Here is a 57,671-nt window from a genome sequence, read left to right as displayed (position 1 = left end):
TATCTCTTCATCATATAGAGCGAAAAGACGGTACCCTTGTTTGTTCATCTTCTGTAACAAATTTAGGTAGGAATCCAAATTCAGGTTGGTTCTGAGTTGGTTCATGGTAGGAAACGCATCTATCCATTCTTTCTCTGTTGTTAATTCACGGACAATTACTTGGTGTGTACTCATGAACCTATCCTCCTTGAGTTTTGTAACAGATTGTCTTCAAAGTGCTTTTTTATCGTGCTCCATTCTTCAGAAACGACACTATAGAGAACCGTATGCCGAACGGATCCATCTCTTTGGATCAAATGGTTACGCAGGATCCCCTCTTTTTTTGCCCCTATTCTCTCTATCGCCTTTTGTGAACGTACATTCTGATGACTCGTTTTGATCTGTACCCTCTGTAAAGATCGTTCTTCAAAGCAATGCTGTAACAACAAATATTTACAGTTCGTATTGATGTTACTTCGCCAATAGTCGGGATGTATCCACGTTGACCCGATCTCGAGTCGTTTATGTGGTACGGAGATATCCAAAAACCAAGTCGCACCTATGATTTCACCCGTTTCTTGATGAACGATAACAAACGCTTCATCTGTTTCATCCTGTCGCCTCTTAACCGCATCCTCTACATACAAAACAACAGCATTCTTATCCGTTAAATTTACAGACATGTGCTTCCATATTCGTTCATCATCTGCCGCTTTATATATTCCTTCTACATGTTCCATCTTCATAGGGATCAATCGTACGATTTCATTTTCTATTCTCATATCCATCACTCCTTACCAATAGTTAACCTGTTTTTTGGTATGATAAAAAGTACCAAAAACAAATCTTTTATTAATACCAGGAAGTGATAATGTTGGAACTTCAGATCCTTCTTACAGAGAACAGAAGAAAACAGAAAGAGATTTACGAACAAATTCGGCAACACATCTTAGAAAAGAAGTTACCAGCTCATACCCAACTTCCCGCTAAGCGGAGACTCGCAGAACAACTGAACGTAAGCATCATGACCGTACAGATCGCATACGAACAATTAAAAAGTGAAGGATATATCTATTCTGTAGAACGTGGAGGAAGTTTTGTTTCAGAACTTGAAGAAGAGTTTCACTTTAAAAAACCCATTGTCTCAACCTTCAACCAAAGAAATGTGACTAAACAATATATAAACTTTAAAAACGGCCTGAACAGATCTATCTTTTCAGTGGCTTTCAGCAACAGTTTATGAACCTGTGTCTCTTCTTTAATCGAAGTGCAATCGGTATAGAAGATCCCGGTTTTTACAGAGCTAAAGCAGTATGTGATCAATTACAAGGACAAAGTTACGGAATCCCTATAGATGAGGAAGGCTGCACGGTTCCGACTCAAAACATAAAACTCCTTTACACGACACCCGCTCATCAGTACCCGACAGGAACCGTGATGAGTATCGGTCGGAGAACAGAGTTGCTGCGATGGGCGGATAAGAACGATGCGTATATCATCGAAGATGACTATGATTCTGAGTTTCGGTACAAAGGATCTCCTATCCCAACGTTATCTCACTTAGATATAAAGGAGCGAACCATCTATTTTGGAACGTTCTCTAAAACCTTATTACCTTCACTTCGGATGAGCTATCTCGTCATACCATCCCATCTTCAAGGTGACTTTGAAGAGTTCAATATGTACCAAAAACCTACTGTTTCAGCAATTGACCAGCAAGTTCTCGGTCAATTCATGAGTGAAGGCTTTTATACCTCGCATATCGCTAAGATGAGAACGCTTTATAGAATGAAGAGAGAATGTTTAATCACCAATATAAAGAATCAATTGGGTGAAGAGTACAAGATCAAAGGGGATTCAGCGGGACTCCACATCATCTTAGAACTACCAGAGGGTTTGAACGAAGCAACGGCTATAGAGTTAGCGAAAAAGAATGGCGTTAAGATAGATTCCATTTCTATTATGCATCAAGAGAGCAAACCCACGAATCAAGTGATGATTGGATATGGAGCTCCCTCTGTAGAAGACATACAGCGAGGTGTAGGTCTGTTAGCTTCTGTATTGCATGACTATTTAAACTAACTAAAAAAAGGAACATACGGTACCAAGTATGGTCCTTTCCTCACTCGCTTGAGCCGAATCTTCAATACCTCTATTCCAAAGTCTGCAGAGATCAATTATGCTAAATGAATATCTTGATACTTCTCATAGATTTGCTTTTCATAGTTTGATTGATAGATCCTAATAAAAGTCACATCAAAAGTAGGATAAGGGGTCAATTCAGTTTTTGCACATGTTTCCATATGCTTTAATTCTGACTGAGAGGTCAAGTGCCCTAAGGTTAAATGTGGAACAAAATTATCGAGTTCAAAATACTGTTTGATCAAATCATCTGAAGGTGCGATACTTTCAACTAAAGTTTGATGTAAGTGATGAATCTCATTGGATTGAACACTCAAATACAAGATACTTTCACCAAGATACTGGGGCTCACTTAATGTAAGTTGAAACGATGAAAAATCTTTACATACATTCTGAACGTTTTCTATCCAATTCTTATCTGATGTTAAACCACCCTGTGCTTTTATCGTGATGTGAGGTTCGACACCCAATCGGTCAAACCATTTTCCTTGGAATTGTTCAATCCTCTTCAAATACTCTTTAGGTGGAACAATACCGATAAAATATTCTGTTTTCATGTTTTCATATTCTCCTGTAAGTTGTATGTATTTTTTTCTTTGTACAAATTCACCCGTTGATATACATTATTTCTCTTATCACGAGGCTGTAATTTCATATGCATGTTTTTGCTAGACTTTTCTTCATATTTCAATCATCCTATTAAGTAATGATTTTATAAAAGCCCGCTCCTGTATCATCGAAACCTCTTGCTTTATAAAAATGATGAGAATCCACACGACGTTTTCCAGTGTTCACCGCAAGTTTAAGTACGCCTTGCTCTTTTGCCCACAGTTGGGCATGATCGACTAACAGTTTACCTATCTTTTGGTTACGGAACTCCTCTCTTACGACAAGTGAGATAATCCTGACATACCTCTCGTCTTTTTCATAAGCCAAACCTTTAAACATCCCGATCATACCTAGTAAAATACCGTCTTCTTCGACGACAATAGTGTGGTAGTTTAAATCATTATGTATCTCTTTAAATCGTTTTTCCATCTGTTCATCAGACGTAGGGTATCCTAGTTCACCCATAAGAACCGCAAGTTCAGCAAAGTCATCCTCTATCGCTTTTCGTATTATCATAATTCCTCATACTCCTTAATGTCGCTTTCATTAATTTGAGCTGATTAAACTATTCGACAATAAATGACCACCCCCCTCTTTATTACATATGAAGCATATAAAGGTCTTGTTTGCCTTTAAAATTTTTCTCGTTTTTAGTGGTATATTTAGTGAACTTATAACCATGTTTTGTACATAAGAAGAACTTGATATCAGCATGAGTACAAATTTTCTCTTAAAAACTTTTTGAAAAGGAGTATAATTTCTCAAACTTATTACGTCTTATTAGTGTATAGAGATTAGGGAAACACACACAAGAGGACTCCGTGAGTGAAGATGGTGAAGGTCTATATTATAAAATGATAATTGTATGGCCACCAGTACATGGCTCAATCAATGCAGTAAGTTAAGCACTAATTAAGATTACTAGAGTAAAAAAATGTAGCTTATTCAAAATTCACCAGGCATGTTCACTTCACAGCGAAAAATTATCTTGTATGTTTGTTTAAACAACCATAGAAAGGAAAAGAGAAACCATGAAGTCTAATTCAACCATAGAAGCATATCTCGCTGCTTTTAATTCTGGGGACCTTAACGGGATACTTCAGCTGTTCAGTGATCAAGTACAAAATGAAGCATTCTGAGGTAATCTTCATCTTCATCATTGTTGTCATTGTTATCAACAACAACGTTGTTTATGATGTTGTTTACTCCCCTTGATCATAAAATCCCTCTTTTCACCATTTTTCGTAATATAATTACAATAATAATCATATTCTGGTAAAATAGTACAGATACTCACTCCAAAGGGACAGTGTCAAATTTACTAATATTAATTTAATAAGTTAAGTTCATATAACCTTTAACCTTAGTGGTTTGAATAGTTTAAGCGACTAAAAACCATTACGTATAGAAGTTACTTTACCTAGATTAGAAGAACCTTATATATCATAAATCACTCTCAAATAACTTTGTTCAAAGCTTTCCCCTTTCTAACAATGCAGATAAGTATAGGTGTAAAATAAAAAAGCCCCTAAAAAAGGGGCTTCGTTTAAACTATCTCTCACAAGCAATTAAATCTTTATCACGATCGCTTTTTTTATTCGCATCATATAGCGCTTTTGAAACAAACGGTTTGTACTTCGTTTTACCGCCTTTGTTCTTAACATTGTTAGCTCTCGCTACGCCGCCTTTATACGCCTTGTTAAGCTCAGTACAGTTTTTATATGTTTTTGCCTTTGGTGTAGCTGCTTCTGTTGGAAGTGAAGAAACACCAAGAATCAATCCTGAAGCAAGTAAAATGGGCATGATCTTTTTCATCTGTTGAACCTCCTATTATTTACCTTTCTATTGTAAAGCATGACTTATTACTTATACAATCGAATTTAAAAATAAATAAAAAAAACGCCACTTTTTATGAGCGCGCTTTTATTTTCTCAAACAATATCTGTATTTGTTGTTCATGGTAGTCTATTCTTTTGGAATATTTATTTTGCAATGCCTTGTCTTTACTGCCTTTATAGAGTGTGACGTTATAGTTAAACAAGAGTCTGTGGTACTTCAATTTAAGTTTATACAAAACTACACCGCCAATAATAAACTTTTCCTTAATATTATCGTTTTTACTACCATTTATATAAATAGTAATATGGTATAGTTTTTATACTAGTTCTTTTGGATCATTAGGTATGCGTTTCTTTCTTGTTTGCCCCATGTTAATCACTAGAGTAATAGTCAAAAATAAAAAAGCTCCTAATGAATCAAGCATCATATCATGGATAGAACTTCCTCGATCAGGGACAAACTGTTGATGAAATTCATCCAGCATACCGGCTAGACTAGCAAGTTCCCATGCTAAAATATATGAAAAAAGTGTTCCTAGGAATTTTTTCAGTAAAACATATAAAATGATTGCAAAGCTTCCAAATAACAAAAGATGCGCGGCTTTCCTAAGCAGACTATTTGTTAACTCAATGTCCTGATTAAACAAACCAGTTTCTTGTATAAAAGCACCTGTTTGTCCACTGGTGAAGTATCCAGACGCCGTAAAATAATAAATAAACCAGATCCAAATAAGAACAAGTATGCCAACACCATATTTCTTCATACAGCCACTCCCTTAGAACGGAACGTAATTAAGACAAGATTAACTTCACCCATCCAAGTATAGAGATCCAAAGTGGTACACTTAACACTGTTCCGCACACCAATCCCACAAAAAAGTTTCCTTCCTCTTCCATATAAGTGCTCCTGACTATACGTAAGATTATTAACCTATTAATCAGTGTTAACATTTAAACGAATTGACATACATGATAAAGGATATTTGTCCTTTACTGTTTCGCTCTATAACAAAAAAAAAGCCAACATCAAAAGGCTCCATTCCTGTACCTTTGAGTCAGCTTCGTTAATTTTTTACTCAATATCATAGACAAGCGATGTATTCCTAGTGTCTACGCCGAATATATTCTCGCCATTCTCATCTTTAACTGTAAAAACGTACACGTTTGTTCCGTTTATTTGGATCTCTTTATGAAATCCTACAGTATTTGTTTCCGTAGAAAGTAGTTTACCAGCTTCTTCTTTTGTTAATTCAAGGTTTGCCTGTTGAAGTGTCAACTCATCCCATTGATCCATCTTCCATTCATTATTTTCTTTTACTAACTTAAATCTCCATTGTGATCCGACATTATTCATATCTGATGCTGGCTCAATTCCAGAGAATTCAATCGTGTCCTCTGTAATACCATTCACCTTAAATCGCACCTCTTGATGAATTCGTGGAAGAAAACCAATATCACACCCACAGAAGTATTTAGGCAGTAACGTTTTTAATACTTGATTAGAGAACCTTTCTGTAACATACGGTTTAAAGTCTGGACCTGCCACTTCATAAGTAGCGGGGTTCTCGCTATTCCAATTGTTCTTTTTTTCAGAGTTAATTAGTGTTTGTTTAATATCAGCTAAGTTACGATTTAAAATCTGTTTGGCTTCCCCTTCTGATACTACCACTGGTACAGGTTCCTCTTTCTTCTCCTCTTTTTGTTGCTGTGGTACTTCTGCTTTATCTTTTTCAATCTGCTTAGTTTCTTCATACTCAATCGAATCAATGACAAAGGAATGAAAGGCTTTGCTATCACTTATGGTTTCTATTTTTATCGCGTTTTCTAGCTCTTCTTTTGCCACTCCTTGTGAAAGAATAATCTCCTTACTTATCGAAATGGTATCACCTGATTCTATTGCAGATTGCATAGGAGGTTCTATTATGAAAGATTCACTTCCAGTTGCTTTCACTAAAGAACTGTTTAAAAAAGTAACTCGATATTTTAGTTTATTCTTTATCGGGCTATCTGATTTATTCGTAATAAGTAAAGAGATCTTTAATTTTTTTTGTTCCGAATTAGACGAATATTCTACCGAGCTGCCTAGACCTGAGACATTTTGAATAATGACTGGGGGCTCCTCTTGTTTGATTTGAACATTCGGTTGTGTTTGAGGTACAGGTTCTTTGTCAAAGTAGACATAAGTTGAAAAGATGATGCCTGAAAAGAGAGCTGCTGTTAGTAACCTTGGCAGAAGAGTACGTGGTCTTTTGGACCGAACTTGTGGAACTGATAATTTTCGTATACGTGTAAGAATCTGTTGTTTGTCTTTGTCTGTAAACACCTGAACTTTTGAAATTTCTGGATCCATACTGGTTGAAAGCTTTTTTAATCGTTCTTCCATCATCTTTCACCTCCAAGCTTAATGAATTGTTCATGAAGTAATTTCCTAGCACGACTGAGTCTTGTTTTAACAGTAGCTTCCTTCAATGAAAGGAACTCGCTCGTTTCTCGGATTGTAAACTCTTTATAATAGTGAATGAGAATGACTTCTCGGTATTTTAAAGGTAATTGCAAAACAGATTTGTACAGAAGGTGATCTTCCGAATTTGAGATAACATGCAATTCAACAGCATTCTTCTCAGTCGTGGATTCATTCTTAAATTTATCCGTCACTTGCATCTTCCGAAAATGCCAGCTTTTTAAATAATCTTTTGTTCGATTTATAGCAATCGAATAGATCCAGCTTCGTATGTTGGATTCTCCACGAAATGTTTCCAGTTTTGTATACAGTGTGACAAATACGTCCTGTGTAAGATCTTCTGCTTGTGGCCAATTCTTCACAAAGGAAAAGATCAGTCGTTTTATCTCTTCACCATACATATCCATTAACTGATTGAATGCATCCTCACGATTAGGTGTGTTCTTGCTGTACATTGCACTCAAATTATCATTCTCCAAATCACACGACCTCCTTGTCGTTATAATGGTATGACGATATAGGGGGAGATTGAGTTTCATGAAATAGTAATTTACTGTAAAATAATTTTAGTGAATTACAGTAGGGATGGCTTTCACTTCACCCATCAATCTTGATAAAGCTCTCAAGACTCAAATACCAACATCTATATCCAAACTCTTTACCACAAGTATGAAAACAATGTGGATAGCGTACAAAAAAAAGCAAACCCCATCTATAAATAAATTAAGATGGGATTTGCCCTTTTTGAGTTAGTGTCAAAAATGTTTATTTAGACTTTTCTTTTCCTAAATAAAACTCCATTTACACTTTACCGTTATAAGTTTTTACCAAAAAATAATCAATAATAGTATTGTCATTAAATACTAACTTGTTTGTTTTCTTCACCTTCATCTTCAAGACCTAATTCTCGAATACTAGTCAAAGTTAATGGCCAAGCTACTGCAAGTAGAGTAATAACACCAGCTATAATTAGAGTATTCTGCACCGATATCAACATTGAAACTGGACCGATTATGGCCATTCCCAAAGGCTTTAATGACATAGAACCGAATCGATTAATTGAGTCTACACGAGATAATAAGTTGTTAGGAACAAGTTTTGCGATAGTTGTTGCTTCTAGGGTACTAAAGAAAGAGATCGCAAACCCTGAAATAAATTCAGAAACAATAATAATTTCTGTAGGTGCTGGAATTGCTAAAAGTAAAAGCGTAGGACCAGATCCAATTAACAATACCCAAAACCCTGTAAGAAGTGGCCGCTTTGGTTTATAGAACATGACCAAGAAACTTCCGGCAATGCTGCCTAGCCCCAATGCAGTTGCAATCATCGCCCAAGCTGGAGCACCACCTAGATGTTGGTTTGCAACTATAGGTCCAAGTACGTTAAGACTTGATAATAAGAAGAACTGAAAAATACAAGAACTTATAATTATTATAGATAACCATCTCTGTTTAACTACATATTGAAAGCCTTCACTTATTTCGGTGATAACTGAACGTTTAATAATTTTTATAGGGTTGCCTAATGAACCGCAAGCGACTATTAATATTGCACTAATAACAAAGGTGAAGGCATCAGCAATAATTAACCAACCAGGCTCAATAAATACCAAAGTAATCCCTGCAAGTACAGGTCCAGCAATTTCAGCTATATTTGCTGCAATTGCAAACAGTGCAAAAGCTTCTTGTTTTTTCCCAGGAGGCGCAACTTGTGCTATTGCACCTGTAGATGCTGGGTTGAAGAAGCTTCCGGTGGCACCTCTTATAGCAGATAATAAGGCTACATTCCATACAGTTGCTTCACCCATAATTAAGAGTGCACCAATTAAACCTTGAGACATAAAACCAACCATGTTAGATATAATCATGATGGTACGACGCGGATAACGGTCGCCAACAACCCCACCGAACAACATTAATAAAATGCTTGGTAAAGCCCTCGCTGCTAATACAATTCCGAGTGATGATGCTGAGTTAGAGAAACTCAGAACAGCGAATGCCAATGCAACAGGTGTTAACATATCACCCAAAATAGAAATTGTACGTGCAATAAACAAATATCGTAACTGTCGGGATTCTAATAAAGCAAATTTGGATTGTATTTTTACAAACTTCATGAGTGTACCGCAGAAAGATGGACATACGGTTTTAATTGTTCAATAGATAGTTCATCTCGTAAAAGTAATAAATCAGGGTTTAGACTGTTTACTTGATGCACTTGATTCATTTTAACTTCTTCAACCAAAGGTATTCCTTTTAGCCCAAGTAGACCCCATAGTTGTTTTGATAATTTCGGCATAAAAGGTGCTCCTAATAATGTCAACCCCAATACCCATTCTTCTGTTTCATACAACTCTTTAAACATCCAACTTTTTAATATTTTTACTGCAGCTTGTAAGTCTAAATGTTGTGGAGTTAACCAAAGTTTTTGTTGCATAAACACCTTTTCTAATTTACTTGTGTAACTCACTGATATTGTTTGTTTTTTGTTTAACTTAAGAAGTTCTGGTATGAGAGTTTGAGTATGCCATCGCCTAAGTTCATTAATAGTTCTCACCATCTCATCAAGTCTTATATCAGATAAACCTCTATCTAAAGGAGCATTTGATAAGAAAAATCTAAGTTCATCTGAGGAAATGCCAGTTTTTTCTTCTTGGATCTCTGAAAGCCATATACCATGCTTTTTACTAGTTGAGCACTTTTGACCTTCTAAAAAAAGCATACCGTTAACTACGGTAAGGTCAAACGGTTTTAGACGTCCGTTGGATCCCTCTGCAAGTACATGTGGTGCTATTAAACCTGGAGTTGAATTATCACTACCAAAGACCCCTATCGTTGTCACATTACTATTTGGATGAAAAGCGTGATGTGTAGAGTCCACCAACTCTTTATATACTTCACCACAATATACGCTATAAAGGTAGTACGGGTTAGATAATAAAAATCCTTCTGGCACTAAACTACTTTTAATTCCCCATGTACCCGGGCCCGAAAGCCTAATTCGCCCTGCTCTAATTGTTAAATAATCTTTAACAGCTCTCATCCATTGTTCTTTTATTCCTGAGGCCTCTATTCTACTGAGGATGTCTGATATATCTTTGGGTCGTGCAAACCAGTTTTGAACCGTACGCCATTCTAGTGTACTATGATCCAATCGTGAACATGGCTCAATTAATTCTTCAGGTTGAAAATGAGCGCCACAATATACACAAGAAGAACCTCCGCACTCCTCCTTACATTGTGGGCATTTACCTGATATCCAGGTTCCCATTAACGCCTCACCAGTCTCCTTAGAATAAGGGATTCTCTCATTCTCCAGCCTAGCTTGACCTGATTTCTTAAGTTCATCCAGAATCTCTTCATGTAATTTTAAATAACCTTTAAAATGCTCCTTTGAACGAGGATTAATCCAAGAGTCAAAGTGAATATCGAGATTTTTCAAATCATCTTGGATAGCACTGTGAAAAAATTCACACGTTTCTTCTGGTGTTCTTCCACTTTCTTTTGACTCTGCTAGTATCCAATTTTCAAAAGCGTCACTACCCGTAATGATTTTTACTTGATACCCTTGAACACGCAATGCTCTTCCTATCACATCTGCTCGTAGATAAGTGCCAGAACCATGTCCGATGTGCATCCTTCCGTTAGGTGTTGGTTGCATCGGGACAATTAATACGTTTTTATTCATGGAATATTCTCCCGTTTTCATTAATTTTTCATGTGTATATTTAGTGGTTCAACTTCTAATACAAAACATTTTTCTACTTCTGTAAGTATGCCTTCGATTTCACTTTGATCTTCATATTCAATAAATAAATTTCCACTAATTGCCGAAGAATCAAGTAAACCATCCACAACGTTTCCAGGTTCAATCTTCATATCAACCTCTAGTAAACCAGGTATACTGTTGAAATCTTCTGCATTGCTAATTGTTGTCACTTTACCCCGTTTCGTTGGCAGCATTAGTTCAAGAATCTGTTTCTCACTAGTACGGTTAGTATTTTTCCAATTGTATGATTCTGCCATAGAAACAGCGAGGTGAGCATCCCATGAATCAAAGCCATGTAGGAATTGTAACATCTTCCTAATTCCACCCCCGCCTGGACGACAAGCTATTTCTCCTGCTATATAACCATTAGGTGTATGTAAAACTTCAAAATGTGTTACACCATTCTCAATACCTACAGCTTTAACAGCCTTTTTGTGCATCGCTACAATCTCATTGGATACAGGCTCTGATGAATGAAGTGAAAATGATCCGTAAATACCGTTGGACGCATAATCAATAACAGGTGATAAATATTGCGAAACTTGAGCAAACACTACTTCACCATTAATTACATAACCATCACAGTGATACTCATTAATAACGTTTTGAAACTTTTCAACAATAACTGGAAATTCCTTTTCAGAGGTTGTTATTGGACTATTTAAACGGTTAAAATATTCTTTTGCATTATTTGAATAAATATCATTCTCGTTCTGAAATACCATTGTGGCGTCAACACCTGCACCAATTACTGGCTTTATAATTATTGGGTAGCCTATCTCTTTTGCAGAAAATAAAACATCATTAAAATTATTTGCTAAAGAATAGTTAGAAACTGCTATCCCATTATTTAAAAACCTCTGCTTCATGGCAAACTTATTTGTACAATTTGTAATTGTATAGAAGGATGCACCTTGCAACCCTAGGTAATCCCTCAAATAAGCAGCAGTTGGAGCAGCTCTCTCCGATAAAGAGATTACAGCGTCATAATGATTACAATTTCGTTGGTCTAGTACTGATTTAGTCGAGTTTGCAGGATCATTCAGGTTATCAACCCAAATAACATCACTTGTAGAATCATACATATCCTTGAACCTTGTTTCCGTTATAAAGGTCACATGAATATCTTTACGTGCTGCTAGTGCCTTAGAATGTATTTTATCTCCTGTATTTGTTACAAGAATTGACTTCATGGGAATTCTATCCTTTCTAATTCTGAAATATTAGCCGTCTTAACTGCATGATATCTTTCATGATCCCAGTCTTTAAATATAGAATTATTTAATGGTGATGGTTGTGAATTTGAACATATGTATCCCCATAAAGGTTCGAGTCGTGCTCCCCGCTTAAGTTTAGCTCTATATGTTCCCATCCCGTATTCCACATGTTTGTATCCGTTTAGAATGGCAAAGCGTATAACTTCGTAATAAGCTAAATTAAAATATTCATAACCGTCACCAACCACATTAAAATCGAATCCAACAGTTCGTGCATAAATTGTCTTTCCCCATAAGAAAAGCAGTACACATCCTACTACAACATCTTCCCGTTTTAAGTAGATGACATGGCTAAAGTCATTAGCTGTATCCTTAAGAATTTGTAGCTCTTTAATCTCGTTTTCTGCAGAAGTGTTGTGGCCATATTTATTCTCATGATTCGCAAATAATTGCGCAAAGATTTGCATTGAATCACCTAGTTTGGATGAATCAACTGTGTAACCTTTTGCATCAAAAATACTTCTTTCTCTGCGAATTCCTCGTCTCCATTTTATATAATCCTGGTATTCTTCTATGCTATTAAACTCAATATCAAGAACCGCATTTGCACCAACTATAAAAAAGTTGTTCTTATCTTCTATAACATCATGTAACTGTCTACGGCCCTTTTCATTCATATATAAGCAGGATATTGATGTCGCACCTTGATTCTTTGTAAAAATGTTAGCGGCTTCAATCATACTTTCTAACACACGGCTTTCCTCAGCCTCATTATTAATATTAGGATTAATTAAAAATTCACATGTATATGCTGCTCGCGATCCAATAATAACTGTAGGAGTCCAGTCTTTTTGATGAAAGTGACCTCCTGATCTTTCTAAGAACCGTTTATATGGTTCATATAGTCCTCTTGAACTCGGTTTACCCCAGTAAATAGGTAATAATCCTAAGAGTTGACCAGTTTGATTTCGACAAACAATATAACCAGTATCCCCACCTCTTAATCTTTCAATAGCGAGTAACCATGGTCGGCTAACATAAAAACTCCTGTCCTTACATAATGGGAAAAGCTCATGCTCACATACATCATCAAGAGATTTAATAAACTCTAAAGATAAGTCTTTGAAGGAGTTAAGTTGAAAAGACCGTTTAATTTGAAATTGCAAGTCTTTCTACCTCCATTATTATGTCTGAAAGTTTTGTGATTGCTTTTCCTTCCCAAGCTACACCATTGTTTTTATCCAAGAGAATAGCCTCTAAACCTGCTAACTGTGCGCCTTTCAATTCATTATCATGACCATCACCTACGTAAATACACTCTTCACTTTGTAATCCTAACTCTCGCATCGCATACTTATAAATTTGCGGTTCAGGCTTCATAATACCTATTTCTGCAGAAAGAGCTAAGACATCTATAAAAGGCATAATCGTTGAACTTGATATCATATCTCTTACATCACTGCTGCAATTCGAAACGACTCCTATTCGAATACCTAGTTGTTTTAATTCTTTGAGTACTTGAACAGCTCCCTTCTCAGGTACCCTAAAAGCTGACCCATGAATGTTTTTTCGTGCCTGCATACCTTTGACTATTAATTCATTTGTCCAAAAAAATCCTCTATCCTCTTTTAACCAATGAAGGTACTGATATAAATCTGATGTCTCCCTTTGAATACGCGTTTCTGTCCATGGCTTTTTTAGCGTAAATGGATCAAGTTGTAAGGCAATAGCTGTTTCATTGAAAGCATGTTCTTTCAAATCATCCTCTAAGGGTACAAGTGTGTTCCAAAGATCAAAAATAACACCTTTAATATGTTTGTTCAGCATACATAGGCTCCTTCATTTTTTGCGACCAATGAATAATGGCTGGTTGGTGCCAGTTCGAGTTATCAATGATTACATCTGCTAATAGGTCAGGTCGATATTTACTTAAATAAGTCCTTTGAGCAGGAAGATACTTTGTATGATATTTACCTATAACTTCTTTTCCCTGTAGTGGAACATCCCGTATGTTAGCCCGTTCTATTGCAATATCCTCACTTATAGCTAGAAATATAGATAAATCTAAAAACGAGTATAACTCAGGTCTTAATAAGAATATTCCTTCAAGTAAAACAATCGTATTGGATGTAACATTATAGGTTCTCTGTAAAGTCATTCTGTCTGTCAACAAATCTAAATGCGTTAAAGTACAGTGTAATTGACCCTGCTCTTTAATTGGTTTTAAAACTTTATTTACTAACTTATTTATATTTATACTCAGACTATAGTATTGATCAGCCTCTGATAACGCTGAATTATATCTTAGAGATTTAGGATTATGAAAATCATCAACGTGAACAATTTGTGTATCTTGTTTTGATTTCTGAAAATAGTTATACAAGTCTTCCGTTAATTGAGTTTTTCCTGATGTATCAATACCAGTTATCCCAACAATTAATGGGCGATCTTTTTTTTGCTTACTTTTTATAAGTGAACTTAGTGTTTGGAGCATGTTTTCTTTAGTCGTCATAATTTACCCACCAACTCTTGTGCTTCGTTTATTTTTCTTTTAATTCGTGAAGATAGTTTATGATATAGACTGCTACCGTAAGCCATATTATCCTTCTGTAACAGTGGAGTGGGTTCTAATCGAAGCACAGAAAGGTTATCAAACACTTTCTTATTGATAATAGCAGCTCCCTCTTCATTGGCTTCAATTCTCTGTAAAGAATTACTAGGTCGGATTAGCCTATCGCATAAGAAAATATCAGGAGCATTACCAAAATAACCTAAAGCTTGAATTACAAGACCAGCCTGATCTAATAAATTTGCGACATCACTTAACTTTTTAATGTTAACAATGCTTACATTCTTAATTTCCCCAGACCACAAACTACAATATAGTTCCTTAGATTGGTGACGCAACCCAGAATCGCGATAAACAATGCCAGTATCAGGGCAAACATCAGTCAAAGGATCATAAATCATTTCTCTCTCCATTATTTGTTCTTTTCGCGCCTCTTCTTCATTGTCATACATTAAATATGCCTTACTGCGCTGTAAAACATAAATTGGGGGGATTATATATCTTGTATCTCTATCTTTCAATCTTTTCATTATTTCTAATAAACAACTCAGCACTGACATGGCACTATGTGAACTTCCTGCTATAACGATAGGACGTTCTCCTATTGTAAGTAATTTATTTTGCAACATTTCTTTTTTGCTGTGACGAATTACTGTGTTTGATAACATTAGTTTTTTATTCCAGTTCAGTAACTCATCATTTATACGCTCGTATCTTCCTGTTGCTAATAGAACATGTTTAGCTTTAACAATATCACCCTGATTCGTGTAGATACTCACGGGATTATTTCCGATTCCCAATTGAATCTTTTCAACACTTGTACTTCTCCGAATTGCATTGTCACCTAATTCTGCTTCTATTGTTAAACCTATTTCGATAAGTGCTGAAGCCAGTTTTTCAGCACGTACGGGTTTCATGTTTTGTGATACAGCAGTGACTTTATGATTCATTAACAATCTTTCAAATGGTCCTTCGAATGTGAGATACTTTAACATACTAGTTCCAGAGGATGAAGTAAGAATGTTATAGTCTTTAAATGCGCCAGGACCAATATTCGTTTCTTGTTCAATGATCATAACTTTATCTTTCAATAAATTTGGATCAGAAGACAAGAAAGTGGTAGTTCGAAATCCTCCTCCAATAATCACCAAATCCTGAACGATGTTATTTGTCTCTTTAATTGTTGTTCTGATATTCATTGTATTCATACACTCATTACTTCTTCTAATAGTGACTCAAATTTATAACAGATAACTTCAGCTTCTTCTAGAGTCAGAATTAACGGTGGTCTAATCTTGAGTACGTTACCGTATCCATATCTAGATGTACGTAGGATAAGACCATGTTCCATAGCTTTTTCAGCTAACCAGTTAGTTAAAATCGTATCAGGTTTTCCCTTCTCATCTACAATTTCAATACCAATCATTAAACCTACTCCACGTACATCTCCAACAAATGCAAACTTCTCTTTCATTCTCTCCAATCTTGAAAGTATGTGAGCTCCAGTTTCTTGAACATTCTTTAGGAAAGCAGGCTTTGATATAATATCAAGTGTCGTCAGAGCAGCAGAAGCTGCTAATATATTTGAGCCATATGTAAAAGAATGATCACTAGAAGATAAACCACTTAATTCATCACTTGCTAAAATACCAGCTACTTGAGCCCCAGATCCCCCTAAACCTTTAGCAACTGTAATTGCATCTGGTTCAACTTCAAAATACTCGGCTGCAAACATATAACCCGTTCGCCCTATACCTGTTTGAATTTCATCAAAAATGAGCTTAATGTTATGTGTATCACAGAATGCCCTTAGTTTTTGAAAATATCCATGTGGGGGTACAATATTCCCTCCATTACCAGATATCGGCTCAACTAAAATTGCTGCGACACTTCCACTACTTGCAAACTCAAGAAAATCGTCTAATCTTGAAACACACATCATGTTACATGAAGAAGAATCTTGTCCATAAAAGCACCTGAAACAGTATGGGTCTGGAACTTGAAGTCCGCCAGGTATAGCTAGTGGAAAGTTAGCTTTTCTAAATGCATTCCCTGAAAGGTTCGCAGTCATCATTGTTTGACCAAGATGACTTCTAAATAAAGAAATTACATCTCTTTTGCCAGTAGCTCTTTGTGCCATTTTTATGGCTCCTTCATTCGCAACTGATCCACCGGATACCTTTAAATGTGCTTTGGTTATTCTATTTGGAGCTAAATCAACAAGCTTTCGGGCAAGTTGGTTAATTGGTTCGGTTTGGAAAGATGATGTGACATGAATCAATTTGTCTGCTTGATCTTTCATTGCTTTTACAACAGCTGGATGACTATAACCTAGACTTAAGTTAAATGTTGCTGAAGCACAATCAATGTATTCATTCCCATCAATATCGTATAAATAAATCCCTTCTCCTTTATCCATTCTTATATCTGATACTGGATAATAAACTGCGCTTGCATCTGTTGTTTCAATAGTTCCTTTAACAGTCGTACTTTCCCCCATACTTTCACCTCATTAAAATCTATTATCTGGCAATTCACTTTTTACAAATTTAGTAAATTCCATATTATGAGACTACCAAATATACGATTACCTTTGTATTGGGAAAACAATGCGATATAACCTTGTAAAACCTATCAATTAGTTAAACGTTTCCCAACTATAAGAAAAGAGACAAATAACGATCATAAAGCCCATAAAAAATTAAGAGTTGCATAAAAAATTGACGAGTTTCTACTATTAAAATATAAACAAACTAAAAAGTGAAAATTAGTTTGAACTGCTTAATTAAGGAAAGGTTGAACTAGACAAGTCGGTTATCCCAGTTTTTAAGCCCTGTTTTCCCAATACCATATTTTGTAATAAATGGTAGTATAAATATGAAAGTACTTTCAACTAAAAACGGTTTGGAGGAGAAAAATTGAAAAAAGTTAGTTTATCATTTTTAGTTGCTGGCGCTATTTTTATGTCAGGGAATGGTTTATCAGTAGACGCAGCCGGTACGGGGGATAACTCTAAATTCACAGCTGATATTAAGAGCTCTAGTCAGAAGAGAATGGAACAAGAAAAAGAGAAAGATTTTAAACAATGGAAAGAGACGAAATCTGCTAAAGTAGGTGTCTTCGCCATTCCTGGTGGTACATATAGAGCAATTTCTGTACCTTCATTTAAACAGGAAACAAGTTACTGGTGTGGACCAGCTACTACAAAACAAGTGCTACATTATTTGAATGGTAGTTCCAGTTCACAATCAACCTATGCTTCAGGATTGGGAACTACAACAGCAGGTACTGATTTCTCAAAAATTGATGATTATTTAAATTCTAAACAGTCGAAAAATAACTATATATACTCAAGTGGCAACAGTTATAGTACTTGGTCTGATCGAATTGACTACAGCTTATCAAAAAGTGTTCCTGCACCAGTTGTATTAGATTTGGAGATTTACCCATCTTACATGCCTAAATATACAACTCATATTGCAGGTCATATCTTAAATGTCTCTGGTGAGGATTCAAGAAATAGCCCCGTACAGATCCGTTTAACTGATCCATACGATCAAGGTAGCCGAGGAGTTACATTAGGCAATGTATGGCACCCTCATAAAGGCGTATATGATGCTAATATGGATCACTTCCGTCAAGCAATCCTTTGGTAGAACAAAGAGCCCGTCTATTTTTAGGCGGGCTTATATTACAATGCAGGAAGGGAAAATTAATAAGATGAAAAGACTTGTATACGGTTTTTGCTACATGATTGCAATCCTTATATTATGTGTAGGTTGTAATGATAAAGAAGATACATTACCATCTTCACAAAAACAAGATACAGAAATAAAAGCAGACAAGCCAACAAGTATAGATACATTAGTAAAAGAAGAAATGAGTTCTACACAAAAAGATACAATTAAATCAGTAACTAGAGTTAAAGATTGGAATCTCAATGAAATTTCAAATACGTCCTTTAAGTTAAATAATACTTCTTGTAAAATGGACAGTCTGGTTGCACCTGCATACGCAGATGCAAACAAGATAATCTTTTTAAGCTACGGAGAAAACAACGATGTCATTTATGAATTTTCTACATTAACCAATCAGTGTAAAGAGATTTACAAATCTAAAGGAATTGGGAATTTAGTTGGAAATGAAGGTTTCTTATTCTGGACAGAATATGATACAAAGCAATTATCAAATGTAGAATGGTCAATTAAAGGTCTAGATCTCTTAGAGAATAAAGTAACAAATATAGCTACTGGAGGAAGTTACAAAGATACACCTACTCCAACAATGAAATTAGGATATCAATCAATTAATTGGATTGAATACGAAATACAAGGAGAAAAAGTTATTTCTAAAGTTAAGAACTACAATTATAAGAAGAGAGAAGTGACTACACTATCAGAAGCTTTGCTAAATGAAAGTGAGGAAAGAAAGGGAGAGTACTATATCTTACAAGAAGGTATCAATACCGAAGAACAAATCTTACTTTATAAATCAGTTTTTAAAAATGGAAATAAAGAATTCACTATTGATATACAGAAAAATGGAGAACCGATTCAAAATTTATTGACCCAAAATGGGGTTCTTGATTTTATCAGCAATAATAAATATTTTGTGTATACCGGTGAAGGCCATTTAACCTATAAGGAGATCTTAAATCCTGCCAGCAAATCAGTTTTTGAGACTGGAAATAAACTTACCACAGATACTCCAATTTTTGTTGGTAAACATTCACTAGTTTTTAGATATGCGATGAATGAATTATATTTAATAAATATGAAAGAAAATAAAAGTTATAGTTTAACAGGCTATACAAGTTTAGTCTCAAAACCTGTCTATACAAATGGATTTTTAGCCTATGGAATAAAAACTGGTGAACAAGAAAAAGAAGAGATCACTTTTTATTTATTAAAAATAGATGAAAAATAAATGAGATCGGGTATTAACCCAGATCTCATTTATTTTATAATGTTATGGCCTTGGTGGGTCTTCATGGCTAAATGGTTGTGGTGGATCTTCGTGACTAACTGCTTGAGTTGTTGTAGAAATCCCAATTACTAATAATGTAGACAAACATAGGATGGAAATTAATTTTTTCACCTTTTGTCACCCCTGGTTATATTTTTTATAAATATTTAATGCTTTTAAATAATATTGACTGGATAACTTGTATTTTTTTTCATGTTCAAAATATTCACCAACAAGTTGTAGGTACTCTACTTGATAAGTACTTTCATTTTTTCCCTCAAGATATGGGATTACATTTTCAACAAGATATGTAGTTGTTACTTCGCTACACGCTCCATATTCTAATATATTAAAATAATGATTAAAATGCAGTTGATATTCATATAAATTGGGATTTTCTCTTACAAGGCTTAAACCGTCTAACACTCGCTTTCGACATTTACTAAATTCACCAAACTTTAAATACTCTCTAATCAAAGTAAAAAGAGTAGAAGTCTTTGTTTCAACTGGTTGATCTTTTTTTAACTCTAAGCTTATATTGTATAGACTAAGCGCTCCTTCAGAATTACCTTTTTTGGATTCGTTATAACCTAAATTTTGATAAATCGCCCCCTTTAAAAAATTATCATTAAAAGCATTTGCAACGGATTCTGCCATTTTAAAATGCTTGTGTGATTCAACCCAATTTTCAAATCTTTGATAAACAATCCCCAACAAAATTCTACTATCTGCACATCGTTTAAAATCATAACGTTTTTCAAATATATTTAATGCTAATTTAGCATAATCTAAGCACATGGAATTCTTCCATAAACGATTAGCAGTAAGGGATATTAAATAATAGAGGTACCCTTTCTCCCAACTATGATATTGAAAAATCTCTATTACTTCTTCAGCCTTTTTAAAAGAATTTAGTGCCTCTTTAAAATCATTTAAGTAATAATCTCGCAATCCTTTAACGATAAAATAATAAAAGCTTTTTTCGCTTTTTGCACCATCGTTTAAATAAGATACTTCGTTTATTAATCTTGTAGCTTCATTTGTATTTTGAGACATCAATAATAAATACATACTTTTAAAAATGTTTAAAAGTATAGAATCTTCCGTGTGATCTATTCTTGCGTTTAATAACTCCCGGTATGCTATCTCTGACTCAAACTTATCTCTATTATACAAATGGTAAAATAGACTCTTATACTCCTCTTTTCGCTTTGAATATGATGTGTTATACAAATCAATATCTAAACGTTTCCCTAAAAAGATACCAATTTCTTCTGAAGGCTCAGTTGTGCAATTTTCTATCTTACTAAGATAAGAAATAGAGCATATCCCCTCAGCTAAATCTTTCTGTGATAATTTCCGCATCTTTCGAAAATACTTTACTTTCTCACCAAGTTTCATGAAGCACCCCTCTTCATAGTACTATACATTCAGTATACGTTGGATAAAATATGTTTTTTTTCAAATATATACCTTAATTGAAGAGGCACTGCATTTTTAGAGTGAACTTTTTGTATCATGCATAAGTAGAAAGTAACTATCACAGTGCTTATATGAACAATTATACCTATAAATTCCATTTGTGAATATTGGGAAAGTCTAGATAAAAACACATAATTAAACTTGATTTATCAGGTTATTTTCCCAATTTTTCTCACAAAAAAATAGCCCACTATTTTTAAATAGGGGACTTAAGTAGTATGGGATTTCAAAAATATTTTTGTAACACATAGACGAAGTACAACAGAAAAGATTAAAAAGGAAAGTTACTAGTATTGATATGCTAGCGACTTCTATCTTTAGAAATCATTAAACAAGTGTTTAAATCTTTACTTTCTCTGGGCACCCATTATCATACTAAAAGAACTTCTTCTTAGTTTACATTAAAAGATGTGACTTTTCTTACTTTAAAAACCCATTATAAGTGTGTCTGGCATTACAGCGATTTGGATCTACAGAAGAATCTTCTCTACGCTGCGTTTGGTACAGATGTCGATCTTTAATTGCATAAGCTTCTTTCTCTAAAGCCCCGACAAGCAAATTATCTAGATAGGGAAGACGCTGTTCAATTGAACCTATACTTCTATGCTGAAGACTTGGTGTAGATTTCAAAAGCTCTTCAGCAAAGCTTCTTGTTAACTTCCTGGCTTTATTTAACTCATCTTTATATCCTTTAATTGTGCTTCGATATTGAGGTATAGCTTTGACTAAATAATCCTGTTGCTCTAGAGTCCAAGGTTCTGCCATAAAAAATCCTCCTATCATGTGCAAACTTTATCTATTGATTAAACAAGCTTTATAATTATTTCTATGCTGTTATGCTGATTTCTCCTATCCTAATTTCTCTTTATATAATTCCTTGTATGTCTGTACAATTTGCAATCGTTTTTCGTGGAGACGCGGACATGGATGATAGTAGGTCAAGGCCCGTTTTTTCAAACCGAAGTATGGAACACCAGACTTCTCAATCGCAATCATCCAATGGCGTCTAATGTCAGCTAAGTTCTTCCATCCTGCGCCTTCCGCTACGCTCCATCCAATTAAAATCCATGGGTGGTCAGCAAGAGACTCTGATCCTATAAGGCATTCATTTAAAGAGAGCTTACCCCTATTAAACAAGTTTTCCATTTCATCGATTGCCAGTCTAGAAGAGCTTTGCTGAAGTGGAAAGAGGTTGTAGATGTGAAACCGTCCGCTGATGGTCTCCCCTTCATAGATTTCCTGAAGTATGCGGTTTAACTGGCGCATAGTGTCATCCAATTTCACTTCATTTGTAACCTCGTTTTCGAGTACAGCAGATCCCGGGTTAAGTAATATGCAGCTTCCAATGGATTTCTTGTCGTCACCATACTGCAAATACGTATCGGTTCTAAATGTGCCGCTGTCCTTCACTTTAAATTGAGCATACCCTCTTGGATTCATCTGTCAGCCTCCTTACAATAGAAACTAACTAAATACTACCATTAATTACATTTATATGTAAATTAAGGTTTATAGATAACAAGATAGCAAGAGGAATGTCTCTAGGCTTTTATAATCTTTTTCTGCTATAGACAATCATCAAACCCTCGCATCAGTTACTCTTCCTCACTCATTGGACTTGTAAGATCAGGTCAGTCTTTAAAATGTACAATAACAAAATCAAGGATAATGATATGCACACTTACTACTTTTAGCATTTGTGCGGATCATAACCACACCTATACCCATACTATTTTCTAAATAGAATGGTAATCACCTATTAAATTATGAAAGTATATCCATATATAAAAATATTTGTTAATATATTCAAGGGAACTTTTACAAGTAACAAGGAGGAACTATGAAAAAGATATCTATATTAATTCCTGCATATAATGAAGAAGAAGTTTTATATTCTCTTTATCGTAGATTAGTTACGGTCTTTGATTCTATTCCAAACTATCTATTTGAGGTGCTTTTTGTCAATGACGGGAGTAAGGATAACACCTTACCTATCATTCGTGGATTAAGAGAAGGTGATAGACGCATTTCTTATGTGAATCTATCGAGAAATTTTGGAAAAGAAACAGCTATGATTGCGGGGCTGGATTATGCTCAAGGTGATGCGGTTATCATTTTAGACGCAGATCTTCAAGACCCTCCAGAACTTATTCCAGAAATGATCACTTATTGGGAAGATGGATATGATGATGTTTTTGCAAAGAGAAGAAGCAGATCCGGCGAGACTTGGATAAAGAAATCGACGGCTCAAGCATTTTATAAGCTTCTTAAGAAGACAACCCGAATCCCTATCCAGGAGAATACAGGTGATTTTCGCTTACTGGATCGGAGATGTGTAGAGGCTCTCAAACAAATGAGAGAGACGCAACGTTATACAAAAGGAATGTTTAGCTGGATCGGTTATAACAAAAAGGAAATATTATTTGATCGAGATCCAAGAGCTGCAGGAGAAACGAAATGGAATTACATCAAATTAGTTGACCTAGCTATTGAGGGTATCACTTCTTTTACAACCGCACCATTGCGATTCTCAGCTTTATTTGGGTTTTCCATTTCTATATTTGCTTTTCTTTATATGATCTGGATTATTGCTAAGACTCTACTCTATGGAGAATCTGTTTCTGGCTATCCATCTATTATGACCGCTATTTTATTCTTAGGTGGTATTCAGCTTTTGTCCATTGGCATTATCGGAGAATACCTTGGCAGAATATTTAATGAAACGAAAAAAAGACCTTTATATTTTGTAGAGGAATATAACAATCAAAAGGAAAACCCTACGACTCAAGGAGCAAGACATGAAACAAGAAGTTATTAGTTATTTGTTTTTCGGTGTATTGACTACACTAATAAACTTTATCTCTTATCTATTACTAACAGATGTTCTCGGCGTTCTTTATACGGCGGCCACCGTTGTGTCATGGATTGTTGCTGTTCTTTTTGCTTATATAACCAATAAAATCTATGTATTTAAAACTCAAGGAAATATTTTAAAAGAATTAGGAAGCTTTATCGTTTTTAGACTATTAAGTTTAGGTTTAGACCTCGGTCTAATGATAGTAATGGTATCCATGCTGCAAATTAATGATCTATTTTCCAAAGTAGTTGTAAACATACTTGTCGTAATCATAAACTACTTACTCAGTAAATTTATGATTTTCCAAAGAAAAGAACCTTCTCATTTAGGTGAATCACATGAATAACTTTGTAAAGAATAATAAAACGCACTTTATATTACTAATTTTCGTTTTAAGTATTTCTGTTTTTATTTTATATAAAATTCCGTTAAACCACTTTTACTATTTTTCGGCTTTAGGAGATACAAAAGAACAATATGTTCATTTTTTTAATCACTATTATGATCTCATTCATCGTGGTGAGCTTCCTTTTTGGTCATGGGAATATGGTATGGGTGGAAGCTTTTGGAACGATTTCGGTTATTATATGTTGGGTGACATTTTCGTCTGGCCATTCTTTCTCTTTCCGAAAGCATGGTTTCCTGCTCTTTTCATCCCAATGAGTATTCTGAAACTATTACTGATGAGTTCTGGTGTTTACTTATTATTGAAGAAAACAGGGGTTAAGGAGCATTGGGCATTTTTAGGTGCACTCATCTATCCATTTGCCGGGTATCATTTTGATTATTTATATACACACTATTTCTTTATCAATGCTGCTGTATATTTTCCTTTTTTATTACTTGGATACGAACGATATCTTCAGCACAAAAAGCCAGGTTTATTAATCTTAGTTATTTTTCTTGCCAGCATCGGTAATTTTTACTTAATGTTCCTTCTAACAATCGGTCTATTACTCTATGCAATTACCCGCTTTTTTTATCAAGATCCTATTAGTAGATCATTGAAGTCATTTGTAATATTCCATAGCAAATTAAGCCTTGTGTATTTAGCAGGTCTAGCCTTATCCATGCCCATTTTTCTTCCGTCTGTTTTAAGCTATTTACAATCTAACGCGCAAGTCCGATCCGGTCCTAAATTTGAAGCCATTCTTACCTTTAGTGAAACGATAAATAGAATCTCAATTACCGGTGGCATGCATTATATGATCTTTGCTATCATTCCATTGTTGATTATTCGATTTAAAAGAACATATTCATTAATAATCTTATGCAGTGTATTATGGTGTATTATGCAATTCCCAGTACTAACTAGCTTCATTGGTGGATTCAGCCGCCCAGAGGAGCTGAGAGGCTTTTTTATTATCAACTTGTTGACCATTTATATTGCTATCCACGGGCTAAATCAAATGAAACGCGGTTTGACTGATATGATTGCCTTATTTATCGGTATAACTTTAGTAGTCATTTGGCTATTTAAACATCCTTATTCTCGTTACGACGAATGGCTGGTTTATCTTCCACTCATTTGGTTTATAGGGTTATTATTATTTTTCTACTTACAATCAAAAACGATTAAATCTGTTGTATTTATGATAACGAGTTTATTATGTGTAGGTTATAGTGCAGCAATCGGATATAGTTTTGTATCCGATTTAATTGTTAAAGCACAGAATCCTAATTCAACCAACGTTACACATCATAAGGGAATTTGGTCGATCTTACCTCTACTTAATCGAGATATTTATGAAAATTCATATGATAACAAGACTTTAAAAGTTACTTTTGACCAATTAAAAGAAAATAATGAGTTCCATCGAGTAGTGGCTAACATTCCTGGTGGAACAGCCATTAATTCTTCATTAACCTATGATTATAAAGGCTTCTATTCCTATCATTCTTTAATTCCTTGGAAACAGCAAAAATTTGAAATGGATACTCTTGCACAACCAGGTCAAAGAGGATTTAACTTATTGAGAGGATTCGGGAATAGTACATACTTAACCACATTGTTTAGTAATAAATATTTTATATCAACAGGTAGTGAGCCAAAACTTTTTGGTTACACATTAGATCAAGAAGAGAGAGATTTAAAAATATATAAGAATGAATACTTTCTCCCTATGGGATTTGTATACGATCAATCCATGTCTACTGCTCAATTTTTGTCTTTACCTGTTTACGAAAGAGAACAGGCCATGATGCAATATGCAATCATAGACGCTGCTCCAATGAAACGAAATCTTACCATAAGTGACAATGTGATTAGTGATAACCAAGATATCACCGTTAACGGTGAGCGCATAACGAATCCCAATACAAAAATCAAATCAGAGAAAGCAATTGAAATAAAGGTTCCAACGCCTATTAAAGGGAAAGGTCAGTTATCTGTATATGCTAATATAGATCCTCTTAATCCCAACGAGGGAATGACAATGATAGCCAAAAAAGATGACTCTTCAGAAATAAATTATGTGAAAAACATGAGAAATGGCTCGTATGTGTTAAGTCAATACTCTTATGAAAATACTGTTAATGAAGTTCTATTTAAATTTGGGGAAATCTCTGAAGAAAATAAGACAATTACTCTTACCCTATTACCAGGTGAATACGTAATAAAAGATATAAAAGCTATTTTTGATCCAATGATTGATTATAAGGCACACGTACAAACCTTAAAGCAAAATACAATGAAAAATATAAAAACGGATTCTCTCTCTTTTACGGGTACTCTTAAATCGAAGAAATCCGGTATACTTTTTCTATCCATTCCCTACAATAAAGGTTGGATTGCAAAAGTCGATGGAAAAAGAACGGATATTATTCCTACTCACTATACCTATTCAGGTATCAAAGTAAATGCTGGAACACAAAATATTGAACTCTATTTTATCCCACAAGGCTTATTAGTAGGCGTCGTTATAAGTGCGATTTCCATTATTTGTTTAATTGTTTATTCCTTTAGGAGAAAGAAAGTACACAATCAAAAAGAGCTGACATCTGAAGTGACCCCTATAAGTTAGACACGATTATTTCATTAGACAGCTGTAAGGGCATGAGTACGGTATTGAACCGGGCTCATGCCTTTTAATTTTGCCTTAATCCTTTTGTGATTATAATATTGGATATAAAACTCCAGTTCACGCTTAAAATGTTCCATGCTCTCAAACTCGTTTAAATAAAGCAATTCTGATTTCAATACCAGTACGCATAAAAGCTTTCCATGGCTGCGTTATCCAAACAGTTCCCCTTGCGGGACATGCTTTGGGTGATCCCGTGTTCTTTCAGTGATTGTTAGTATTGCTTCATCTGGTAATGCATCCCTAAAAGCCTACTTTTTCACTGGGCTCAACCGTTCCTTTGCTTCACTATCGCTTTAACCATTGCATATAAATTTCGTCCATTGTTTTTTCTAAGATTTGGTCTTCGGAAAAACGAAAACTCAATGAATTATCGTCTATTTTTCCGTGTAATTCGGGTATTAGTAATGCTGCTTTTTGGTTATTTTCAGGGGTTCTTTGGGCTGGACTGCCATCTTTTTTATATCCGTTCCTTCTGATTCCAATGCAATATCTACCGGGATTAGGGTCTGTTCTATCCAAAGATGTTAAGACGGCTTCCTTCAAAACTGGATTATTATTAGCACTTATATGATCTGGAATAAATGTTGCAAAGTGGTCTGTAAACTGTTTTAGTATATTGCCAAGATTTTCACCGTATTCAATACCAAAAAACGCTCTAAATAATTTCAAATCAGAGATATGTATTTTGTATAGAGTTGCGTAGGTCGAATAGCTCTCCACCATTTTGGGCCTCTTGAGGAACTCCAGCCTGACGATAGCATACGGATCTTGCTTGCTTTTTGTATCTGGATACAACTTTACAAGTACAACAAAATCTTGTTGTTTATACGTAAATAGGAAAGCATCTACAGTCCAAGAATTGGACTTTAATTGATCTCTAATGACTTTGAGATTCTGTAACACCATAAACTATCAAATCCTTTTATAGAAAAATTATTGAAGAATATTTAAATGGTGTGCGTATATCGGTATTGTCCTAAGCCTCATTTTAATACTTTAGTATCTTTTTTCATTACATTTCATAAATTAGGTCAGAGTTTCATAAGAAGTGCAACTTGCTCGTTAAACAGCAATATACTCCAATCTTATAAAATATTTAAATTGCTGTAAATCGATATATAAGTTTGAATCTTGGAAGCACAGGGATGGTTCTCTCGTTCCCTGCCCTACGCCTTAACACAAGACTAGCCGATATCTCCAAAACCCCGCTATCTGCCTTTTTGAATCCCTTTGATTTTTTTCGTTTTTCTGATGTATGAAAAGAATCAGTACATCGTAGACAAAGACAGTAACAAGCTTAAAGTTGAAAAATAAAACTGTAAACCTGTTTATTATTTATTGAGAAGTAAGCTTGAGAACATCCTCGTGCTTCCCTTATCCCCCTAAGAATATTATTTATTCCCCTCATTAAGTATAAGCGCGAGAACCGTCCCAGTGCTTTAATTTATTTAATGAACCATTCATTTTTTGAAATGTAGAATTAGATCCATAGCATAAATGGGAGTTTGTAAATTAAAAACCCTTCAAAGCCACTTTGAAGGGTAATCTAAACTTAAAATAATATGTACTATTTTTGATTTAATGACACGGTATAAAAGTTTTTTAAGGTATGCATAGAGAACTTAGGAATTCCATATTCGAATGGAGAACGATATACGGAACTACCATAATAATACTGTTTAATTCCTTTTTGATAACCGTATTGACTTATTGGATCTTTCTTAAAGGTATGGCGGGTAATAAATTGGATATTTTTCGATCTTTTTGCTTTGCTCTCATACGCAGGACCAAAACCTGGAGAGTTAAATACGATACTTGGTTTACCTGTTTCCATGGACATAACTGAAGCTAAATATCCTCCTAATGAGTGTCCAGTAAAAACAATCTGTGAATTAGCTGGAACCCATGAAGCTACTATTCTAGCATACTTCTTTTGCGCTACTCCTTTAGAGTATATTTTTGTAGTAAGCTGCAAATCGCTTTTTACATCACGAAAATCATTTGTCCCTGCGTAGGCTACAATATATTTGTTTGCATATACATCTTTAAATATGGCACCATAAAAACCTGTTTTACTCTCAGATCCTGCCATGTATAACCGATATCTGCCCACACCAATCGCGTTTCCATATTGAGAAAGTTTATTCTTATATGACTTGTAATACCCCTTCCCTGTGATTTCAGCCCAATCTTTATTCATTTTAGGACTAAACTTTTTTAAACTAAAGTTGCAGTTACCCAGCTTCCCTTATATATTGCTAATGGCGCATCATAGACGAGATGACTAAAATATAAGGCTTCATAAGGACTTGCTTTCCATGGACTTGTTGCTTCTGACTTTGGAGCTCCTGTTACCAATAAACTTAGAAGAATTACAAAACTAATTACAATTTTCTTGCATTGCTAGGATCGTTCCATCCAAAGACAGATAGCCGATAAAACCAGCATCGGTGGATATGTCGTCCTTTAAAAACTCTCCACTTTTTAGCACTCCAAGTGCAATGGAGAGATCAAACAACGGACCGTTCCTCTTTTGTTCTGCAGGAGACAGATTAATAACCACACGCATATCCAGCAAGTTTTGGTCAATTAATTACAGCGAATATTAGCCACTTTAACTCGTCATTAACTCCAAAGAAAACAAAAAGGAAGCACGAACGTCCCCGTGCTTCCCTGAGGTTTTTTCTAAATTTGTAGGGAAAATATTTGTTTTTCCTTCAACAATACCATAGCTTCCATTCGAAAATTTGATTAAAGCCATTCCAAGGTCTTCATCCTCAATAAACCGTGTTTGAGGATATCAGTCATACCACTACTTCTTCAACCTCTCCACCCATTATCCAACGCAATAGGTCCATGTTATGGATACATTGGTTCATTAATGCTCCACCGTCTTGCACCCAATTTTCATGCCAAGGTGCTTGAGTAAAGTGTTCTTTTCCTCTATTCCAACGAATATGAGCTGTTCCATCTAGAACGCGACCGAATCTCTCATCATCTACTGCTTCTCTAATTTTGATTGATTTGTTAAATCAGTTTTGGTCACGTGCACTTACTTTTACGTTTTTCTCTATTGCCTTTTTAATGTTTCATCCGGATCTTCTAGTGAAAGAGCGATTAGCTTTTCTATAATAAAATTAGCCCCTGCCTGCAATTGCAGCATGTTTACCACTTTCAGTACAAATTGCCATTAATAATGCATATTTTAACGCCATGTGGTCCTCCTCAAATGAAACTAAACAGAACAGAATATTATTTAATTAAACTCCCTATTATTTGATAAAGTTATTTATTACATTACATACTTTATCAATTTCTTCCTCAGTTAAATATGGATGCATTGGTAAAGAAAGAATTGTATCACACAAGCGATTAGTTACTTCAAATTCACTTTCAGCAAATTCTAAGTATGAAAATGCTTCTTGTTTGTGCATTGGTTTAACATAGTAAACCATACTAGGGATTCTGTTTTTCTCCTTTTTACCAAGCAACTAGTTTTATTACAAACTTTTAAAGATTTGGTATTATTGTTTAAATCTCAGGTAATATTTTTTTGTCCTTGTACAATATTTTATATAAATAAATAGTAGATATTAATGATGATATAATATATACTCCAACGGTAGAATATGCAGCACCAATTGAACCAAATTTAGAAATTAGCAAAACATTTAATATTACATTGAAAATTCCTGATATCAGAGCATTATAAAAATTAAATGAAACTCTTCTGAGGGTAACTAAAACATTCCCAGAAGGGATTCGAAATGTAGCAGCAATAAAGTATCCTATCGCTAGTACTCGAAATGGCTCTACCGCACTCATATACTCATCGCCAAATAAAAATCCTATTATCCAAGGTGCTCCAATATACATTCCGATTGAAATAATACCGTTTAATAATATTAAACCTTTAATTAGTTTTAAATAATTTGATCGAATCCATTCCCTATCGTTATTGTGTGATGCAAAATAAGGGTAAATATAAGTAATAATGGCCATTGGTATAAATAAAATTGCAAAAGGTATTACTGTCGCAGTTTTATAAGAAGCGATTACTAATGTACTCTGAATAATAATACCAATTATCAAAACATCAATTAAATAAAGCATCTGTGATATTGCATTACTTAAGCTTGAAATAAAAGATAATTTAACAAACTGTTTTTTTTCTTTATAAGTTAATTTTAGTGTTGTATTCTTTAAATGTCCTTTTCTATTAGCTATAAACATTGCAAAAAGAATTGAAAGAAAAAATCCTATATATTGACAAACAACTACTCCAGTTATTCCAAAGAGAGTTGCACCAATCAGTGTAAAAATCAGGACTAATACACTATTTAGAATGCTTAACATTGAAAATAATTTATTTTGTAACCTTATCCGAAACCCTATTTCGATATAAGAATATAAATATTGTGTCAAAGGAAGAAATGACATTAATAATAGAAGTGTAGTTACTCCTTCAATATTAGTATCTATGAATATGGCATATAAGGATATTAATAGAGATATAAAAAGACTTGCCATAATTCCTACTTTTCTAGCGAACTGAGAATAAGCTAATAATTTATCGGGATTTTTTCTATTCTCACTTCCAAACTGTAAAAGCCCAGATACTGCTCCCAGTCCATTTAATAACAAAAACATTGAAACGATATTATTTGAGTAAGAATATATACCGTAATCAGTTTTCGAAACAATCCTTACTAAAATTAGTACGGTGCTAAAGAGTAAAATTTTGTTAATTACTTGTGAGGTGAATATGTGAAAAAATCCAGTTTTTATTAACTTAATAATATCACCTTTAAGACTGTTCATCATTATTCACCATTTATTTCAAATAATTTATATGAGGCTAAAACTGTTAATATCAATAATTTTTCTATTGTATTTCCATTGTAAAATAGGTTATCCATATCCACAGATAACTTCGACGCTGGAAGTATACGTTTCTTATTTTCTTCAAAATAATTATTAATGAATTCTCTTACCTTTATATCATTTTTATACCAATAATCCATAGGGTTCATAGTTGCAGGGCTCTCTTTTACATTCAAACCTAGTTTTTTTAATATATTACGCGAATAAAATATGGATCCTTTTTTTAACTTTCTTCTCATATTAATCCATTCCATATTTTCCTTAACAGGTCCTTCGTAATTTGATGTTGGGATTTCTGCACATATCGGATATTTACGAACAATCCATGCATGATATAATTTATGATTAACACGATATTCAAGTGGCAAACTCAAGCAGAACATAAGTAAATCTATATCAAGAAAAGGTGATACTGCGTCTATATATTTATTCCTTATTAAATGTGAACTTAAAATGCCTAAAAAACCTCTATTGTAAAGAGTAAACATTTCATGATTATCATATTCATCAAAAATTTCCTTATTAAATTCATAATTTAAGTAATTAGAATACTTATTATCTTTAAAATTTGGGGGACTATGCTTTGGTTTTCCTGTTGTATAACTACCTACTATTACATCCCCTAATTGTCCTGTCATTTCAAGTCCAAAAGTATTATTATGTAAATATGATAATAACCTTTCACCTCCAGTTATACCTGCATAAAACGACAAGCCATAGTTTAAAGAAACCAATTTTTCAATATCGTAAATAAAGTTACACTTATCAAGTGGCATATAAATAAAGTCATTTCCCAATGCATTCGAAACATTTAAGGCAGCCCGCCACTCTTTTGCTTGAGACTGTGAATAACATATATTTGTTATATTACTATAACCCATCTCATGCGCTACCCAGGAAACCATTCGAGCGTCTAGTCCACCACTCATATCTGCTAGATGAGACTGATAACCATATTCTAAATCTTTATCAAATATTCGCTTGACTGCTTTTCGAAATTTAATATCTAATTCTTCGATAGCATCAGTAAAACTTATACTTTGTATCTCTTTATTACTTAATTCAAAATACTTCTCAACATTAAAGTTCCCTTTGTTGATTTGAATATATCTTCCCGGTAATAAACGTTTTATTCCTTCAATGTGTGTTGAATCATCAATCATAAATCCGTAAGTTAAAATAGAATAAGCAGCCATTTCATTATACTTATATTTTCCATCCACACGCCTTGAGCAATCTAAAACCTCTTTAAAATCGGAAGATATAATCAACTCATCTCTATTTTTATAGTAAAATAAAGGCCGATCCCCAAAATGGTTTACAAAAATAAACCAGATATTTTTTTTCTTATCAAAAAAGCATCCATTATATGAACCTCGTAGATCATTTATAAACGACTGACCATTTTTTTGGTAAGCAGCAATCAAATATTCTGAAAGTGTACTACTTTTATATTCTTGCATTAAATCTTTTGAGTTTAAAACCACTCCATCCAATACTGCTGTATATTCGTCCGTGTCTAAATAAACTTTATCGTTAATAAATCTTGGCGAAAAATTTGTAAACACTTCAAAATTTAAACTTGAATTATCTTCACTGGCAATATATTTTGATTCATTAATATTTTTAATTGATAACGTCCATGTCATTATTAAATACCTCCAAACAATAATTTATTAATTGTCCCTTCTATATAACTGGACAGTTATCTTTGAGAAAATGTACTGGTATTAAAATATATTACACAGATCTGTTTGGTATCGAGGAAACGAGTCCTAATCCTATTTGTGAATAAATCATTACATTCCAAAAATTTTTGTGTAAAATATAATCTAAGGTTAAACCAGATATTAACACCATTATTAACAACGTTAGTGTTAAAACATCCTTTTTCACAAAGCATTTTCTAATATTTTTTATTATAAATAGTAAAAAAAGAAAAAAACCAATAACTCCAGTTCCTATTAATATTGAAATACTATCATTATGCATACCAATATAAGTCCCATAATAATGTTCCAATACATTCGGACCCGTACCAAAACCATAACCAATAAATAGTTTCTCATAAATTTGAATTAATGCGTTTTGCCAAATGCTAAAACGTCCTGTACCGCCGGTCTCTACTGCACTTGCTAATGTCATTCTTTCTATTACTTCTACATTAATATGCTTTGTTAACAATCCTGATCCAAGTACAGTAAAAAGAGATATAAATATAATAGAACAGACTATAAACACTCTCTTTTTTGATATTTCTACAATCCGAAAAGTTAGTATCAAATATATTAAACTTCCTATTATTAACCCGATCATACCACCTCTGGATCCCGTTAATAACATTGCATATAAAACTATTAACATAGAAATTATCACTAAAAGGATAATTTTTCTTTTTTTTGTACGGAGTAAATAATCCAGCAATACTATCATACAAATAGCTAACGTCGAGGAAATACTATTAGGATCCGCAGCTTCTCCACTATTTGTTACAATAAAAACCCGATTGTTAAATGTATCACTCGTATTTATTAAATATATAGCTACGATAACTCCACCAAGTACTATGCAAAATTTTATAAATGCCTTCTCTATATTAGTATAAAGCCTATTAGTACATACAATATAAAAAGATACCAGCGATAAAAACCTTATAATTGTAGTTAGTGTTGTGCTTTGATTTATTGACCAAAAATAGGAGGATAACCCAACAAAAACTAGTAATAAAACAGGTATATATTCACGTTTTAAAACAAATTTCTTTTTGTTTATTAATAGACCAAATAATATTGATATCATTACCATAATTCCAAGATATCGATTGATTGTTCCACTACCATTAAAATTCATTACCTGATCAAGTGGTATTAAGGTAGTATAAATACCAAATAGTAAAGTTGAAAACCCAATTTTTTTACAATACCTAGTCTTCCCTATATTATCTAAATTTTTAAAATAACTATTTTTATCCAGGTAAATAGTTGTCATTTGAAACACCTTATATTTTCTTTAGAATATTTTCATAAAATTTTCTGTGATTTCTTAACGAAAAATCGGTGATCATTTTTTCCTTTGCAGAATCTCTTAATTCTAAATATTTTTCATAATTATTTTCTATTAAACTAATAACTTCTAATATTAAATTACTCAATTCAGATATATTAAAGTTTTTTCGAAGTAAAAATCCATTTTTGCCATCCTGACAGATTTCAGATGTACCACCGACATTCGTTGCTATCGCAGGGATTCCAAAAGTATATGCTTCCATTATAGAAACTGGTATCCCTTCACTCGACGATACATTAATAAACAAATGAACATTATTTTTTTTATAAAAATCAATTACCTCATTTCTTGACATTGCTCCTTTAAATTCATAATGTATATTATCACCTAGAATTTCTTGAGATTGATTCTTCATATCTTCTAAAAGATAACCAGCTCCTAGATGAATCCACTTAATATTAATTGTTTTTATTAGAGACAATGCTTCAATTATAAGGTGCAATCTCTTTACAGGTATTACAGAAGAGCATGATATAATGGTAAAAATCTCACCTTTACTAAAATTATTAATTTCTCCTATATCTTCAATTCCTAAGTAAAAAGGTGTTATTTTTTTACTTATTTTTTTTATTTCCGTATCCGTATTATATTTTTTATACTGACTTATTAATATTTCTTTTCCTTTATTTGAAATAGGGTAAATATAATCTAATTCATCTATATAATACTTTTTTAATGGGGAGTAACCGTCAAGTGAATTATATCCTACTATATCTGTACCATGACCTCGTGAAAAGACTACCTTTTTTTTATTATTTAGCACATTCTTTATAGCAATGGCTCCACCTGAAGTACCAAAAAGCCAGTAACTATATATATAAATTAATGTATCTCCATCAAAATTGAATGTATGCTTTTTGAAATGTCTTACAATTGCTGCTTCAGTCAATATTGTATATATAAGCTTACTCCAAGCGCTAATTTTGAAAAACAAACCTCTATTTATAAACATCCTCACATCTTGCCAAAAACCTTTATGTTCTAATAAATAGCTAATATTTTTTATTAGTTCTACAAATATTTTTTCTCTTTTCACCTGATTTATAACAACATTAGACCCAGAGATATATCTTTTTTCTATATTCTTTTTCCCTCTTGAAGAAGGAAATATATATATTTCATCAAAGTTTGATATAGCAAATGGTATTTCAGGTTCCAAAAATGCCTCTCCGCTTTTACTTAAAGGATAAGAATCTGTAAATAACAACAGTATTTTCTTCATATCTAGAGTTTCACCACAATATTTAGGATTTCATGATTTTGATTTTGTTAGAGCCTTTTTAAGTAGATAGAATATCTAAAGTTTATATTTGATTAGTGTTTTCTATACTTTTTAAATGCAAGAATATCTTTTCGAATTGTTTTTCCCATGTCATTTTTTCACTTGCAAATTCACGCATTTTTCGATGTAAATTGTATTTTTTTTCTATATTAAAAACAAATTTAATAATTAATTCAATATCAACAGGTGTATCATTATTAGGGATTTTAAGATAAAAACCCAAATATTCATCAATAGATTGATCATTTACTGACAAAACAAACGGAAGACCTCTAGCCATGTACTCCCTTACCTTAAGTTCCGAGGTCGAACTAAATGTTTTTCGATGCATACCTATAGAACCTATAGCTACATGACAATTATTAAAATACCAATTTAAGTCTTCACCATATTTCGGCCCATCAAAGATCACATTTTCTTCAAGTTTATATTCTTTTGACAATTTTCTCCATTTCTGCAATGAACCATCACCGTCAGGGCCAACAAAATGTAAAACTACCTTTTTCTTGCCACCATTATCTTTATACTGCTTTAAACCTTTAATTAATCTATCATAACCATGCCACCAGGCCATATTTGCAAGTGCTAAAATATGAATTTCCTCAAAACTTTTATTTGGCCTTCTTAATGGGATATTTTTAAGTACAATACCATTTTCAATATTAATTGCTGGTCTTTTCGCAAAAGATGTTGTATTATCACCAATTACTGCAAACAAATCCACCTTACTGGAATTTTCAATAAAAAAATTATTAGACTTTTTAAAATACCACTTTCTAAAAATTCTTTTTTCAGTTTCTAATTCCTTATGAATAGGATAAGTTGGAATTTCTATCACTATTTTACAATTGGTTCCTTTTATTGTCTCTAATGCCTTTGAATATGAAAAAGACATTGGCATATAACGTATATAGGCAAGGTCAAAATTATATTTTTGAAATACCTTATTAGTTGCTTTATAGAGAATATCGTAAGTAAGAATTGTTGAAATAATAGGAATTTGAGAGAAGTTCATTTTATAAATCACTTCCTGTTTTCCTTCATGGCATAATAAAATTTTATTACCATCAATTCCTAAAAAATAAACGTTATATCCCATTGATCTCAAGGCACTTATTTGATAATCAAATTTCGGAAAAGGCTTTGTTTGCGGATCTAAATAGTACTTCATTAATAGAAAGATATTCTTCACTTTATTTCCTCACATAATTCTCTTATTTTCATAAACCATTTTCATTTTCTCTTTTACAACATTACTATCGTACTTTTCTATTTCTTGGAGATTTTTCTCTCCCATTAAAATACGCATTTCAGTATTGTTTATTAACTTGTCTAAGCTATTTCCAAAACCTTCAATATCTGTTGGTTTATTCAGAAAACCTCCTTGGCCGTCTTGGATTAAATCGGTATTTCCTCTAACTGAAGAACATACTACTGGTAATCCAGCTGACATAGCTTCCATTAATGAGACAGAAAGTCCTTCTCTATATGAGGGGAACGCAAAAATATCTGCTACCTTATATAAATCAATAACATCATTTCTAAAACCTAGTAATTTAACTTTATTTGAAATCCCTAGGGAATTCGCTAAATTCATTAAATAATCCGCTCTGTCACCCTGACCACAAATTAAATAGATAAAATTTTTATATCTAATATTACTTAATGCCTTGATAATAACTTCGTGATTTTTATTTTCATTAAGTTCTCCCACTGAAAGGATTACATAAGCATCTGAGGTTATTCCTAACTCTTTAAGTTTATTTTTCTTATCAACAAATATATTACTATAACGATTAGATTCAATCCCTATTCCTGGAATGTATATTACATTCTTTGCTTTAAACCTCTGTGCACTCTTGTAATCTTCTTTATTAATTGTTATTAATACATCTGTGTATCGTGATAAGACTTTTTCAATAGGGTAGTACAATAGCCAGTTAATGATTGGAGCACCTTTATAAAAATGAAATCCATGGGCAGTATATATTACTGGTGAGATTCCTATGGATTCAGCTGCTAATCTAGCCAGTACTCCTCCCATAGGCGAATGGCAATGTACAGCATCAAAATTCTCAGATTTCATTAATCCTTTTAGTTGCTTATATGCCTTTATGTTTTTTAGCGTAAATGGATTTCTTTCAATATCAAAATGATGCCTCTTAATATTTAATACATCCAATCTTTCATTTGCATCACTAAAATTAGCCGCAGTATGAACTTCATATCCTAGTGAATTAAGAACTTCTATATTACCTTGCTCAAACAAATAAAATTGTCTACTTACAGTTGAAACGATAAGTATTTTTTTCATTATTTTCCTCCAAGTAGGATTAGGTTATCCTAAGGTCACCCTAATACTCTTGATAAGATTATCAGCAGTTTGCCTTTCCCCATTTTCCAATTGTACGTCCTTTATTAAAACTGCTCCCTCACCACATAAGACAACTACACCAATTTCTTTAACTACTTTAACTACTTTGCCTGCTATACGCCCTTCATATTTTGGAGTTTCATACTCCTCACATGACCATATAAATATTTTCCTTCCATCTATAAATGAAAATGCTCCTGGAAAAGGATATGTTAAAGCCCTAGTAAGATTATAAATTTTAGTTGAATTCCATTCCCACTTAATTAACCCATCTTCAGGATTTCTAGCACATGTATATGTTGCTTTCTCATTGTCTTGAATAAGAGCATCAAATTTACCTTTTTCTAACTTAGGTATTATCCTTCTCATCACTTTTCGGAAAGTTACTATGCACTTTTCAAACAAAGTATTAATATCGTCATCATAGCTGATTGGAACATTCTCTTTATCGACAATATCACCATTGTCAACTTCCTTATCTAGATAAAAGATATTTACCGCTGTCTCAGTCTCACCATTTATTAAAACCCAATTTAATGGAGCAAATCCTCTGTACCTCGGTAATGGAGAAAAATGGGTACCGAATGCAGCAATATTTGCCATCTTCACAACACTTCCTGGGATTATTCTTCTATATCCAAAGCTCATAATATAATTTATTGAATGACCATCGTTTAGGCTTTGAGTTAAGTTATCTATAATTTCACTTTGTATGGAATTGACGCTATAATTTATACTTAATCCCTTGCATTTCTCAATTGACCTTTGATAATACTTCTCATACTCATGTTCATGTTCCTTTTCAATAAAAACATGATGTATATCACAATTTTCAATTACTAATAAGTTAAGTGCTTCAAATCCTACTCTACTTCCAATAAAAAGTACATATTTCATCCAACCATGCCTTTCTACATTTCGCCATTAGAGTTTTTATTTGACTCAGAACTTAAAATAATTTTATTACCAGAAGACTGCACAACATAAACATCTTCTCGTTTCAAAACAGAAATAACTGTTTTAAAAAAAATTTTAATATCGAGACAACAAGAAAAATGATCAATATAATAAATATCATTTTGGATTCTTTCTTTCCAGGGTACAGTATTTCGAAAGTAAGCTTGATTGTATCCTGTAACCCCGGGTCTAATTTCTAACTTTCTTTCCTCGTTACCCTCATATAGTTCACGGTGTTCTGGTAAATCAGGCCTTGGTCCAATAATACTCATATCACCCTTAATAATATTTAACAGCTGTGGTGTTTCATCTAAGCTTGTTTTACGGATAAACTTCCCGATCTTAGTTAATCTTGGGTCATCTTCTGCATTAAAAGTTGACCCATCTTCATTCCTAAGATCAGGAGCATTCATTTTCATAGAACGAAACTTATACATTTTAAATACTTTTCCATTCTTACCAAGACGGGGAGCATTATAAAAGATGGGTCCTTTATCTTGAAAGTAAATAATTTGCCCTATAATCACTAGAATAATAAACCAAAATGGTAGAGCTATTAAAGCTAAGTTTAAATCAAATACTCTTTTAAAAAAGTTTTTATACATCTTAACCCACCTTAAACTTCATTTAAAACTTTTTCTAAATTTCCGATCACATACTCTACATCTTCATTACTCAACAAAGTGTGCAAAGGAAGCGTAATTTCATTTACATATTGCTTATAAGCATTAGGATAATCCTTAATATCAAATCCTAAGTTCTTATAAGCCGTAAACATAGGCAGAGGCTTGTAGTGGACGTTACAAGCAACTCCAGCCTCAGCCATTTTAATAATAACTCTATTTCTATCTTCCTCATTAATTTTAGGTAATCTAACTAAATAAAGATGACCTGAAGAAGTAAAACCTTTACCGTAATGCTGCAAGCTATGAATACCTAATGGTCGAAGTTCTCTATCATACATTTCAATAATCTCTCTACGTCTTTCTAGCAAAGCTTCATATCTATCTAACTGTACTAAACCAATACTGGCCATAATATCTGTCATATTGCACTTATAGGCTGGAAAGACAATATCATATTCCCATGCACCTTTTTTTGATTTAGCAAGTGCATCTTTAGATTGACCATGTAGGCTATATAGCATAAATTGCTTATAGAGCCACTCATCATCTAACCCACCATCATTTCGCCAGACAACCGCTCCACCTTCAGCCGTTGTAAAATTCTTTACAGCATGGAAAGAAAAGCAAGTAAAATCAGCAACTTGCCCACAATTCATTCCTTTTCTCTCTGCTCCAAAAGCATGGGCAGCATCCGTCATAACAATTACTCTATTAAATAACGACTGGAGTTCATTATTCGGCTTGAAAAGTACTTTCTTACTTTCTAGTATTTCAAACATAGTATCGTAGTCACACATCTTTCCTGCGATATCTACTGGTATTATCACTTTAGTCTTTTCAGTTATTGCATCTGCTAATTTAGAGTAATCCATTTCAAAAGAACCTGGTGCCGTGTCAACTAATACTATTTTCGCACCAACATGCTCGATAACTGAGGCAGATGCAGTATAGGTATATGCTGAAGTAATGACTTCATCGCCTGGACCAATACCTAAAATCCGAAGAGTAAGCTCCATGGCTGCTGTTGCTGAATTCAAGCAAACAGCTTTGTTTGTACCCACGTAATTAGCTAATCTTTTTTCAAGCTCTTTAGTTCTTGGTCCAGTTGTAATCCAACCCGACTTCATTGCTTTTATAACTTCTTCAATTTCCTCTTCTTGAATATCTGGTGGAGAGAATGGAATATTTCTTAAATCGGTATTAATCATTTTATTTTTCCTCGCTTAATTAAAGTTTTGTTAATTTAGTTTGTTAGGACTTAACTGGAATCCATTAAACTCTCTTTCCAATCAACTACTGACCCACTAAATATTTGTTTCATTAATTATGCAGAACTACAATGCAAATTATTTCCGAGCACTTCAAATCGTGTTTCTTCCTATTATATAGCCCTTTTTTATCACTTTTTTTTAACCTCAATCCATAAAAATTAAAAACTAATTACCGTTATTCACTTCCTCCACTTACAAACATACAAGCGGGCCCCTTACAAAAAGAGACCCTCTTAAATTTTTAATTAACATTCTTTACTAACTGCCGCTCTTTCTTATTAGCCAATCCCAATACATACTCCGACAAATAACCACCATCAAACGACTGATGATTCTCAATAAGATTAGCTACCCTCTCATAATTAAACTCTACAGTCTTCCCAATAAAAATCTTAGGAAAAACCTCTTTCTTATGAACCTCATTCTCACCTAGAAGCTCTTCATACATCTTCTCGCCAGGTCTTATTCCCGCAAACTTAATCCCAATCTCATCAGTGGTATAACCCGAAAGATGAATAAGGTTCTTAGCCAAATCTACAATCTTAACCGGTTCTCCCATATCCAACACAAAGATTTCTCCACCACGAGCCAACGCACCCGCTTGCATAACCAATCGTGAAGCTTCTGGAATCGTCATGAAGTAGCGAGTCATGTCAGGATGAGTAACCGTAACAGGTCCACCGGATTCAATTTGTTTTTTAAACAATGGAATAACGGATCCGCGGCTTCCTAACACATTTCCGAATCGGACAGCTACATAATTAGTCTCGCTCGTCTTATCTAATTGCTGAATAACCATTTCTGCTATTCGTTTTGTTGATCCCATTACATTCGTAGGGTTAACGGCTTTATCCGTTGAAACAAGCACAAACGTCTTTATTCCGAACATATCTGCAGCTTCAGCCACATTTTTTGTTCCGATTACATTGTTCTTAACCGCTTCTTTCGGGTTATACTCCATTAACGGAACATGCTTATGAGCTGCTGCATGATAAATCACATCTGGTGCATGGACACTCATTACTTCAAACATTCGGTCACGGTCTTGTACATCAGCTATAATAGGAATAATTTCAAAATCTTTACCGTGTCTGTTTCGTAATTCCATGTCAATTTGATAGATGGAGTTTTCACCATGTCCTAATAATAGAAGCTTTTTTGGTTTGAACTTGCTTACTTGTCGACAGATTTCTGATCCAATTGAACCGCCTGCACCTGTAACGAGTATGGTTTTTCCTGTGATCTTCTTAGAGATACTCTCCATATCAAGTTGAACAGGCTCTCTACCTAAGAGATCTTCAACTTGTACTTCACGGAATTGGTTCACCGACACTTTTCCTGATACCAGGTCTTCAATCATTGGCATAATTTGTGTTTTTGCATTTGTTTTGCTACACTCTTGATAGATTTTTTGAATCTCTTTTTTGCTGAGTGATGGAATAGCAATGATGATGTTTTCGATATTAAGTTTTTCTACTAGTTCTGGTATGTCTATTGTTTTTCCGAATACCGTTACTCCATAGATTTGTAGATTCCTTTTTTTCGGATCGTCATCTACAAATCCAACAGGCATCAGTTCCGTATCCCGACTTTTTATTAACTGACGAACTAACATAGATCCTGCTGATCCAGCTCCTATGATTAAAGCCCGTTTCTTATCTGTATTTGTGTTGAAAAATAGATCTCTATAGATCCTCCAGGAGAAACGAGAGCCACCAATAAGAATGATATGTAGCATCCAAGTTATACCGAGTACTCGTACATACACGTTTCCGTTTATGAAAAACTGAACAACAGCAGCTACTATTATAGATAGCGTTACAGCTCTCATGATTCCTAGCATTTCCCCTACACTCGCATATTCCCAAGCTTTTTGATACAATCGATATCGAAAAGCAAATAGATGATGACTGGCTAACAAGGTAACAGAGCTAATGACGAGCATATTAAAGGTATAGATATTGAAATAAGGGTGGAGCGTGTAATACCCTACATAAATAGCCGTTAACACAATTAACGAATCTAGTAGAATCAACATCGACACTCGCTTTTGATAGCTCAATACAATCCCTTCTTTTCATTGTTATTTAATGTTCATAGAAAAACCTAAGAAAAATAGATATTTTTCTTAGGTATTAAATTTTTATTAACCAATGTTCTGATTTCTTTAACTCAAGTAGTTAGCCACTTACCTTCATTTGCTCCAATAGTCGTTCTAACTCTGGTACAAGTTGCTTACTTATCTCTTGATCCTTAAGAGCAAATTCAAGCGTTGTTGTAATAAATCCAAGTTTTTCACCAACATCATATCGCTGCCCCTCAAAGTCATAAGCAAACACTCTTTGGTATTTGTTTAACTTCTGGATTGCATCTGTCAGCTGAATTTCTCCACCAGCACCCGTTTCCTGCTCTTCTAAATAAGTGAAGATCTCAGGTGTTAAGATATAACGGCCCATAATCGCTAAGTTAGAGGGAGCTGTTCCTTTTACTGGCTTCTCAACAAAGTTCTTTACACCGTACAGATTATTAAAAGAACTTATCGGATCGATGATTCCATAGCGATGTGTCTGGTCTTCAGGTACTTGCTGTACACCGATGATAGATGCTGTTGTTTCTTCATAGCGTTCAATTAATTGTTTAAGACATGGCTTGTCTGCTTGGACGATGTCATCCCCTAGTAGTACAGCGAACGGCTCATCTCCAATAAATTTTTTTGCGCAATTTACAGCATGACCCAAACCTTTTGGTTCTTTCTGACGAATATAATGGATATCGACTAAATTTGAAGTGTGCTTGACCTTCTCAAGCAGCTCTAATTTACCCTTTTCAAACAGGTTCTGTTCGAGTTCGAAAGCATGGTCAAAATGATCCTCGATCGCTCGTTTCCCTTTACCTGTTACAATGATGATGTCTTCAATGCCCGATGCAACGGCTTCTTCAACGATGTATTGAATCGTTGGCTTATCTACAATCGGCAGCATTTCTTTTGGCATGGCTTTTGTTGCCGGCAGAAATCGGGTCCCTAATCCTGCTGCCGGTATGATGGCCTTTTTAACTTTTTTCATTGTTTGTGGTTGTCCCCCTTCAGATTAAAAAATACCTAGGAATTTCTTTTTTCGTATATGCAAAGGTTGCGGTACATAAATACTTTCACCTCTTAGCACATGCTCTGCGTTTTCTTGCAGATAATATCTGGTGTCTGTCCCATGCTGTTTTTGAATCATTTCATAAGCTCGGCTTAGATGAAAACCCCGACTATTTATATTGTGCGCATCTGACGCGATGAAATGTACCATATTTGCTTTAATTAAATCGTTCGAAAATTGCGAAATCTTTTTTCCGAAGTTCCCCACAACTGAACTTGCTGTAACTTGAGTTAGTGCCCCGGTGACGACTAAATCGTATAACAGATCTGGGTTTTCTATCATTTCACTATTACGCTCTGGATGAACAATAATGGGTTGGTAGTTTCTGAGACTTAGTTCAAAAAGTATTTCTGCGGCATATGATGGGACACTGCTCGAAGGAAGTTCAACAAGTAAATATTTTAACTTCTGATGTAATGGTATAAGTATTCCACGGTCAAGATCCGAAATCATTTCTTTATTCATACGAATCTCTTGTCCGGCGATGATCTGAAGCGGTATATTTCTCGTTGTTAATTCACCATTTAAAATATCAACTTCATGAAGAATCGAACACCTATCATTCTCGTATCTTCCATTCCGATGATGTGGTGTTGCATACAGATGGGTAATCCCTTCTTTTACTGCAGCATTCGCCATTGCAAGTGATTCTTCTAACGTTTGAGCCCCGTCGTCAATTCCCGGCAATATGTGACTATGTATGTCAATCAAATGAGTTCCACCTTTATCGTGACTATAGAACTAGCAGTCTTTCTTACTAGTTCTATCGGCTTAATTCTGGAAACCTATCGCTATATTAACATAGCTACCAAATATTACAATAGGGTTTTTTTGTCGAATTGTGTATATATTTGGTAATTATAAAAACTAATTTATTTTGTGCCGTAATAGTAATAATAGTTATCTTTTTTGAACTCTTTTCCGTTTAATACTGTTCCAAGCAATCTTGCTTGTGCATGTTCAAGCATTTCCTTCGCTTTAACCGCTCCTTCAATTTCTGTCTTCCCACTTGAAATCACAAGAAGAACTCCATCCACTTTATTCGATAAGACTTGTCCATCCGTTACAGCTAACACTGGCGGGGTGTCGAATAATACATAATCATATAGCGCGCTCGCCTCTTCAATTAATTGATTCATAGACTTAGAAGCAAGCAGTTCAGAAGGATTTGGCGGAACTGGACCACTTGGTAATACATCAAGATCCGGAACTTTCGTCATAACGGCCGTTTCATGTAAGCTTTTTTGCCTCGCGAGTACATTTGTTACCCCATAGATATTACTTACTTTAAATGTATAGTGAACAGTCGGTTTACGAAGATCTCCATCTATCAATAGAACACGTTTTCCTTGTTGTGCAAGAACGACGGCTAAGTTAGCAGCTGTTGTAGACTTTCCTTCTCCAGGTCCGGCTGATGTTACCATCAGTGTTTTAAATTCTTTGTCGACAGAAGCAAACTGTATGTTTGTTCGAATCGTACGATATTGCTCTGAAATGGGTGACTTAGGGTTTATATGACTAATTAAACTTCTTTGTGTTAAGTCTTGTATTGTTTTTCGTAGTTTACGAGCCAATGGTTTCACTCCCCATTCTATTTCTTGCTGAAGCTTTTTTAGAAAGCGGTGCTTTTTCATCATCTACCGTAATTTTAGGAATGACACCCAGTACAGGTAATTGCAGAACTTTTTGAATGTCTTCCTCAGTTTTAATGGTGTTATCTAAATACTCGAGGAGAAACGCTATTCCAACTCCGGCCATTAATCCAACGACTAATGCAATCGCAATATTTAATAAAGGTTTTGGTTTAATCGGGGACGGATCATCTTTTAATACAGAAGGAGAAAGAATCTTCACGTTATCCACGTTCATGATCTCAGTGATCTCCGTACTAAATGTCTTTGCTATACCGTTTGCTATCTTTACCGCTTTCGCAGGATCTTCGTCCTCAACCATAAGATTAAAGACTTGAGCGTTTTGTTCACTATTAACGGTAATCTTATTTGTTAGTGCTTCCGTTGTTGTATTTAAGTTTAATTCTTGTATGACTTTATCAAGAATGGTAGGACTTTTGATAATGACACGATATGTGTTAATGATATCTATGTTGGATTTAATCTGATTGGCGTCTAATATAGGTTGTTCGCTAGTTTTCTGATTTACGAGGATCTGTGTTGAAGCCTGATAGATTGGAGTTAAAAAAAAGTAAGATATTACTCCACTTAAAGCTACTGCAACCGCAGTAATAATGATGATTAAAGAAAGCCGTTTCTTAAGGGTTTCGGCAATTTCTTTTAACGAAATGGTTTCTTCCATATATACCTCCAAATGTAAATTTATAGTTTAATAATTCGATGTATTATAGCACATATATCGGTATAGATATGTATTTTTTTATGAAAATTTGAAAAAAATGGTCTTATTTTAACAATATACTAACATAATGTCACTGTAGTAAAATTGATAGTTAAATTAGAATATTCAAAGTAAGTTATCGCATGATATACTTCATAAGAGATAGAATCTAACAGGAAAGTAGCGAAGAAGATGAAAAGAATATTGCTAATTATTGGGATAATAGTCGGGATTACCGCTTTAGGCTTAGGTGGATATGGCTACTATTTATACGATTCCGCGAAAAATGCTGTAAATGATATGCAAGAAAAAGTTGAGATGGATAACCCTAAACCTGTTATACAAGGTAAAGATCTTAAGCCTATATCTATCCTTCTATTAGGCGTAGATGAACGAAAAGGTGACAGTGGACGTTCTGACACGATGATTGTGGCTTCTGTTAATCCAAACACAGAAAAAATGTTTATGTTTAGCATTCCACGTGATACGCGAACAGAGATAATCGGTAGAGGTTATGAAGATAAGATTAACCACGCTTATGCTTTCGGTGGAACACAGATGGCATTAGACACCGTTGAGAAATTCTTAGATTCTCCTATTGATTATTATGTAAAAGTAAATATGGAATCTTTCCGTGATATTGTAGACGCGGTTGGGGGAGTAGAAGTAAATAATCCGCGGGCTTTTGAATACGAAGGAAACTCCTTTCCAGTTGGCGTACAAGAATTAAACGGAAAAGAAGCATTGTCTTATTCTCGTATGAGATATGAAGACCCTAAAGGTGACTTAGGCCGTAATGACCGCCAACGACAAGTGATCACATCCATTATTGATAAAGGTGCACGAGTCACTTCTATCACAAAGTTTGATAACATTCTCTCTATTTTGGGAGACAATGTAAAAACAAACATGACTTTTGACGAGATGAAAAATATCCAGAAAAATTATAAAAATGCTAGAAATCAAATTGAGTCAACAGAGATTAAGAGCTCTGGAAAGAAGATCGACGGCGTTTATTACGGCATTGTCAATGATACTGAGCGCGCGCGCATTCAAACACTATTGAAAGAAAACTTAGAATAATAGGCCTTTAGAACCAATTCTTGCAAAGAGTTGGTTCTTTCATATATTTTTATGGAATTGTATTTCATATAGCTAAATCATGATTAAATATAAGGCGGATGCCACTCTAATACTTTCTTACTAAAATAAGTATTTTTGGAACATTTCGACAAAACTCACCATTTTACACCCCTTACCAATTTTGTAGGCTTATGATACCATGATTAAAGTATGATTTACTAAAGGAGGTACTTCATTGTCTACCATTTCTGTACTTATGGTTGAGCCCTCTAAGCGTCCGTCCATAATTTCAATTGATAATGATCTAAAAGTATTTGAAAACATTGTAAATGGTCCACTCGATATGCAGCCATTCTATCGCTCACCCTTTAAGATGGTCTGTAATGTGGATAGCGGATACGAACTTACATATGGAAAGAAAAAACCACAAGACAGCTTTTTCATCGTAAAACATGATGGCGATTTCCAAAGTCTAGATCGGGCTGAAGCTGAGGAAGTTCGCGATTATTTAAAAGACCGAATGAAAAAGTGGAAATAGTAAAAAGCCTTGCAAAATATGCAGGCTTTTTTGTTTTGTTACTTTTAATTGAATTATATTAACAGCTTTGTGAAATCTAGTGAGAGAAGCTTTCTGAGCCCGTGGTAGGATTATTCGTCCAACCAATTATAGCGAGGATTGGATTGATACGCTGCATGCTCACTCCTCTTTTCGGCACTAAACATTTTATACATAAAAAAACCGCTTTACAGCCCCTAGAGGCGTAAAACGGTTGTTTTTATTTAGGACGTACATCAGCTTTTGAGGCATGAACGATTTCAGTTAAGTAATTTAATAAGTCGTATTTAAGATCATCTCGTTGAAGAGCAAAATCAAGGGTAGTTTGTATAAAACCTAATTTTTCTCCAACATCATATCGAGTGCCTTCAAAATCATACGCATATACGTTCTCTTTTTGATTGAGAGTTGCGATCGCATCCGTCAGTTGAATCTCGCCTCCTGTACCAGGTTGTTGATTCTCCAATATGTCAAATATTTGAGGCGTAAGGATATAGCGGCCCATGATTGCAACATTTGAAGGTGACTCTTGTTGCTTCGGCTTTTCAACAAGGTGACTAATTTCATATAAACGATCGTTTAATTGTTTTCCATCAACAATTCCATATCGTGATACTTGGTTCTCTGGAACTTGCTGAACCCCAATAATGGATGAGTTATGCACGTTATATTGCTGAATCAACTGTGCTAAACAAGGCGTATCCGATTGAACAATATCATCACCAAGTAATACCGCAAACGGTTCGTTGCCGATGAACTTTCGTGCACACCAAATGGCATGACCTAATCCCTTTGGTTCTTTTTGTCGAATATAATGAATATCTGCGAGTTTAGAAGGTTTCTGTACTTCTTCTAGAAGACCCAGTTTTCCTTTTTGAAAAAGGTTTTGTTCCAACTCATAAGAATAGTCAAAATGATCTTCAATCGCCCTTTTTCCCTTACCCGTTACGATGATAATATCTTCTATACCCGAGCGTACTGCTTCTTCAACGATATATTGGATGGTCGGTTTGTCCACGATAGGTAGCATTTCTTTCGGCATGGCTTTGGTGGCTGGCAAGAACCGTGTACCCAAACCTGCAGCAGGGATGATCGCCTTCTTAACCTTCATATAGTGAGCTCCTTTTTATCGAATTCCACTTAGCTCTTCTTATTATATCGTACCCCCTACCCTTTACATTCCCTGTTTATCGAATATTCACTTCTTTTTTACAATTCATATGCAATTCTTCGAAAAATCATACTTGGCATCTCCACCCTAACATCTACGACAAGCGTCTAAGGTTAGTTAGTACACGAACCCACAATATGATTGAGCTCCTTCATTGTTAACGATATGAAGGGATAGTTCTTTATAAATAACGAAACAACTGTTTTACTTATAAAAAAAATCGTAGAGAATGTATAAAATACAGTGGGAATGTTTATTCAGTTGTGAGTTGGGAATGGTAATTTTAGTAGAATAAAATTTAAAAGGAGTGCTTGCAAAAATGTCTAATCAAAATCATCCAACAGGACAACCCGCTCAGCATCAAAACCAACAACCTGGTGTAGAATCTGAAATGACTCCAAAACCACAATCAGAAAATCCTACATACAAAGGAAGTGGAAAGTTAAAAGGGAAATCAACATTGATTACTGGTGGAGATAATGGAATTGGTAAAGCAGTAGCAATCGCTTATGCCAAAGAAGGAGCAAATGTCGCGATTGTTTATCTAGAAGAATCTCAAGATGCGGAAGAAACAAAAAAGCAAGTGGAAGAAGAAGGCGTGAAGTGCTTGTTAATTCGAGGCGACATTGGAGATGAATCGTTTTGCGATCAAGCGGTTCGTGATGTAGTGGGATCGTTCGGCGGACTGGATGTATTGGTGAACAATGCGGCCGAGCAGCATCCACAACAAAATTTTGAGGACATTACAGCTCAGCAACTCGAGAAAACATTCCGCACAAACATTTTCAGCATGTTTCATTTAACGAAAGCTGCCCTTCCACATTTGAATCAAGGAAGTACGATTATTAACACAGCTTCGATTACCGCATATCAAGGTCATCCAGAACTAATTGATTATGCTTCAACGAAAGGTGCTATTGTGTCATTTACCCGTTCGTTGTCGAATAACCTTGTTAAGAAAGGAATTCGTGTGAATGGTGTTGCGCCTGGTCCGATCTGGACACCGCTTATCCCTTCTACGTTCACGGCTGATAAAGTAGAACAGTTCGGTAAAGATACACCAATGGGCCGACCTGGCCAGCCAGAAGAACTCGCACCAGCGTATGTGTATCTAGCAAGTGAAGATTCTTCTTATGTATCTGGGCAGATGATTCATATTAATGGTGGTAAAGTAGTAAATGGTTGATAAACTGTAGCTTTTATCAATACTGTTTAAATAAATCTAGATGAAATGGACTTTGGGAATGAAAAATTTTCCGTTACAAGTACATTTGTAAGGTATTACGGCTCAGGTGAATAAATTACCTGAGCCTCCCTTATAAAAGCGAATTCTATCTAGAAATATCTTTTTTCCGATACATGTTTTTATATTTATTTTCACATTCTCTCACGATTACATGTGTTTCACACAGTTGTGCTTAAATTCCACCTACAATATAAAATCTATAAAAAAGAGCTAGCACCTTATAATAAAAGGGCCAACTCCTTACTTTTACTCTATTTCACAGTCACTTCGATCGGCTCAGAGACCAAATTCCACTCTTCGCCTAACATTTCAAACGTATGTTTAACGAAAACTTGTGCTTTACCTGGCGCAACAGCTTCAACTGTATTCCCATTAACACGCACGACATCGTTATCATCAGCCACGAAAAGTTCAGTCTCGATATTTTCGCGCTGATCCACGCGATAACTCACCTTTGCTTTTGCATTTACCGTGTGTTCTTTTCCTACATTCAGGTTAAGCTTCTTTAAAGGAGTTTCCAGTTGAATCGGTGACGCAGTTAACCATTGTGTATAGTCTGTAATCGGCCCAATTAAACCTTGCTTTAGCTTGTCCACAAACGGTGCCTCTGCTCTAAACGTCCAGTGCATGCTCATCTGTCCGCGCTGACGCATGTATTTGATGAACTCTGCGTATACCGTTCCATAGCTAGCATTCAGCGTCACATCATTGCTCGTCCCATAGTCAACCATCTTCTTGGCGTTCTTTAGTTTTGCATCATATGTTCCCGGTACAGAGGCAGAGAAAAGATACCCAATCGGCAGCTCTGGCGCAATCTCATTCATCAGCTGCATGCTGTCTAGATAAAAGCTCTGCATCGAAACTTGATCCATCATGCCTTCACTTTTAATCTCGTCGATCACTTGCTGCTCGATGCCATGGTCTTTTAGTTCAACTAAAAGCACGACATCTTTGCCTTTAAATGCTTGTAAAAACTCTTTAAACGTCGGTACTTTTTCACCTGCAAACTTCTCATCATACTTCACTCCAGCATCGAGCGAACGAATTTCCTCTAACGTTAACTGATCAACCGCTCCAGTTCCGTTCGTCGTTCGATCAACTGTGTTATCGTGCATAATGACAAGATGTCCATCCTTCGTGATCTGCACATCCGTTTCAATCTGATCAGCACCTAGATCGTATGCCATGCGATAGCCAACCATTGTGTTCTCTGGTGCCAGTGATGGAACACCGCGGTGAGCAGCAACAATCGGACGCTGAATAATCGTTCTTTCAGGATATTGGCTGAACGCAGTAACCGCATTTCTAGGCTGGTTCGTTACAATTCCATCCACACCAAGGTGTAACATCTTGTGTGTATCGGCCATCGTGTCACCGCCAACACCCCAAACCGAAACCATCCGGTTGTGCAGGTAATAGATGTTATCCGCTGTAAGATTCTTTAACGGAATCATCACCATCTTACTACCACTCTCGTGAACGTCTTCCACGATCTGCTGCAAGTCATGCTTGTTTAGTGCGCTTTTATCATAAACAAGTCCACCGCGAATTTTTGGGTTTATCTCTTTAATAGCTTTAATAATTTCTGTGTTGCTTGAAACAATTTGTACATCGGTTGTGGACGTCTCGTTTAAAGCTGCAACTACTGATTCTTCTATTCCAGTCTCTTCAATATGTAAAACTGGAATCTTCTTCGCTTTAAGCTTATTTAACTGGTCTTTTAACAGTTTTCCGTTACTGTACAAACTACCATCTCTATTTTCCACTTGTAATAAGGCGGATGCGGTCTGGTCATTGTAAGAAGTAACACCAGGTCCTTCAATTAAAGTCGGTGCGTTAATCATGTTTGTTGGTGCCTCTTCTGGGAGGAGGGCTCCTGAACTCGGCACCGGTGGCAGTTCACCGCTAAATGAAGTTAATTTAACATTATCGTATTGTACTGTAGAACCTTGTGCTTGAAATCCAATATCACCATTCTGCCATTTAGATGCTCCAGCAGTATCGACAACAAGTTCTCCATTCACAAACTGCTGCACACGATTTTTACTAGCAATTACTTTCAGATGATAACTTTTGTTATATGAGAAGTCCTCTTTGTAAAAGTTGGTTTCGGTAACATTCCATGCGTTCTTCTCTGTACGTTCTGCAAACTCCATCCCATTAAGCGCGGTCGTACCACGTCTTATTGCAAACTGATAATAAGGATAGTTCTCGTTTTGTACACGATACATGATTGATGCCCACCGTGTATTTTCTACAGCTGATACAAAAGTCATGTCCGCTTCAAACACGTAGTTTCCATTGTTATCATCTGCAAGAGGAACCACCACTCGTGCAGGTTTGTTCGTTGCCGGTGAACTCAATACGAGTTTCCCATCCTGCACCTTTCCTTGTCCTTCAAGCACTTTCCAGCCATTCGGAAGCGCTCCGTTACTTATACCATTAAAAGATTCGTTTACAATAACCGTGTCATTCGCTTTTACCGGACTTGCTACTTGTGGAACTACAAGACTTAGTGCTAAGGCAGACGTTACAACTAAATGACGTAATGAATGAGTTTTCACGTTACTAAACACCCTCCTGAAATAATAGTTTGTGAAACACTGAGCAAAAAGACCTAGTTCACCTCCTTTAAAAACTTTAAATAAGTCATCGGTACCGTGCATTTCTTCTAACATATGGTAAACTTTTCATAGAGAAATAGTATAAATATTCAAAAAATGAATACGGGGTGGGAAGGATATGGAACTTGTTAATATGGTAGAATCACAGATTATCGCATCCATTAAAGATCAGAAAGATATTGATAAAGCGATTAAAAGTTCAGCGAACATCGCTTTTCTTTTAACAGGGGACATCTCAACTGTTGAAAATTATATTAATCAGCTTCGTGAAGCAGGTATGTATATTTTCATTCATCTGGACTTTATGGAGGGCTTGTCCAATTCCAGAAGTGCTGTTAAATATATTGCGGACGTATTAAAACCAACCGGCATCATCACTACAAAAATCAACATGATCAAATATGCGAAAGAAGAAGGACTCATCACGATTCAGCGAATCTTCTTAATCGATCGTGCTGCCATACAAAAAGGCATTGAGATGGTCAAATCGTGTAAGCCAGATGCTGTAGAAGTGTTGCCTGGATTGATGCCGAAAGTGATTGACCAGCTGTCCCGCCAGCTCAAGCTTCCTCTCATTGTTGGCGGACTGATCCAAGAGAAAGAGGATATTCTGTTAGCACTTGAAGCTGGAGCGCTCGCTGTGTCGTCAGGAGACCCTCGTATGTGGAAATTCGATCTATAGATTTACTACCTCTTTAATACTATCAAGAACATAGGACGGCTTGTATAAAGATTTTGTTAACATTTCTTGATTTGTCACACCTGTCATCACTAGTACAGACTGCAATCCATTCTCAATTCCCATGCGGATATCGGTCTCAAGCCGGTCACCGACCATGTAGCATTGAGAAGGATCTAGTTTCAGAACTTGCGAAACGACATACTCAGCCATCCATTTGGAAGGTTTTCCTGTAATTGACTCAATCCTCTGACCGGTCACACCTTCTAGAGCTCCGATCATGGCACCACAGTCTGGAATCTCCCCACCAAGTACGGGACAGGTTCGGTCTGGATTCGTCGCAATAATCGTCGCTTTGTTGAGCCAAGCTTGGAAAGCTAGATTGATTTTTTCATAGCTAAACTGACGATCCCAGCCGAGTACGACGAATTTCGCTTGCTTTGCGTCATACGTGATTGGGATGCCTTCGTCTTCTAGTTCTTCTAAGAGCGGCTGCTCACCGATCACAAGTGCTGCTTCTCCAGTCTCTAATGCTTCTTTTAAATATTTTGCAGTAATGAAGTTTGAGTTAATCACTTCATCCAACTCTACTTCAATACCTAGCTTTCGAAGTTTTTGTACATAATCCATGCGGGTTGATATAGATTTGTTCGTTAAATATACGACCTTATCTCCCCGCTGTTTGAGGGCGGCGATTGCCTCTGCCGCTCCCTCAATCATCACTTCATCTAAATAAACCGTTCCATCCAAATCAAAAATAAACCCTTTAGTCAATGTTCTTCCTCCACCATCCATCTTATAGTTGATTTTTTGAAATGCGGTTTGCTATCGCTTGCAGAATTAATACGATTATGACAAGAACGACCGACATCGCCGCTGCTGTGTAATATTCACCGCGCAGAATGTTCTGGAATATGGCTAGACTCATCGGTGCCCAGTCTGCAGGCGCTAATAATATAGATATACTCGTTTCTTTAATAACGGTGATAAAAACAAGAATGGATCCGGCGGCGATTCCTGGAAGCATCAATGGCCCTATGATTGTAATCGCTGCTGTTAAAGGTGTTGCCCCTAAGTTAACCGCTGCTTCTTCAATGTCTTGCTTGATCGCACGCATCGTACCCATCGTCGAACGAACCATATACGGAAGTCTTCTGATCGTATAAGCGACAATCAATAAGAGTGCCGTTCCTGTCAGGTGAAGAGGTGCTGTGTTAAACGTTTGGATGAGTGCGATACCAAACGCGATACCTGGAACTACGAGTGGAATCGACGTCATAAAATCAAGTTTAGAAGAGTTCTGTCTGACAACAAAATACGAAACGAATGTCGCGATGATCACACTTAGGATTAAAGCGCCAAGCGCAAGGACGATCGAGTTCTGGATGTTGCCCATCGAACTTGTAAAAATGGTTTGATAGTGTGATAGCGTGTAACCGTTCGGAAGGGGATTCTTTCCCCACGTTGTCGCAAGAGATTGGAGCACGATCGATAACATCGCAAGCAAGGGAATGATCACAATCGCTAAAGAATAAACAGACAACGTGCGCGTTAATCCTTTTGCATCATTTAGCTTCTGTTGCTTCGGTTTTCCTGAAACAGATCCATAGTTCTTTCCTTTTGTAAAAAGGTGCTGCAGCCAGAAGAAGAACGCTGCGACGAGTACCATGATGACAGTAAGAATCGCCGCCCCACCCCAGTTGAAAAACCCTGCAATCTCACGGTATGCCTCAACAACAAGCAAGTTCAGATCTTTAGGGGCAAGAATGATTGGCGTCCCAAAATCTGAGAACGAAACGGTAAAGATTAAGAGTGCACTTGAGATCACACCCGGAATCGCGAGTGGAAACGTGACAAAAATGAACGTGAACCAATTTCTTGCACCTAAGTTCAGCGACGCTTCCTCAAGCGAGATGTCACTCACTTTAAACGCTGCCACCATCGGCCAAAGAGCGTACGGAAAAAAGAAGAAAACTTGGACGAGTATAATTCCAGCCATCGAGTACGGATCGAGCAGCATCCCTTCCCCGCCAAGAGAATTGTAGATATACGTCACCCAGCCGGCGCGGCCAAACATGATGATGATCGCATAAGCTGAAATAAACGTTGGAACGATCAGAGGTATCGTACATAGTGCTGCGATGGTCCTTTTGAACGGCATCGTCGTACGCGCTATACCATAAGCGATCGGTATACACATCACGATGACGATCAATGAGACGAGAATGGCGAGCTCTAAGCTATTTTGAACTGCTGAAAAATACGTTTTGTTTGTAAAAATCTTTTCGTAGTTATCAAATGACGCTGAACTGAACTTTTCAATGGTTGATTGTAAGATGTTTGAATTGGTGATCGAACCGAGCAGATTGATAGGTTGACCTGTGAAACTAACTAAGAATACAGAAACAAGAGGAAGCAACAAGAAAACACCAAAGAAAAGATAGATCAACACTTTTACAAGGGTGAGTCCGTTAAAAGAGCTGAGACGGTTCTTCATATTAACAACACCCTCTCAGGATCGATGGTTAGCTGCACCTTCTCTCCTTCTGTTAGGATTGCCTCGCCTGGAACAAACGTTGTATCCACAACTAGTTGGTATTCTTCTACTTTTATGTCGTACCGAACGATGGAACCAAGGTAAGTGGAAACGAGAACGGTTCCTTCAATCATGTTGGTTAACTCATCAGAACTGATCGTTCCAGGTTTAAACGCTTTAATATTTTCTGGACGAACGATCACGTTTACTTCTTTTTGCTCGACATGGTTTGTTGACTTAATCAGAAAGCCATGGCCTTTTACGACCGAATAGCCATTTTCTTGACCGACAACCGTACCCTTTAAGACGTTTGATGTCCCGACAAAATTTGCGATAAACGGTGTGGAAGGTCTGCTATAGAGCTCGATTGGCGTACCAATCTGCTTCACTTCCCCGCTATCCATAACCGCAACTCTGTCTGCCATACTCATTGCTTCTTCCTGGTCATGTGTAACAAAAATGGTTGTGATCCCAAGATCCTGTTGAATGCGGCGGATCGTGTTACGCATCGAGTGACGTAGCTTTTGATCAAGGTTCGACAACGGTTCATCCATTAAAAGAACAGCCGGTTCCATAACAAGTGCTCTAGCCAGTGCCACACGCTGCTGCTGACCGCCAGACAGTTCACTTGTGAGGCGAGTCGCGTGCTTATCAAGTTCCACGTATTGGAGGATTTCCATTACCTTTTGTTCGATCGGCTTCGGATACTTACCTAATTTTCGGTTAAGAAGCCGTAAATAGATCGGAAGCTTAGCCGCCATATTGCTTGAGTTGAGTTGTTTAATGTTTAAGCTGTATGCAACGTTTTCAAACACGTTCATATGTGGAAATAGCGCATAGCTCTGAAA

Annotated in this window: 54 protein-coding genes and 1 pseudogene (2 of these 55 only partly in view); 11 read left to right on the top strand and 44 right to left on the bottom strand. The window is 35.3% G+C overall.

The annotated features are described in order from the left end of the window. On the bottom strand, positions 1–174 hold the 5' end (the start) of the coding sequence (locus tag ACFS5O_RS06055) for a GNAT family N-acetyltransferase (RefSeq protein WP_205725096.1). The gene continues 261 nt to the left of window position 1, outside the view; only the first 174 of its 435 coding nucleotides appear in the window; its start codon is at positions 172–174; its stop codon lies beyond the left edge, outside the window. Next, complete coding sequence (locus tag ACFS5O_RS06050) at positions 171–761, bottom strand: GNAT family N-acetyltransferase (protein ID WP_205725095.1); 591 nt, start codon at positions 759–761, stop codon at positions 171–173. The genes ACFS5O_RS06055 and ACFS5O_RS06050 overlap by 4 nt, the downstream gene beginning before the upstream one ends. 89 nt (positions 762–850) lie before the next feature. Between ACFS5O_RS06050 and ACFS5O_RS06045 the strand changes: the two genes are divergently transcribed. Both ACFS5O_RS06045 and ACFS5O_RS06040 read left to right on the top strand, forming a co-directional pair. After that, on the top strand, positions 851–1,222 hold the full coding sequence (locus ACFS5O_RS06045; protein WP_379838815.1) for a GntR family transcriptional regulator: 372 nt from the start codon (positions 851–853) through the stop codon (positions 1,220–1,222). Further along, positions 1,219–2,061 (top strand): aminotransferase-like domain-containing protein, encoded by an 843-nt coding sequence (locus ACFS5O_RS06040; RefSeq protein ID WP_318300117.1) that lies wholly within the window; start codon positions 1,219–1,221, stop codon positions 2,059–2,061. Before ACFS5O_RS06045 ends, ACFS5O_RS06040 begins: the two co-directional genes overlap by 4 nt. Positions 2,062–2,156: 95 nt before the next feature. On the opposite strand, the gene ACFS5O_RS06035 is transcribed toward ACFS5O_RS06040, so the two are convergent. The 14 genes from ACFS5O_RS06035 to ACFS5O_RS05970 form a co-directional block, all read right to left on the bottom strand. Beyond that, a complete protein-coding gene (locus ACFS5O_RS06035) occupies positions 2,157–2,678 on the bottom strand; it encodes a 2'-5' RNA ligase family protein (RefSeq protein WP_205725094.1) in 522 nt (173 codons plus the stop codon). A gap of 142 nt (positions 2,679–2,820) precedes the next feature. Beyond that, positions 2,821–3,246 carry a GNAT family N-acetyltransferase gene (locus tag ACFS5O_RS06030; protein ID WP_205725093.1) on the bottom strand — a complete coding sequence of 142 codons (426 nt, stop codon included), beginning with the start codon at positions 3,244–3,246 and terminating at the stop codon, positions 2,821–2,823. 1,035 nt (positions 3,247–4,281) lie between these two features. Then, positions 4,282–4,545 (bottom strand): excalibur calcium-binding domain-containing protein, encoded by a 264-nt coding sequence (locus tag ACFS5O_RS06025; protein WP_205725092.1) that lies wholly within the window; start codon positions 4,543–4,545, stop codon positions 4,282–4,284. 340 nt (positions 4,546–4,885) lie between these two features. Continuing rightward, positions 4,886–5,332: a VanZ family protein gene (locus ACFS5O_RS06020; RefSeq protein ID WP_205725091.1), complete on the bottom strand. Its 447-nt coding sequence runs from the start codon at positions 5,330–5,332 to the stop codon at positions 4,886–4,888. A 308-nt stretch (positions 5,333–5,640) separates the two neighbouring features. Continuing rightward, positions 5,641–6,954: a hypothetical protein gene (locus ACFS5O_RS06015; protein WP_205725090.1), complete on the bottom strand. Its 1,314-nt coding sequence runs from the start codon at positions 6,952–6,954 to the stop codon at positions 5,641–5,643. Further along, positions 6,951–7,508 (bottom strand): sigma-70 family RNA polymerase sigma factor, encoded by a 558-nt coding sequence (locus ACFS5O_RS06010; protein ID WP_205725089.1) that lies wholly within the window; start codon positions 7,506–7,508, stop codon positions 6,951–6,953. The genes ACFS5O_RS06015 and ACFS5O_RS06010 overlap by 4 nt, the downstream gene beginning before the upstream one ends. Positions 7,509–7,885: 377 nt before the next feature. Beyond that, positions 7,886–9,145, bottom strand: coding sequence for an MFS transporter (locus ACFS5O_RS06005; RefSeq protein ID WP_205725088.1), 1,260 nt, complete (start codon positions 9,143–9,145; stop codon positions 7,886–7,888). Next, positions 9,142–10,716 carry a class I tRNA ligase family protein gene (locus ACFS5O_RS06000; protein WP_205725087.1) on the bottom strand — a complete coding sequence of 525 codons (1,575 nt, stop codon included), beginning with the start codon at positions 10,714–10,716 and terminating at the stop codon, positions 9,142–9,144. The genes ACFS5O_RS06005 and ACFS5O_RS06000 overlap by 4 nt, the downstream gene beginning before the upstream one ends. Positions 10,717–10,736: 20 nt before the next feature. Further along, complete coding sequence (locus ACFS5O_RS05995) at positions 10,737–11,990, bottom strand: ATP-grasp domain-containing protein (protein WP_205725086.1); 1,254 nt, start codon at positions 11,988–11,990, stop codon at positions 10,737–10,739. Further along, on the bottom strand, positions 11,987–13,180 hold the full coding sequence (locus tag ACFS5O_RS05990) for a GNAT family N-acetyltransferase (RefSeq protein ID WP_205725085.1): 1,194 nt from the start codon (positions 13,178–13,180) through the stop codon (positions 11,987–11,989). Before ACFS5O_RS05990 ends, ACFS5O_RS05995 begins: the two co-directional genes overlap by 4 nt. Beyond that, the gene (locus ACFS5O_RS05985) at positions 13,164–13,841 is read right to left on the bottom strand and encodes an HAD family hydrolase (protein ID WP_205725084.1); all 678 of its coding nucleotides are present in this window, start codon (positions 13,839–13,841) and stop codon (positions 13,164–13,166) included. The genes ACFS5O_RS05990 and ACFS5O_RS05985 overlap by 17 nt, the downstream gene beginning before the upstream one ends. After that, positions 13,822–14,526 carry a nucleoside/nucleotide kinase family protein gene (locus ACFS5O_RS05980; protein WP_205725083.1) on the bottom strand — a complete coding sequence of 235 codons (705 nt, stop codon included), beginning with the start codon at positions 14,524–14,526 and terminating at the stop codon, positions 13,822–13,824. Before ACFS5O_RS05980 ends, ACFS5O_RS05985 begins: the two co-directional genes overlap by 20 nt. Next, the gene (locus ACFS5O_RS05975) at positions 14,523–15,791 is read right to left on the bottom strand and encodes a hypothetical protein (protein ID WP_205725082.1); all 1,269 of its coding nucleotides are present in this window, start codon (positions 15,789–15,791) and stop codon (positions 14,523–14,525) included. The genes ACFS5O_RS05980 and ACFS5O_RS05975 overlap by 4 nt, the downstream gene beginning before the upstream one ends. After that, positions 15,788–17,083 carry an aspartate aminotransferase family protein gene (locus tag ACFS5O_RS05970; RefSeq protein WP_318300116.1) on the bottom strand — a complete coding sequence of 432 codons (1,296 nt, stop codon included), beginning with the start codon at positions 17,081–17,083 and terminating at the stop codon, positions 15,788–15,790. The genes ACFS5O_RS05975 and ACFS5O_RS05970 overlap by 4 nt, the downstream gene beginning before the upstream one ends. Before the next feature lie 418 nt (positions 17,084–17,501). Here ACFS5O_RS05970 and ACFS5O_RS05965 point away from each other — a divergent pair, with 418 nt between their 5' ends. Both ACFS5O_RS05965 and ACFS5O_RS05960 read left to right on the top strand, forming a co-directional pair. Continuing rightward, positions 17,502–18,239 (top strand): C39 family peptidase, encoded by a 738-nt coding sequence (locus tag ACFS5O_RS05965; RefSeq protein ID WP_205725081.1) that lies wholly within the window; start codon positions 17,502–17,504, stop codon positions 18,237–18,239. Positions 18,240–18,279: 40 nt separating this feature from the next. Beyond that, a complete protein-coding gene (locus ACFS5O_RS05960; protein ID WP_205725080.1) occupies positions 18,280–19,509 on the top strand; it encodes a hypothetical protein in 1,230 nt (409 codons plus the stop codon). 177 nt (positions 19,510–19,686) lie between these two features. Here ACFS5O_RS05960 and ACFS5O_RS05955 read toward each other — a convergent pair whose 3' ends face one another. The 3 genes from ACFS5O_RS05955 to ACFS5O_RS05945 all read right to left on the bottom strand — a co-directional run bounded on the left by ACFS5O_RS05955 (position 19,687) and on the right by ACFS5O_RS05945 (position 22,470). After that, complete coding sequence (locus ACFS5O_RS05955; RefSeq protein ID WP_205725079.1) at positions 19,687–20,949, bottom strand: helix-turn-helix domain-containing protein; 1,263 nt, start codon at positions 20,947–20,949, stop codon at positions 19,687–19,689. 501 nt (positions 20,950–21,450) lie between these two features. Beyond that, positions 21,451–21,795 carry a hypothetical protein gene (locus ACFS5O_RS05950; protein ID WP_205725078.1) on the bottom strand — a complete coding sequence of 115 codons (345 nt, stop codon included), beginning with the start codon at positions 21,793–21,795 and terminating at the stop codon, positions 21,451–21,453. A gap of 84 nt (positions 21,796–21,879) precedes the next feature. Then, positions 21,880–22,470, bottom strand: coding sequence for a hypothetical protein (locus ACFS5O_RS05945; RefSeq protein WP_205725077.1), 591 nt, complete (start codon positions 22,468–22,470; stop codon positions 21,880–21,882). Between the two features lie 400 nt (positions 22,471–22,870). Here ACFS5O_RS05945 and ACFS5O_RS05940 point away from each other — a divergent pair, with 400 nt between their 5' ends. Genes ACFS5O_RS05940 through ACFS5O_RS05930 form a run of 3 tightly spaced genes read left to right on the top strand, consistent with a single transcriptional unit; the run spans position 22,871 to position 26,910 of the window. Beyond that, complete coding sequence (locus tag ACFS5O_RS05940) at positions 22,871–23,848, top strand: glycosyltransferase family 2 protein (protein ID WP_205725076.1); 978 nt, start codon at positions 22,871–22,873, stop codon at positions 23,846–23,848. Further along, positions 23,829–24,233: a GtrA family protein gene (locus ACFS5O_RS05935; RefSeq protein ID WP_205725075.1), complete on the top strand. Its 405-nt coding sequence runs from the start codon at positions 23,829–23,831 to the stop codon at positions 24,231–24,233. The genes ACFS5O_RS05940 and ACFS5O_RS05935 overlap by 20 nt, the downstream gene beginning before the upstream one ends. After that, positions 24,226–26,910: a YfhO family protein gene (locus tag ACFS5O_RS05930; RefSeq protein ID WP_205725074.1), complete on the top strand. Its 2,685-nt coding sequence runs from the start codon at positions 24,226–24,228 to the stop codon at positions 26,908–26,910. The genes ACFS5O_RS05935 and ACFS5O_RS05930 overlap by 8 nt, the downstream gene beginning before the upstream one ends. Positions 26,911–26,924: 14 nt before the next feature. Here the strand turns inward: ACFS5O_RS05930 and ACFS5O_RS05925 are convergent. The 20 genes and pseudogenes from ACFS5O_RS05925 to ACFS5O_RS05830 all read right to left on the bottom strand — a co-directional run. Then, positions 26,925–27,211, bottom strand: a pseudogene (locus ACFS5O_RS05925) (transposase); the annotation flags it as partial. A gap of 44 nt (positions 27,212–27,255) precedes the next feature. Then, the gene (locus ACFS5O_RS05920) at positions 27,256–27,876 is read right to left on the bottom strand and encodes a DUF6037 family protein (protein ID WP_205725073.1); all 621 of its coding nucleotides are present in this window, start codon (positions 27,874–27,876) and stop codon (positions 27,256–27,258) included. Positions 27,877–28,537: 661 nt separating this feature from the next. Continuing rightward, positions 28,538–29,170 (bottom strand): Tle-like phospholipase domain-containing protein, encoded by a 633-nt coding sequence (locus tag ACFS5O_RS05915; RefSeq protein ID WP_205725072.1) that lies wholly within the window; start codon positions 29,168–29,170, stop codon positions 28,538–28,540. Between the two features lie 180 nt (positions 29,171–29,350). Continuing rightward, positions 29,351–29,533, bottom strand: coding sequence for a magnesium chelatase domain-containing protein (locus ACFS5O_RS05910; RefSeq protein ID WP_205725071.1), 183 nt, complete (start codon positions 29,531–29,533; stop codon positions 29,351–29,353). Positions 29,534–29,774: 241 nt separating this feature from the next. Then, positions 29,775–29,927 (bottom strand): Gfo/Idh/MocA family protein, encoded by a 153-nt coding sequence (locus tag ACFS5O_RS05905; RefSeq protein WP_318300150.1) that lies wholly within the window; start codon positions 29,925–29,927, stop codon positions 29,775–29,777. A 315-nt stretch (positions 29,928–30,242) separates the two neighbouring features. Beyond that, positions 30,243–30,461, bottom strand: a complete 219-nt coding sequence (locus ACFS5O_RS05900; RefSeq protein ID WP_318300115.1) for a DegT/DnrJ/EryC1/StrS family aminotransferase — start codon at positions 30,459–30,461, stop codon at positions 30,243–30,245. Positions 30,462–30,501: 40 nt separating this feature from the next. Continuing rightward, positions 30,502–31,791 (bottom strand): oligosaccharide flippase family protein, encoded by a 1,290-nt coding sequence (locus ACFS5O_RS05895; RefSeq protein ID WP_205725070.1) that lies wholly within the window; start codon positions 31,789–31,791, stop codon positions 30,502–30,504. 2 nt (positions 31,792–31,793) lie between these two features. Further along, complete coding sequence (locus ACFS5O_RS05890; protein WP_205725069.1) at positions 31,794–33,503, bottom strand: asparagine synthetase B family protein; 1,710 nt, start codon at positions 33,501–33,503, stop codon at positions 31,794–31,796. Positions 33,504–33,594: 91 nt separating this feature from the next. Continuing rightward, positions 33,595–34,842, bottom strand: coding sequence for an O-antigen ligase family protein (locus ACFS5O_RS05885; RefSeq protein WP_205725068.1), 1,248 nt, complete (start codon positions 34,840–34,842; stop codon positions 33,595–33,597). Between the two features lie 10 nt (positions 34,843–34,852). Beyond that, positions 34,853–36,142, bottom strand: coding sequence for a glycosyltransferase (locus ACFS5O_RS05880; RefSeq protein ID WP_205725067.1), 1,290 nt, complete (start codon positions 36,140–36,142; stop codon positions 34,853–34,855). An 82-nt stretch (positions 36,143–36,224) separates the two neighbouring features. Further along, positions 36,225–37,394, bottom strand: a complete 1,170-nt coding sequence (locus ACFS5O_RS05875; protein WP_205725066.1) for a glycosyltransferase — start codon at positions 37,392–37,394, stop codon at positions 36,225–36,227. Between the two features lie 9 nt (positions 37,395–37,403). Continuing rightward, complete coding sequence (locus tag ACFS5O_RS05870; RefSeq protein WP_205725065.1) at positions 37,404–38,516, bottom strand: glycosyltransferase family 4 protein; 1,113 nt, start codon at positions 38,514–38,516, stop codon at positions 37,404–37,406. Positions 38,517–38,540: 24 nt separating this feature from the next. Then, complete coding sequence (locus ACFS5O_RS05865) at positions 38,541–39,473, bottom strand: methionyl-tRNA formyltransferase (RefSeq protein ID WP_205725064.1); 933 nt, start codon at positions 39,471–39,473, stop codon at positions 38,541–38,543. A 14-nt stretch (positions 39,474–39,487) separates the two neighbouring features. Beyond that, complete coding sequence (locus ACFS5O_RS05860; RefSeq protein ID WP_205725063.1) at positions 39,488–40,138, bottom strand: sugar transferase; 651 nt, start codon at positions 40,136–40,138, stop codon at positions 39,488–39,490. Between the two features lie 11 nt (positions 40,139–40,149). Beyond that, complete coding sequence (locus ACFS5O_RS05855; RefSeq protein ID WP_205725062.1) at positions 40,150–41,367, bottom strand: DegT/DnrJ/EryC1/StrS family aminotransferase; 1,218 nt, start codon at positions 41,365–41,367, stop codon at positions 40,150–40,152. A gap of 304 nt (positions 41,368–41,671) precedes the next feature. Beyond that, entirely contained in the window at positions 41,672–43,492 is a 1,821-nt protein-coding gene (locus ACFS5O_RS05850; protein ID WP_318300114.1) for a polysaccharide biosynthesis protein, read from the bottom strand. Between the two features lie 118 nt (positions 43,493–43,610). Beyond that, positions 43,611–44,495 (bottom strand): UTP--glucose-1-phosphate uridylyltransferase GalU, encoded by an 885-nt coding sequence (gene galU / locus ACFS5O_RS05845; RefSeq protein WP_205725061.1) that lies wholly within the window; start codon positions 44,493–44,495, stop codon positions 43,611–43,613. Between the two features lie 24 nt (positions 44,496–44,519). Further along, on the bottom strand, positions 44,520–45,287 hold the full coding sequence (locus tag ACFS5O_RS05840) for a tyrosine-protein phosphatase (RefSeq protein ID WP_205725060.1): 768 nt from the start codon (positions 45,285–45,287) through the stop codon (positions 44,520–44,522). Between the two features lie 161 nt (positions 45,288–45,448). Continuing rightward, entirely contained in the window at positions 45,449–46,150 is a 702-nt protein-coding gene (locus ACFS5O_RS05835; protein WP_318300113.1) for a CpsD/CapB family tyrosine-protein kinase, read from the bottom strand. Continuing rightward, positions 46,140–46,889: a YveK family protein gene (locus ACFS5O_RS05830; RefSeq protein ID WP_205725059.1), complete on the bottom strand. Its 750-nt coding sequence runs from the start codon at positions 46,887–46,889 to the stop codon at positions 46,140–46,142. The genes ACFS5O_RS05835 and ACFS5O_RS05830 overlap by 11 nt, the downstream gene beginning before the upstream one ends. Positions 46,890–47,120: 231 nt before the next feature. Here ACFS5O_RS05830 and ACFS5O_RS05825 point away from each other — a divergent pair, with 231 nt between their 5' ends. Both ACFS5O_RS05825 and ACFS5O_RS05820 read left to right on the top strand, forming a co-directional pair. Then, positions 47,121–48,011, top strand: a complete 891-nt coding sequence (locus ACFS5O_RS05825; protein WP_318300112.1) for an LCP family glycopolymer transferase — start codon at positions 47,121–47,123, stop codon at positions 48,009–48,011. Between the two features lie 235 nt (positions 48,012–48,246). Further along, complete coding sequence (locus ACFS5O_RS05820) at positions 48,247–48,549, top strand: DUF3846 domain-containing protein (RefSeq protein WP_205725058.1); 303 nt, start codon at positions 48,247–48,249, stop codon at positions 48,547–48,549. 238 nt (positions 48,550–48,787) lie between these two features. On the opposite strand, the gene galU (ACFS5O_RS05815) is transcribed toward ACFS5O_RS05820, so the two are convergent. Beyond that, on the bottom strand, positions 48,788–49,678 hold the full coding sequence (galU, locus tag ACFS5O_RS05815) for a UTP--glucose-1-phosphate uridylyltransferase GalU (protein ID WP_205725057.1): 891 nt from the start codon (positions 49,676–49,678) through the stop codon (positions 48,788–48,790). A gap of 379 nt (positions 49,679–50,057) precedes the next feature. Here galU (ACFS5O_RS05815) and ACFS5O_RS05810 point away from each other — a divergent pair, with 379 nt between their 5' ends. After that, positions 50,058–50,924 (top strand): SDR family oxidoreductase, encoded by an 867-nt coding sequence (locus ACFS5O_RS05810; RefSeq protein ID WP_205725056.1) that lies wholly within the window; start codon positions 50,058–50,060, stop codon positions 50,922–50,924. Positions 50,925–51,235: 311 nt separating this feature from the next. Here ACFS5O_RS05810 and ACFS5O_RS05805 read toward each other — a convergent pair whose 3' ends face one another. Then, complete coding sequence (locus tag ACFS5O_RS05805; RefSeq protein ID WP_205725055.1) at positions 51,236–53,548, bottom strand: glycerophosphodiester phosphodiesterase family protein; 2,313 nt, start codon at positions 53,546–53,548, stop codon at positions 51,236–51,238. A gap of 178 nt (positions 53,549–53,726) precedes the next feature. On the opposite strand from ACFS5O_RS05805, the gene ACFS5O_RS05800 reads away from it, so the two are divergent. Continuing rightward, entirely contained in the window at positions 53,727–54,290 is a 564-nt protein-coding gene (locus tag ACFS5O_RS05800; protein WP_205725054.1) for a glycerol-3-phosphate responsive antiterminator, read from the top strand. Here the strand turns inward: ACFS5O_RS05800 and ACFS5O_RS05795 are convergent. The 3 genes in view from ACFS5O_RS05795 to ACFS5O_RS05785 are tightly spaced (at most 22 nt apart) and all read right to left on the bottom strand, a layout consistent with a single transcriptional unit that may run on beyond the window. Then, complete coding sequence (locus ACFS5O_RS05795) at positions 54,285–55,061, bottom strand: HAD-IIA family hydrolase (RefSeq protein WP_205725053.1); 777 nt, start codon at positions 55,059–55,061, stop codon at positions 54,285–54,287. The two genes, ACFS5O_RS05800 and ACFS5O_RS05795, sit on opposite strands and share 6 nt — an antisense overlap. A 22-nt stretch (positions 55,062–55,083) precedes the next feature. Next, on the bottom strand, positions 55,084–56,784 hold the full coding sequence (locus ACFS5O_RS05790) for an ABC transporter permease (RefSeq protein ID WP_205725052.1): 1,701 nt from the start codon (positions 56,782–56,784) through the stop codon (positions 55,084–55,086). Then, positions 56,781–57,671: the 3' portion of an ABC transporter ATP-binding protein gene (locus ACFS5O_RS05785; protein WP_205725051.1), read on the bottom strand. It continues 240 nt past the right edge of the window; the window shows 891 of its 1,131 coding nt (coding positions 241–1,131); its start codon lies off the right edge, out of view — the gene reads right to left on this strand; the stop codon is at positions 56,781–56,783. The genes ACFS5O_RS05790 and ACFS5O_RS05785 overlap by 4 nt, the downstream gene beginning before the upstream one ends.

The organism is Fictibacillus nanhaiensis (assembly GCF_042686385.1).
GTDB lineage: Bacteria > Bacillota > Bacilli > Bacillales > Fictibacillaceae > Fictibacillus > Fictibacillus nanhaiensis.
This window is presented reverse-complemented; position numbering and strand designations above follow the sequence as displayed.

What these genes read in the sequence shown, in the direction of transcription:
- ACFS5O_RS06050 (WP_205725095.1), bottom strand. Translation starts at nt 761, where the DNA reads ATGAGAATAGAAAATGAAATCGTACGATTGATCCCTATGAAGATGGAA.
- ACFS5O_RS05985 (WP_205725084.1), bottom strand. Translation starts at nt 13,841, where the DNA reads ATGCTGAACAAACATATTAAAGGTGTTATTTTTGATCTTTGGAACACA.
- ACFS5O_RS05890 (WP_205725069.1), bottom strand. Translation starts at nt 33,503, where the DNA reads ATGACATGGACGTTATCAATTAAAAATATTAATGAATCAAAATATATT.
- ACFS5O_RS05960 (WP_205725080.1), top strand. Translation starts at nt 18,280, where the DNA reads ATGCAGGAAGGGAAAATTAATAAGATGAAAAGACTTGTATACGGTTTT.
- ACFS5O_RS05930 (WP_205725074.1), top strand. Translation starts at nt 24,226, where the DNA reads ATGAATAACTTTGTAAAGAATAATAAAACGCACTTTATATTACTAATT.
- ACFS5O_RS05895 (WP_205725070.1), bottom strand. Translation starts at nt 31,791, where the DNA reads ATGAACAGTCTTAAAGGTGATATTATTAAGTTAATAAAAACTGGATTT.
- ACFS5O_RS06045 (WP_379838815.1), top strand. Translation starts at nt 851, where the DNA reads ATGTTGGAACTTCAGATCCTTCTTACAGAGAACAGAAGAAAACAGAAA.
- ACFS5O_RS05955 (WP_205725079.1), bottom strand. Translation starts at nt 20,949, where the DNA reads ATGAAACTTGGTGAGAAAGTAAAGTATTTTCGAAAGATGCGGAAATTA.
- ACFS5O_RS06030 (WP_205725093.1), bottom strand. Translation starts at nt 3,246, where the DNA reads ATGATAATACGAAAAGCGATAGAGGATGACTTTGCTGAACTTGCGGTT.
- ACFS5O_RS05880 (WP_205725067.1), bottom strand. Translation starts at nt 36,142, where the DNA reads ATGAAGAAAATACTGTTGTTATTTACAGATTCTTATCCTTTAAGTAAA.
- ACFS5O_RS05935 (WP_205725075.1), top strand. Translation starts at nt 23,829, where the DNA reads ATGAAACAAGAAGTTATTAGTTATTTGTTTTTCGGTGTATTGACTACA.
- ACFS5O_RS05790 (WP_205725052.1), bottom strand. Translation starts at nt 56,784, where the DNA reads ATGAAGAACCGTCTCAGCTCTTTTAACGGACTCACCCTTGTAAAAGTG.
- ACFS5O_RS06035 (WP_205725094.1), bottom strand. Translation starts at nt 2,678, where the DNA reads ATGAAAACAGAATATTTTATCGGTATTGTTCCACCTAAAGAGTATTTG.
- ACFS5O_RS06015 (WP_205725090.1), bottom strand. Translation starts at nt 6,954, where the DNA reads ATGATGGAAGAACGATTAAAAAAGCTTTCAACCAGTATGGATCCAGAA.
- ACFS5O_RS05855 (WP_205725062.1), bottom strand. Translation starts at nt 41,367, where the DNA reads ATGATTAATACCGATTTAAGAAATATTCCATTCTCTCCACCAGATATT.
- ACFS5O_RS05970 (WP_318300116.1), bottom strand. Translation starts at nt 17,083, where the DNA reads ATGGGGGAAAGTACGACTGTTAAAGGAACTATTGAAACAACAGATGCA.
- ACFS5O_RS05945 (WP_205725077.1), bottom strand. Translation starts at nt 22,470, where the DNA reads ATGAATCCAAGAGGGTATGCTCAATTTAAAGTGAAGGACAGCGGCACA.
- ACFS5O_RS05870 (WP_205725065.1), bottom strand. Translation starts at nt 38,516, where the DNA reads ATGAAAAAAATACTTATCGTTTCAACTGTAAGTAGACAATTTTATTTG.
- ACFS5O_RS05915 (WP_205725072.1), bottom strand. Translation starts at nt 29,170, where the DNA reads ATGAATAAAGATTGGGCTGAAATCACAGGGAAGGGGTATTACAAGTCA.
- ACFS5O_RS05980 (WP_205725083.1), bottom strand. Translation starts at nt 14,526, where the DNA reads ATGACGACTAAAGAAAACATGCTCCAAACACTAAGTTCACTTATAAAA.
- ACFS5O_RS05825 (WP_318300112.1), top strand. Translation starts at nt 47,121, where the DNA reads ATGAAAAGAATATTGCTAATTATTGGGATAATAGTCGGGATTACCGCT.
- galU (WP_205725061.1), bottom strand. Translation starts at nt 44,495, where the DNA reads ATGAAAAAAGTTAAAAAGGCCATCATACCGGCAGCAGGATTAGGGACC.
- ACFS5O_RS05865 (WP_205725064.1), bottom strand. Translation starts at nt 39,473, where the DNA reads ATGAAATATGTACTTTTTATTGGAAGTAGAGTAGGATTTGAAGCACTT.
- ACFS5O_RS05975 (WP_205725082.1), bottom strand. Translation starts at nt 15,791, where the DNA reads ATGAATACAATGAATATCAGAACAACAATTAAAGAGACAAATAACATC.
- ACFS5O_RS05830 (WP_205725059.1), bottom strand. Translation starts at nt 46,889, where the DNA reads ATGGAAGAAACCATTTCGTTAAAAGAAATTGCCGAAACCCTTAAGAAA.
- ACFS5O_RS05950 (WP_205725078.1), bottom strand. Translation starts at nt 21,795, where the DNA reads ATGGCAGAACCTTGGACTCTAGAGCAACAGGATTATTTAGTCAAAGCT.
- ACFS5O_RS05995 (WP_205725086.1), bottom strand. Translation starts at nt 11,990, where the DNA reads ATGAAGTCAATTCTTGTAACAAATACAGGAGATAAAATACATTCTAAG.
- ACFS5O_RS06040 (WP_318300117.1), top strand. Translation starts at nt 1,219, where the DNA reads ATGAACCTGTGTCTCTTCTTTAATCGAAGTGCAATCGGTATAGAAGAT.
- ACFS5O_RS06020 (WP_205725091.1), bottom strand. Translation starts at nt 5,332, where the DNA reads ATGAAGAAATATGGTGTTGGCATACTTGTTCTTATTTGGATCTGGTTT.
- ACFS5O_RS05885 (WP_205725068.1), bottom strand. Translation starts at nt 34,842, where the DNA reads ATGACAACTATTTACCTGGATAAAAATAGTTATTTTAAAAATTTAGAT.
- ACFS5O_RS06025 (WP_205725092.1), bottom strand. Translation starts at nt 4,545, where the DNA reads ATGAAAAAGATCATGCCCATTTTACTTGCTTCAGGATTGATTCTTGGT.
- ACFS5O_RS06005 (WP_205725088.1), bottom strand. Translation starts at nt 9,145, where the DNA reads ATGAAGTTTGTAAAAATACAATCCAAATTTGCTTTATTAGAATCCCGA.
- ACFS5O_RS05800 (WP_205725054.1), top strand. Translation starts at nt 53,727, where the DNA reads ATGGAACTTGTTAATATGGTAGAATCACAGATTATCGCATCCATTAAA.
- ACFS5O_RS05860 (WP_205725063.1), bottom strand. Translation starts at nt 40,138, where the DNA reads ATGTATAAAAACTTTTTTAAAAGAGTATTTGATTTAAACTTAGCTTTA.
- galU (WP_205725057.1), bottom strand. Translation starts at nt 49,678, where the DNA reads ATGAAGGTTAAGAAGGCGATCATCCCTGCTGCAGGTTTGGGTACACGG.
- ACFS5O_RS05810 (WP_205725056.1), top strand. Translation starts at nt 50,058, where the DNA reads ATGTCTAATCAAAATCATCCAACAGGACAACCCGCTCAGCATCAAAAC.
- ACFS5O_RS06000 (WP_205725087.1), bottom strand. Translation starts at nt 10,716, where the DNA reads ATGAATAAAAACGTATTAATTGTCCCGATGCAACCAACACCTAACGGA.
- ACFS5O_RS05940 (WP_205725076.1), top strand. Translation starts at nt 22,871, where the DNA reads ATGAAAAAGATATCTATATTAATTCCTGCATATAATGAAGAAGAAGTT.
- ACFS5O_RS05920 (WP_205725073.1), bottom strand. Translation starts at nt 27,876, where the DNA reads ATGGTGTTACAGAATCTCAAAGTCATTAGAGATCAATTAAAGTCCAAT.